The organism is Ignisphaera cupida (genome assembly GCF_030186535.1).
Lineage (GTDB): Archaea > Thermoproteota > Thermoprotei_A > Sulfolobales > Ignisphaeraceae > Ignisphaera > Ignisphaera cupida.
This window is the reverse complement of sequence record NZ_JASNVW010000003.1, coordinates 57672-115342: the sequence shown is the minus strand read 5'-3', so window position 1 is coordinate 115342 and position 57671 is coordinate 57672. Positions and strand designations below refer to the sequence as shown.

Sequence of the window (57671 nt, the reverse complement as noted above, 5' to 3'; positions counted from 1 at the left end):
TTCCCCTGGCGCTGACGATATTGCTGCTCTCTTTAAGAATCGCAGAGTTGTTATACTCATGGACGAGCTCGCAAATTATTTAAAGGGGTTGCATAGCTCAGCTGATGAAAATGTGCGGAGATATGCACAGGCTTTCGAGACTTTCATGGAGAGACTGGCAAAAGCTGTTGACATAGTGCAGAACACTGTTCTAGTGGTTTCGATACCTGCTGAAATCAGCGGCAACTTTGAGGTTACCGAGATAGAGCCTGGCTACGAAGCTATTAGATCTAGCATCGAGAATATTGTAAGGGCTTTAAGCAGAGTAGCCACATTTCCTATAGCCCCTGTTCAGCCACCTAATCTACCAGCTGTTTTGAGAACAAGACTTTTCGAAGCTATTGATAAGGCTAAGGCAGCTGAAATTAGAAATGTTCTTGAGAGGGAGTATAGTAGAGGGCAAGAAATCTTCGACTCGGCAGCAGCAAAAAGTGTTGTTGACAAAGTATTTGAGACATACCCATTTCACCCAATGTACATAGATATTTTGCTTGAGATTATCGCTAACCATTCACAGCTTCAAAAAACACGAGACTTTCTGAGAATAAGCAGAGCTGTGTTGAGAAGCATTGTTAATAGCGGTGAGGTATTTGAGCTTGTCATGCCTTGGCACATCGATTTGTCTAGTGATGCTTTCAGAACATATTTGCTGAGAGGTTTTGAAGGATTTCAGCAAGTGATAAACGAGGATATTTCTGGTAGGTGTCAAAGATATGATAATCCATGGTTGGCAAAAATTGTTGCAAACACCTTGTTGCTAAAAACATTTGTTTATGGCGGTGGTTTCCTACCAAACTATAGGGTTTATCCAACAGCTGGAGAACTTGCTGTAGCAGTTTATGAGCCTAGAAGCTTTAGTGACAAAAATTTGTTGGCAAAGCACATAGCTGAGGTCATTGATTGGATTAAGCAGAATCTGGTGTATGTTCTAGTTGATGAGAAAAGCAACAGAATTTGGTTTACACAATTCATTACACCAATTAAATATGTTGAGGAGAGGGCTAGAAGTGTAAGTGACTTGGATGCTTATCGCGAAATCGAGGAAATGGCCAGGAAACTTATATCAACACCTGTAGAAAAGGCTAGGAAAGGTGGTAAGCAAAAAAGCGTTGAGCAAGCTGGGATATTTGACCTAGAGCTTTCAAAAGCTTCTTACAGATGCGATGAGCTGGATTATGATGCTCCAAGGTATGTGCTTTACGCATGTATAGATCTTCCGCAGAGCGACTATGAGCGCGTAGCTAAGCTCGAGGAGATTGTGTACACAACAAGAAGCGGGGGTGCCAGAAGATATGCGAACACAATATTTGTTGCTTTTCCAAGTCAAAAAGACAGGATTTTAAATGTTTTAAACTTGGTTAAGAAGTATATTGCGTGTAAACAAGTATCGTCAGAGAACATTGTAGGTTTTTTGACTAGGGATTATCGTGGCGAAGATGCGGAAATAGTTCGCAGGGTTCTTAATGAGAAGCTAAACAGCTATTGCTCAACAGTAGAATCAAATGCGTATCTAAATGTGTTATCGCTTTTCGATAGCTTGGCATATCCCAGCTATACTATGGATGAGAAGAGAAATACTGTAAAAATTGATAGAATTGAGGGAGTTCTTGAGACCATAGCTGCAAGCGTTGAAAAAACTTTGAAGAGTATTAAACCACAGAAAATGCTTACATCAATGGACTATTCCACTCTAAAATACTTGTTGAATAGCATAGGTGTAAGCCTAGAGGATGTGTCTAAAACTGTTAGAGAAATTATTGAATATTTCTACACAAATCCAAAGCTTCCAATAGCAAAAAGTGATTTGATAAAAAGTGCTATAGCAGATGGTATAAAGTCTCTCGAAATTGGTTTGCAATGCAACGACAGGGTATTCTATAAACATGTAGAGCCTTGTTCAACAGACTTTGACTGTTTAAGTGTATCTACTGCTAGTGGTGTTGAGATAAGCGATGCTATTATTAGGGATGAGTGCAGGGTTTTGCCATGGAAGGAAGCATTACTAGAGCAGATGAAGAGTCTCAAGCGTTTTATTGAAGGCGGTAAAGTTGTTGAGCATCTAATTAACTACAACGGCTCTTTAATTAGTGTAGAAGATGTTTTGGCGAACATTGATAAATATGATATCTACGCTCTTAAAAACTCTCCACTGTTGCGCAGAGAGCTGAAGGTGTCTGTGAGGCTTGTGCCTGATTATAAAGAGGTTGATGCTGGGCCTGGTGAGGTGGTGGAAGAGAAGCTTATGATTGATCGCATTGGCCCATTTGCTGGAGAGATAGGGATACAGACAGATAAGGGTGTTGTTGAACCTGCTAAGTTGCTAATAGATGATAAGACTTCAAGGACAAGCATTGTCTGGAGGTTTAAAGCTCCTGAGGAGAGTGGTTTTCACGAAGCTAGAATACTTGTTGTTGATAAGAATGGTAGAGAGCTTGCAAGATCTATTATAAGGGTTAGGGTCAGAGGTAGGGAGGAGGCTAAATGTGGTCGAGTACTTCCACCAGAGGGCTCTAAAATCACATCGGTTAAGTTGAGAATAAACAAACGTACTCTAGCACCGCTTGATATACTCAATAGGAGGTTTTCGCGACAACTCTACATTAGGCATGGCAAGCTAAGCTACAGTGTTAGGGTTGGTGATAGGGAGTCAAACATTGAGTTATCGCTAGAGAATATTGATTTAGCTGACTGCATACATATCCTAACAAGTGTTTTGAGCTCGTTACAGCGGTTAGCGCTTGGAGAAACAAGCTTTCTACTTGAAATTGATGTTAGAGCCAAAACACCTGCGGCAATACCATCTCTAAGCGATAAGGAGAAAGAAGATATGCAAGCATTTTTAGAGGAGGTGTGTTTGGAGTAGGTAAGCACAATGCTAAATAATCAAACAGAAGCTGTTGTAGCTAGGTATTTGGTGTTCAGGTCTAGGAGAGTTGGTAAGAAGTATCGCAGAAGCGTTGAGGTTGTGCAAATATATTTTTCTGAACCTAGAAAGGGTTTAGATCCCATCTTCGAGGCTAGAGTTGGGAAAGAGTATATAAAGTCCTTTTTAGACAGCTTGTCAGCACCGCAAAGAGTTGTTGGAGATAGTGTGATTGTTGTTGAGGGACGCGATCCGGATGCATATATACGTAGACTCGTGATATACGCAGGAACAAGACAGTTCATGGTATCGAGTTCTCCAAGACTTGTAGAGGTTGTTAGTAAGCTTGGCGAATTGGAATCAATATTCTGGTACTCGAAATTTGTAGATGCATATGAGAGAAATGGGTACTGGGGTGTTTACAGAGTTGCAAAAGCGTTTAGAACGCTCCACAGACTATGATGTTAAAGTAGCTGCTTTGGCATTGGCAAAGTCTTTTTTAGATGGTCTTAAGTATCATCCCTACGTATTCATGCTTAGACATTCCCCTGGTGAGGAGCCAGTATATCCCTATCTACATCAGCTTGAGATATTGGCATATGCTATGGCTAGAAAACCTGTTAGAATGTTCATTGCAGATGAAATAGGCTTGGGCAAAACAATTGAAGCAATAATGATTATGAAGTATCTACGTGAAGTAGATCGTGTTAGCAGAGTTCTTATTTTGGTTCCAAGGACATTGGTTACTCAGTGGATTTGGGAGTTAAAGAGACTAGGGTTTGGAATAAATGAAATATATCAAATTGAGCGTGAAACAATAGATAACATCTATGCCAAGGGCTTTCCACCAGGAATATACATAGCATCTATAGATCTAGCTAAAATGAATAGGCATCGCAATAAAATACTTTCAGCGAACTGGGATGTTATTATAATCGATGAAGCTCACAGAGTTGGTAAGGTAGGTAATAATGAAACTCTTCGCTACTCCTTAGTTACTGAGCTTGTTAAGGATTGTTCAAGAAATGTTTTGCTTCTTTCAGCTACTCCACATAGGGGTAAGGCAGAGGATTATATAGAGAGACTGAGGCTTTTAGACCCATATCTCAAGGCAAGTACTAAAGAGTTAGACACGGAAAAATTCTATAGATTGGTGAATGGAGCTCTTGTTTTTAGAAGAACAAAAATGGATGTTAACAACTATTATGAGAAGAGACCTGTTTTTGTGGAATGTAAATTCAAAGCTAGAACAGTTAAAGCTAGTAAAATCGAGATTGAGTTTCATAATAAGCTTATCGATTTCTTAAGAACAATACTTCTAAGGTATTATGATAGAATTGGTGAAGAGCCATCTGCATTGGGATTGCTCCTAGTTTTGATAGCTAAAAGAGCTTCGTCAAGTCCGAAAGCAGCATTATCAACATTCAACAAAATTTTGTATAAGAGAGCATATTATTTGAAGTCTCTTGGAGAAAATGTTAAAATTGATGAAAAGGCTATAGAGAAAGAAGTTAATGAATATGCTCGTGAGATAGCTAATTCAGTGCTTGGCTCTGGAGGTTTTGAGGAGATTAGTGAGGTTATTGGTGAGAATAGCAAGATTATAGACGTAGATGATATCATAAATGATTTTGCTGAGAAATGTTCAATTCTCTTAGATGAAGATGATGTGAAAGAGCTTAAAGAATTATATATGGAGGCTTCGAAGATTGTGGGGGATAATGATTCTAGACTCATGGGGGTAGTAAATGTTGTTGAAAATCATTTAGCTAAAGGAGATCGAGTTGTTATTTTTACCGAATTCAAAGATACAGCTGAGTACATCTATAACGAGCTTAAAAATAGGCTTCGAAAGTGGAGTAGCAAAATAGCTTTAGTAACCTCTGAAAAGGTGATACCACCAGAAATCGTTGGTGCAACATCAAAAAGATGCACCATAGACGATGTTAAGATGTGGCTGTCTAGAGGATATGTAGATGTTCTTATAATGACAGATGTTGCTTCAGAAGGTTTGAATCTTCAGCAAGCAAACATAGTTATACACTATGAACCTCCGTGGAGCCCAATAAAAATTGTTCAAAGAGTTGGTAGGGTTTGGAGGCTTGGTCAGAAGAAAAGCGTTACTAGCTATACCATTCTTCTACCTGTTGAAAGTGATATGAAGGCTTTGGAGATTCTATATGCAAAACTGCTATCGTGGTATATATCTGGTGTTGAGAAGTCTGTGCCAATTGGAGAGGAGCTGGAAATTGACATGCTTGGAGAGGGGAAGGGACCAATAGATTTACTCATTACAGCACCTGCAACTGATGAGAAGGGTAGGAAGATTCACTTTAGTGAGTATAAAGCATGGCTAGAGTTTCTTAGAGATGGTGCAGAAGGTCTTAAAAACTATATTGAGAGAATTTTAGCAATAATGAAGAATTTGAAGAAGTATGTAGAGAAAATGCAAGAAGAAGAGGGTTTGAAGGAAGTTAAAATTGATGAAAAATTGAGAAACAGTGTTCTTGGTGGTTTATGTTGCAAGGAAGCTGAGGAGGCTATTTTTAAGCTTTTTCAATCACTTTTTGAAATAAGTGGATATAATGTAAAGGTTGAGAAAGGTAAGGTGTATGTGGATTCGCACATATATGAAAAATCTGATACAGCATCTCTGTATAGAGCTATGCTAAGCTTAATTAGTGAAAAGCTTGGGAATTGGAGTGAACATGGAAAAATTACTTTAATTTCTCGATACTGTAATAATTTGGATGTGGAGGAGCTAAGTCTTTATAAGGTTGTGCTAAGTTTTGATGACAGACCATTCTATAGTGATGTTGCTGGAGTTGCTAGGTATAGAAGTGGAAAAATAGATGTGTTGAGGGGATCTAAATTAATCGAAGTGTTTTCAAAGCTTATAGCTAATGCGTTTGCTGTAGCTCATGAGGAATGGAGTTATGGGGGAGACCAGGTAATTTCTCGTCTTTATTCCGAGTATAAGGATTTGGCTAAAACAATTTTGAAGCAGTTTATGGATTATGTAGCAAAAACTGAGAATAGGTTTGCAGAAAAACATGGTGTTTGGATGCCAAGAGATATTTCTAGGGATCTTAGAAATCCAAGAATAGAGCAAATTGGGAGAATAGTTGTTGTGTGTAGTGAGAAAAGTGGTGGGGTTGCTCCACCGCCAATAACTATTGAAACTGTTGAGAAAATGGCTATGGATATTGCCATGAAGTATGAAAAGATGCAGGGTCGCGAGCCAAGGGATGTGAGTATGTATGAGCACTACGATATTCTTAGTACTGATCCGAGAACTGGTGAGGTTAGGTATATAGAGGTTAAGGGAAGGTATGAAAGTGATATAGTTGTTGAGCTTACAGAGACAGAGTTTGAGTACGCTAAGAGGCTTGGGGATAGCTACTGGCTATACATAGTATACAACATTGGCTCCAAGCCACAGTTGATAGCAATAAGAAATCCAGTGAAAAATGCTCGCTGGATTACTGTGGGATATAAGAGATATGTTTTGCTTGGGTTGAGAGGGGTTGCTGCCTCTCAAGAGATTTGAGATTGGCGATACTGTTATTGAGATTTATGGTGGTTGGAATGAGGTTGGGGGTAACTGCATAGTTGTGAAGGATGGTGATAAAAAGATTGTGTTTGATCAAGGCATTCGCTACACAGTTCTTCGTCAATTCTATGGCGGTAGAGTTGAGCCTCTTGGGATTTCCGAGTTGAGATCTATTAACGCTGTTCCAGATCCAAGTGTTTTTGAGGGTGCTGAAGCTCTTTACATATCTCATACTCATTTGGATCACCTAGGCCTCTTATCTGGGGTTCCAAGCGATGTGGAAATAGTTTTTCCTGAGCCAGAGGTTCTTCAAATGACTGTTGCTGATTGGTATAAAACTAGCACATCATGGCTTAGCTATGTACCGCCACAATACAGCAGCAAAATTGTTTCTGCAAAGAAGCTTGAGGCTGATGGCAGAGGTGTGGCAGCTGTACCTGTGCACCATAGTGCATATCCATCAACAGCTTACATATACTTTGGGAAGAGCGTCACAATATTCTATAGTGGTGATTTAAGGCTTGAGTCTCCAACAAACCTATTTCAACATAATCTTGGAGAGTATCTCGAGAAGCTTGGTTTGGGGCATGTTGATATAGCCATTGTTGAGGGGACAAACTTTGGGTTTGAGATAGAGAATTTTCCAGTAACAGTTCAAATACTTCAAGACATTTTTGCAACAACTCTTCTACTCTACGACTTGGTGGCAGTATCTATAGATCCTTTGGATTTAGAGCTTTTCACATTTATCTATAGCTACTCACAAACATTTGGAAGAAGAGTTGTTGTAGCCTCTAAAAGAATTTACTGGATTCTCAAATACCTGAGAGACTTCATCAACATGGATATAAGCAATATGTTTGTGGCATCAGAACTGGAAACACCACCGCCAACACCACTAGACTTTGCAAGCATAATACACGATGTGCTTAAAAATCCACGGGAATACATACTGGTTGTGGATCTGATTAACCTTCTCGAAATTCTTAGAAAGCTGAGGCTGTGGACAGAAGAAATTTCCATACCAAAAGCAGTAGCACTTCTAACAGATCCAGAACCGCGCGAAACACCAAAGGAGGTTGAGGAGCGTGTGGTAACCAAGTGGCTTAAGCTACTTGGCTTCGACGTTTACAGAGTGAGACTCTCTGGTCACTACCACCAACACAACTTCCAAGATCTTATAAACATAGTCAAACCAAAGAAGCTAATACCCATACACACAGAAGCACCACAGCAAATGATGGCAATATTCGAGAAGATAACTAATAGAAGTGTACAAAGCTAAGAGTAATATGCAAAACTTCACATGCATTTCCACAGCAGGAGATTTGATTCACAGCTTTGTAAATGGAAATATGATGCATTTTACACATTGTACATACCACAGAGGTTTGTGAATAAGCTTTCAATTTTTTCTTAAAGCTTTAATAAATTTGTTAAGAGATGATAACACTATACAGAGATTAATGAGAAAGCGTGACATCTTTATTTTGAAGAGTTAAGCAATGAAGCTATGCTTTTATTATGGTATATGTTCTTCCTCCTCTTGGCCCTATGTTTCTTTGTTCATTTATTTCAATATATTCAACCTTGATTTTCCCCCATATACTTTTTGCTAACTCTATTACCTTGTTTAATACATATTCCCTTTCTTCATGCATTATCAATACCTTGCTCTTCACCTTACGTGTTTTTGTCATGAATCTGAATAGTTTCGCTATGTAGCTATCCAATGTCTGGTTTCTATTTGGATTCACTGTTAGTTCTTTTGAGAACCAATACCTTGGGTATTTACCAAGAACTTTTCTCACTATACTTCTAAAGTTTGATTTTTTTAGCCATGCCCAGTAGAAAAATGATAGCTCCATGTACTGAACCTCATCTACATGTGGAGGATCTGTGACCAAAGCCCAACTACTTCTATACTTGTTAAAGCTAATGCCATCTTCTAGAAGCAAAACAGCATCTGCAGTATCAAGACTATTTAGATTATATGCTACTTTATAATGTTTGTGTTTTGAGAAAAAGTCAAGCATGTTTCTAATAACTCTAACAAAGACATTGAATGGATCCTCCGGACAGCTTTTCTCTGGAGCCCAATAACTTGGAACTCCCCATGAGCCAGCACCACATCTCTTCATCAGCGATGATGGATATAAGGTGTTGCAAAAAGCGAGATATAGAGCAAGCTTGGTGTTGGCATCAGTATCGATAGAGTCTATCGCTCTAAGAATTGATCTAAGCTTCTTACGATTTTCAGCAGAAAAGAAATCGCTTACCCTATCAAAATTTCTGCGCTTTAGAAATGGTCTATCACCATACCTTAAATAATCTCCCTTGAGCTTTGCAGATGAAGAGCTTGACAACAACTCATAAGCTTTATCAACAACATGCGAAGCTGCTTCAATAAACTTTTTATGATCTGCCTTAGCTATGAAAACATGTGCCACAAGCCATGCATAAGGATTCAAATCTATGTAAACACCCTTTTTACCCAATTCCAGAGCAGCATAAACTATGCTTCCAGAACCACCAAAAGGATCAACAACAACACCTTCCAAATCCTCAATTAAAGGCTTTACCAATTCAACTGGCTTTCTACCCCAGTACCTAGCAACAACCTGCAACAAAATCCACCATTATAATTACAAGTTTTTAAAATACTCTTTACTTTCATTCCACAACTTATCAAAATCCTCAACTCTCCTCTTAACTTCATCAGGTTTCAACAAGATATTTGCAAACTCTATGTTTTTTGACAAACCCGATATCGTTAAGTTAAAAGAGCCTTCAACAACAGCAACATCATCTATTATCACAGCCTTTGCATGAAGCTGTGGGTGCAATCTAATCTCAACACATTTGCCAAGATTCTTCAAAAACATTTCAGCAGTCTTTTTCGATGCTTCATCATCCACAGCGTTCTTCCCCAACAAAATATATACCTTGCCACTACGTTCACACAAACTCTTAATGGTTTTGTAAACCTTATGATTTTCATTTAATGATATATTTGATGTCATGATTTTTAGCTTGTTCTTGGCTAGCTTCATCCATGGCACAACAATTTTATCAGCATGCGGGTATGGAGTATACTGCTTACCATTATCAGCTATATGCTTCATCACAGTATAGCTTATTGATAATGGCTCTAGAAATGGACCTAGAGAGCACCCCTCCTCTATAAAACCACAATAGATGCTACCATCAAAAGGTAGGAAAAGAGATAGGATACTCTCAACAACATTGCTAAACAACTCACTTAACCTACCAGGAACAATCCTATTTAAAATATACGTAATTGTGTATGGATGCAAAGTCACATTAAATTTCTTGTACATTATACTATATATGGAATTCACAAATTTTTGCAACTTATTCACAGCCTTTATACAATCATCATCATTTTCTCCGCATTTCCTTCTTAAGTCACTTAACATGTTCTGTATTGTATCTATATCCTCGTCTCTTATTGTACAACTACAATACCGCTCAGCAAATTCTTCTGGAGGAGACTCATAAATGCTTTTCTCAATTATTTCATAAAGCTTAGACTTTCTATTAAAAGCTAAGAGCCTTAAATACCCTAAACCACCAGACACAGCCTCATATATGTATATAGCCCAACGACCATTTTCAGAATCAATTTTGTATCGCAAATGAGCTTCGCTTAAACCAAGTTCTCTCCACAGCGACAACAAAACGTTATGAGCTATTGTATGCACAATTATGAATCTATAATATTGCTTATCTTGTTCATTAAGCGATGATGTTGCAGAACCAATTAAATCATTAAAGACCCTATTCAAGTTTTTCTCATTATCAAATCCACTTCTCAGCTCCTCCTCTAAGAATCTCCACGGTCTTAAAATCTTTGGTGATTTCTCACAAGACTTCTCACTACATAAATCGCTTTTACTGAGAAGGCTCTTCTTAAATTTAGGCCAACTATAATCTTTTTGGAGAAGTTCATTAACAACTTTATCAAGAGTTTCAACATCGAATTCTAAAATGAGGGCATCGGTATCAATAATCCTAACTCCTGGTGTACGACCAAACTTTATTAGATAATGTTGTAAAAAGCTTTTCTTTGGTTGAAAAACAATTCCTTCATAAAATGCTAATAGCGATACTCTATTAGCAAAGTAGACATTTAGCAGAGGATACCAATTGTAACGTATTGAAAATAGCCATATGTGAAGCTGCATCTTTGAAGCTATTTCCATAGGAGATAAAATTTTAACTTTAACTTGTGGAAAGACCTTGTAAAGACCTGTATAGGTTTCTCCAATTCTAAGTAACGAACCATTGCATCGACCTTCTCTACCATAGGGACATATATTCTTTACTGGGCATTTTTGTCTATGCGTAATTAAGACATAGCCTCGACTACAGAAAAAAGGATTAGAAAGAGAATTGAAATTATATTCAGCAAGCAGAAATCTTCTATATTTATATCTGGAGTTGAAAATTCTTTTTACTCTTTCGTCTTCTATAGGTATCGAACCATTAAAAACATTATACAGTACTTCATCAATAATTAATACATAAGGGCTTTTAGACTCTTTGAAATGTAATGAGGGCCAGCTTTCATATTCATATATTTTAATGTTTTCTATTTGGATTGGATGTCTGCGTTTAAACCTATTTTGCCACAATTTTTTCCAAAGATCATAATTTTCTTTCTTAAAACTTCTAATGATATTCTCTATATTGAGATTTTCAACTTCTTTAAAATCTTCAACATATAACGTATAATATCTTTTAGGCGGTAGAATCACGAGAACATAAGCATCAGTCTTACCTCTCGACTCATCTCTATGCTTATACACTATTTTAAATGGTGTAAATGCATACAGAGCCTCTAAGCCTCTTCGTTCATAAGAAAGTTTGTCCTCCATTTAATCACCCAATCTTACGCTATCAATATTTCTCTGTGCAAAGCTAATGGGTATTATCATTGATAGCTTATTCATCAAATTTTCCTTTAAAACATTGTACCAGCAACGCCTAAATTTTTCTAAAGATGATATTTCTCTACAATTTTCATAGTTCTCAGATTTTATTTTTCTATAATAACTTATTGCAGCTAATATTAGTGGGACTTTTTCAGAAATATTTATCAAAGAGTTGATATACTTCAAAACTTCATTCTTTATATTGATTATTTCTTTGTTATATATTTTATCACTTATGCACTTCATACAATTTTGATCATTTTCTAACATTTCTTCCAGTTTAGTTTGTTGACTTTGTTGAGCAATAATCATAATATAATATCTAAAATAATTTTTAAAATAATTGCAAGTATTATCAGTATTTTTCTCACTTAATATGCTATCGATTCTTTGATAAATATGGTTTGAAAAAATCTTAAGACTGTCAGGACTATTTATTAGAGGAAACATAGTTTCAATTCTGTTAAAAACATCGTTTATTTCTTTCAATTTTTTAATTATTTCCTTTCTTAAATCTTTGATTGTTTTATTTAAATATTTTTCAGCAAGTTTCTTCATTTCTTCATCTTTAATTTTATCACTTAGTTTAAGCTCCTTCACCAATTCTTTTAACTCTTGGAAATAATTATTAAATATTCTATCTTTCATTCCTTTTCTTTTATATTGATCTATTGTGTTGTTTAAAAATTTTCTTAATTTATTCCATTCTTTTATAATATTAGTTCTATTCTTAAACATTATTTGTAGCTGTTGATAATATAGTGGATGAATAGATATGATATCTTCAGGTATTTCCAAGTTCTTGATTAAATTTAGAAATGCATATTCATTAAATTTACTACTTAAAATATTGTTAATAATTTCTTCAATTTTGTGTAATGTTATTTTTCTTTTAATGTTTCCTTTAATAAAATCTTCTAGCGTATTAATGACCTCATACTCTATTGTATTGTATAATAAAGCTAGTTTTAGTATTGAAGTATCAGGTAAGACACTACTCACCCTTATATCTTTTGAACTGCTATCATATATTCTTTGAATTAATGCTGGTGTTAATGTTGGTATGTAGAATGCCAATGATATTCTATATGTATTTTCCTTTCTACCAGCCCTGCCAACTCTTTGTTCCAGGGCTTCATCGCTTATTGGATCCTTGTACTGTACAATAAATGCAACATCTTCATAGTCCATCCCAAGGTCTAATGTTGATGTGGATATCAACAGTTTATATTTTCCCTGGACAAACCCCTTCTCTATTTCATGTCTCTCTCTTTCTTCTAATCCGCCATGGTGAAGCCTTATACTTTCAAAAGTTGATTTTATCTTGTTTAGCAAATCTCCTATTGTATTCATATTCTTTATGTCTAATAGATGAGCCCAGCTATAGTCATCCCAAATCCCTTCTAAAGAGTTTCTAGGTTGTAGTTTCACTAGTTGATTGTTTTTGCAAGGTATTTTTGATATGTGATCACATATTTCAACACCTTCTCTATAATACACAATTGTTTTTAGATAGTCGTGTACTGTACTAGCCTCACTTACACTATCTACAAATACTATTGACTTGAATTCTCTATTTATTTGTGCTGCAAGCAGCACCTGTAATATTCCTTGTAATAGTGTTTCAATGGTGAGTCTATAGGGAAGTAAAGTAACTATTATTTTTAGTTTTCGAAATTCTTGTTTCCTTGGCTCCAACTCCTCATAATCTAAATGCGACACAATGTTCTTGTTGACACCAAGAATCCAAGACAATAAGTCTCTAGCATCATCTAATGATATTGTAGCTGATAGTGATATAAACTTGCATTCTTTACCTTCTTGCTTGCGCAGATGCAGCAAAAGCCTGAATATACTAATTAAATCTATATAGTTAACATTCATGTATACATGTGCTTCATCTAACACTATTAAACCTCTGTTCCTGTATAGAGATCTGTATATACCTTTTGGTGACAATAATCTTTCTTTTATAGTCCAGGGATTTGTAATTAATATATCCGGATCCTTTTTCGCTACAAGATCTCTATCCTTCGATGTTATAACGAATCCAACCAAAAAGTCTAGTTCCTCACCATCTTTGCCACAAATATATTTTGCTGCTTTTTGATTTTCGTAAATGACATGGATTGTAGTATTGCTATTTGATGGACATGGTATTTCAAGATCTTTAATCCTTTCCTCAACTTTACCCTGCACTCCTCTATCTATAGCTACAGTTACTATATAATTACTCATTTCTTTCTCTTTTTTCAAAACACTATTTACATGATACAACATCCTCAATAATCTCTCTAATTGCTGTTTCTGAAGAGCTTTTCTTGGATAAACAATTAGAACCTTGTTGTCACTGCCATACCTCTGTTCATGATATTTTGACAAAAGTGCTTGTGCTATGGCAATTACCTGAAAAACAATTGTTTTACCAGCAGCAGCTGGAGCTGTAACAACATAGTAGTTTTTGTTTTTCAATGAAAATAAGATATTTTTTATGGCTTCAACTTGCCAAATAGCTAGAGATGAATAGCCACTTCTCTGCAAACCCTCTATAATGGCTTTACAAAAAATTTTCGCCAATTTAGCGTCAACACCATTCTCGATAAAGAATTTTTCTAGGATCGTTGTCATTTTTGATACTTCATAGGCGTTGAAATTAGGCATATACTCTTCTTCAATGTCAATATCAAAATATCCGACCCATCTATTATTCAAATTATCTTCGTAAGCCCTTCCTCTCAAAACTCTAAACACTAAATCGCCATGAAGTGTTGTATAAATATCAGAATTTTTGATTTTACCTAATTTTATCAAAACACCATTACTGATTAATTTATTCAATTGATTTTTATCTACATCATCAATTCTTTCAACAACATATTCATAACCTTCACCACGTGAAAGCGGCATCTTTTCATTGCAGGAAGAATCAAAACAAAAAAGCTTGTACCTTAAAACTTCCTGACTCTTGGAAGACTTCAATTCATCAATTTGTTTCTTAACAAGATCCTGATAAAATATTATATCAGCAGCATCAATAGAAATTCTCAAGTGTTACACCTTGCTCTATAATAAACTGTGTAAAACAATTTATAAAGTATTATTTTAAATACTGCTATGACCTATCCTCAACACCTCTGCCTCATCAAAGCTCACAAACAATCAGCCTAGAGAATATCTTGAAGCAAACTCTTATTAACCTTGATGCCCAGCGAAACAAAGTCTAACCTCTCCCCATTGTGAAATGATTTTGCGTTGAAGACAGTGTCTAGGTGGAGAAGTTAATAATCATGTTCATACCAACTTGCGGCAAACACATGCTTTCAAAGTTGGGACTTGGTTTAGATATTCACTGTTGTTTCTGTGTTGATGCTTGTACTTCTCGCTCTTTCTTCTCAGCCCACTTCTTTTTCACAAGTGCTCTTGTTATTGTTGCATATATGTGTAGCTTCCAAGCCTCTGGCCTATTTCCATACTCCCACGCAAATTTTCTTGCTAGCTCAAGAAACTCATCAGCTTCTTCAGGTGTTAGCTCATCTTTTTCGCTTTTATCTAGATACTCCCTCAGCTTTTCCAACTCCTCTTTTGTCATTGGATTTGCCAAAGCAAGTCTCATAACTCTTCTAGCTTCGTTGATTAGAAGCTCTTTATCACCACTCTTAATAACACCCTCTCTCGAGAGAAACTCTATGAGGAATTCCTGATAAGATGTGAAAGCATTGCCAAGTCTCTCAAATCTTTCATCTATTCGCTTAAACCTCTCATCTATTAACTTAAACTTTGCATCTATTTCAGAAAACTTTTTGCCAAGCCAATAAGCAACGCTAATAACTGAAGCCAGAGCTCCGAGACTACCAATAGCAGATAGTATGGATAGTGCATCAACCATGCTAAGCCGCCTACAGCTTAATCATATTGATTTATTTAGCTAAAAAACTTTCGTGTTTTGGTTTAACACCTTCAACTCCATTGCATGTGTTAAACCTCGACAAGTTTATAGCTGTGGTATCTCCACCTACCAAAATCGTCCACGAGTCCAAGTAGCCACATTCTGCAAATCTCAGCTTTTCTAAGCAGTAGCGTTGGAGGTATGTAGTGTAGAAACAGTTGCTTTGTGTATTTATCTATCCCCAGTATAGCAACCCAGTAAACCTTTTGTATATAGCCATTGGCTGTTGAAGCACCAACAACTTTTAGAATAGCATATGAATTTGTTTCGCTACAATCATCAACAAATATTCTAAAGCCATTTAACTCATGCTCTCTAGCAACAAGAACCAAATCATTTGATGCTATAAGCGTTGGTGAGTGATAAGCTATAAACTCTGAGTATCTCCTAGCTCTTTCAAATCCAAGTAGTTTCCCAAGAAAATTCTCCAAATCGTTAACAGAGCTGTAGATGTGGATGTGGGGGTTTATGAAACCAGGGAAATACCTATAAACAATGCTTCTACACCTCTCAAAACTTTTCTCAAATCTTGTTGTCAAAGCCTTTCTACCTCTTAATGACCTTTCAACAAGAATTCTCTCTACCCTCGAAACCTCCTCGCTCAAAACACTCAGACAATTCTCAACATTGTCACATTTTTGAAGGAGATTCTCAATATGCTTAAACACCATGTTAACATCTTTGCCATAGAATCTATAGAGATTGTTTATGAGTCTAGCAACAAGTTTGAATAAATCGCAAAACTCTTCTGGAAACACATAATACTCTCTACCACCATATCTATAGCTATTAACAACAAAACCTCTAAACAACTCGACTAAAACCCTGTATGGATAACCAAGAAACCCATAAACACTAAAACCATTGAAACCACCTTTTCTAGCTGCAGAACTTGTTATTTTGTTGAATAGAAAAAATTCGTATGATCTTCTATACGCTTTCCCCAACCCAAGATGACAAAACATGCTAAACACAACTGGTTTTTTGACTAGTCAACAGCTCTTCTCAAAGCATAGTCCCTAACAAACTCAACTCTGTAAATACCAGGTTCGATTACCAGCTGTGGGTGTTGCGGATGAGTCAATGGAGTAGGTTTTTCAACAACAACATATAGCTGGCCATGCAAATTGTGAACAGATCCCATCAAAACATGTTTGTTACCAGTTTCCGACTCAACAACAAGGGCATTGCCAACTTTTGTGTTTTCAGATAGCTGAGCAAAATCCTCGATAAGCAGCAAATCACCTTGTCTATAAATCTTCAAAAGCTTCTCCATCGAGTTTCCCAAAAAGAGTTGGGTTTATAAAAAGTTTGTGTAGATGTGTGGAGATGTGTACAAGATGTAAATACTTATCAAATTCCTTTGTTTATGTTGATAGCACTTCTCTTAGAAATGTTGCCACTATGAGATTAACGAATTTTTCATGTCCCTCATTAAGCATGTACCCAATTCCATTTAGTCTAATCGAGATTACTGGTACTGTTTGTCTCTACACTTTCATTTCAATCATTTTGTGTTTATTCATGATCAAGTGTAGAGACTTAACCCTTAACCACTTACTGCTAAGCTTGGTAAGTGGGTCATGAAACTCTTTAGAGCCCAACGGCACAAGACTCACATCTCCAAATTACTCCCACTCCCTTTGGGCGTAGCCCACATCAGTGAGAGAGATCATTCTTAACCAATGTAAACAAATATAAGAAGATTTTTATTGACATGAAAAAGGATTCAGCCTAAAGTCTTTCAATCTCTTAGCATATGCCTCTTCCTGATCTCTCAAAGCATCTTTTTTAGCTGTTATTACCAGTGCTTGTGGGGGTTTTCAAGATTTGATGGTGTTGGTGTGAACAATGGGTTGAAAGTCTCTTTCAAGCTGAGTATGGGTCAAAGCCTATAACAGGCAACACAAGTGTTTGGCACTTTAGCTTTATCCTATCGTCTCTAGCCAAAATAGTTGCAATAGCTGCTAAATTGCCACTTGCACTAATACCAATTACACATACATTGTTCTTGTTTTTGCTAAGCTCCTAGGCATGGTCATAAACCCACTTGAGAGCATCGAAAGAGTCTACTACAGCAGCTGGAAACCTGTGCTTTGGCATCAATCTATAGTCAATGGAAACCATTGTGCAGCCACAGTTGCTGTTAATAAATCTGCACTTAGCATCAGACTTCTCAATATCTCCAGAAACAAAACCTTCCCAGTGATAGTAAACAACAACTCCTCTAACCCTGGTCCCAACAGGTTTGCATATTCTAAGTAGAATATCTCTTGTTTCAATTAATTTGAATTACCGAAGAATTTTTGGCTTTGAAAAACTAAAAAAGCTTATTCAAAACATGGTTTTGCAAAAAGGTGAATTTACTGTTTAACTAACTCAACAAGTAATCTCCCATCGTATTTGCTTATAAGATTCTCAACCTCGCTTCTTGTTGGCATGCTTTGAGCGCCCATGCGAGTTATTTTCAAAGCGGCTGTTGCATTAGCGAATTTAACTGCTTCAACAATGTCCATGTTTTGTAGAAGAGCTACTGCAAGACCAGCCATAAAAGCGTCTCCAGCACCTGTTGTGTCAACTACTTGAACAGGAAATGCTTTGACTATTGCTCTAAGCCATGGCGTTGTTATAGCAGCTCCTTTTGAGCCAAGTGTTGCAACAACAGCTTTTACTCCATGATCCAAAAGCTTTTCACCAGCTTTGAAAACACTTTCAATACTATTCACCTCCACACCCGTGAGTTGTTGAAGCTCAACTCTATTTGGAACAATAACATCGATGAATTTGTATATGGAGTTATCTAACTCTCTTGCTGGTGCAGGATTCAAAATAGTGATCATATTCATTTTCTTGGCAACTTCAATAGACCTGTAAACAGTTTCTAAAGGTGTTTCAAGCTGAGTCAAAACAATTTTTACCTTGTTGCTTAACTGCCTCAAAGAATTTTCCACATACTCTGGGGTAAGAGCATTGTCAGCACCAGGCGAAACAATTATCATGTTCTCCCCAGTTTCCTCATTTAAAATTATGAAAGCAACACCACTATTGCAACTAGCTTTATAAACATAATCAACTCTAACACCATTTCTAGCAAGATTTTCAACAAGCAAAGAGCCTATGTAGTCATTTCCAATAGCACCAATCATATATGTTTCAACACCTAAGCGAGCACAGCCAACAGCTTGATTAGCCCCTTTACCACCAGGAAAAATAGCAAAGTCACTACCAATAACAGTTTCATCTGGTTGCGGAAACCTCTTTGTTTTCACATAGAAATCTGCGTGAATACTACCAACAACAGCTATAGCCAATCTGCATCGCCACAAAAACAAACTGTTTATGGCTGGTATAATAAGTGTTTCTGGTGCTACAATTAATTATCTAAAAAGCTGTGAAACTTTTAATCAAATTCAACTCTCTTAACAAAAACCCTGGCAACACCCTATTCAAAATGCTATACCAAGGCTGTTACACAATGCACATTTTTTGACTAGCTTAAAAGCTTTTGTATTTCAATCAATTCAATGTTATGATGCATTAAACAATTAGAATACAATAAATGTAATTTGAGGTTATTCAATAACCACTTTACAGCCTTCCTCATCGCAAATTTCTTTGAGGTTTCTCCCCTCTAAAACAATTGATTTTATCTTATTCACAACATCTTTCCAGTTCTTGCTGTTTAGATCTATGTATATCCCCTCCTCTTCACTTTCCTCAGTACTTTCCTCAGAAACTCTCTTCCTCCTCTCATTAACACCAAAAACAAAGTTCTTTAAAGAGTCTAGATCTGGGAAATAAACCTCTCTCTCAATGTAAACGGGAACACCATTCTCAATCACAACAACAACAAGTTGTGGTGTTGCAAAAACTAGGTAGAAAATAAATGTGTCTGCAGCTTCTTGTGAACTGCATTCAAAGAAGAAGTTTGTGCATTGAACCAAAACAGCTTCTTTAAACCCATTTCCGTTTTCAGCAACAAATCTATTCCAAAGCTTGTCAAAACCTTTGCATCCAGGGCACGACCTATTCCTAAAGTAGATAATATAGATACCATCAGCACTTGGCACATAGGGTCCTTCAAAAACAATTCTTTCCCAGCTCCCACCCCTGTAAACATACACCCCATCAACATCTGGAATACTCAACATGCTTTCTTCACACAGCTAGAGTTGGTGTCCATAGAAAAATTGTTGGATAGAGAAATTTAAAATCGTTTTTAAGTACAAAACCTTGTTTCTTCAAAAATTGCTGCATCAATACTTTAACTTAATGTGTTTTGAATACTAAAAGTTTTTAAATGTTCCCTAGTCTTAGCCAACACTTGGTGTTGAATCACATGGTTAAAGGCCCTAAAATAGCTTTTATTGGTGCTGGTAGTGCGAGGTGGACAAGTAGAATACTTATAGATATATTCCTCAATAAGGATTTGCAAAACTCTGAGATATGGCTAATGGATATAGATGATTATAGACTAAGCATTATAGGCACTTTTGCTAAGAGGTATGTTGAGGAGTTGAAGCTTCCCACAAAGGTTTTTGCAACTAAGGATAGGAAAGAGGCTATAAAAAATGCTGATTTTGTTATATCAACTGTTTTGGCCAAGGGATACACATACTACGAGACCATGAGGGAAATATCTGAGAGACATGGCTATAAATATGGTATAAACTCTGTTGAGTGGAACTATGTTGGAGACTACCACACAATTTGGGGTTATCACCAATTCAAAGTGCATTTAGAAATTGCAAGAGATATAGAGGAGCTAGCTCCAAACGCATGGTTCTTCATAGTGGCTAACCCTGTACTTGAGCTAACAACACTTATTGGTAGAGAAACCAAGGTTAAGGTTGCTGGCATATGCCATGGCTTTCTAGGTTTTAGAGCAGCTTTGGAGATTCTTGCTATGAGACTCTCCAAAGAGAAGCTGGGCAAAGACATAACAGCTCTTTGTGCCATGCACCACCCAGAATGCACAAAAGCATTGCTATCCCTAATAAACTTTGACGAGCTAGAGTTTGAGATGAAAGGCTTTAACCACGTTATATGGCTTACAAAGTTCAGATATATGGGAGAAAATGCTTATAGATATGTAGATGAGTGGATAAAGGAGGATGCTGAGAAGTACTGGAGTGTTTGGAGAGAGTACACACACAATCCATGGGATGTTGACTTAGCCCCTGCTGCAATAGACATGTATAAAACATATGGCTATCTACCAATAGGAGATAGTGTAAGAGGTGGCACATGGAAATACCACTGGGATTTGCAAACCAAGAAGTATTGGTATGGGCCATACGGAGGACCAGATTCTGAAATAGGAAACGCAATAAGATTCTTGAATGTCAGAAGAATAATCAGTGAAATGGCAAGGGTGGTGTTTGACACGTCAACACCTTTGGTTCAAAGAGAGCCTCCAAGACCAAGTGGAGAACTGCTGGTACCACTAATGGATGCTCTCTACAACAACAAGTCTATAGACTCCTACGAGCTTCCAACACCAGCTGACAAACCATTAAAGGCACCACTATACGTTAACATAATGAATAATGGTGCATTGCCAGAGCTTCCAAATAACATAGCTGTTGAAGTACCTGTTAAAGTTGATGGAAAGGGTATTCATCCAAAACCAGTTGAGCCAATACCACCAAAAATTCTGCGCTTTGTACTGATGCATAGACTTATGAGAGCTGAATGGGCTTTGCAAGCATTTCTCGAGGGTGGTAGAGACGCTTTGTTCAACTGGTTGATAGTCGATGTTAGAACTAAGAGTGTTCAGCAAGTTAATGATGTTATTGATGCTATTTTGAAAATGCCTGGAAATGAGGAAATGGCAAAGCACTTCAGCTAAAAGTTAAACTTAATTTTATTTTTACATAAGTATAGAGATTAAATTGTTGGTGCTTTAATCAAATCTGGGTAGTATTCCCTCAAAACTCTTTGCATACTTGCTCTAGGTATGAACGATCTAAATGCTGATAATGCTATGCTATAGTATCTTTCAGGATCATTTCTATAGAGATTATATATTTGAATAAGCCTTGCCTTTAGCTCAGCATATTCTTTCTCATTTATTTCCCCAGCTCTTTGGCTATAAACATCTATAGGCTCTCTAATATCCTCTCCAAAAAGCCACCCATTAACATTATCAACAATGAGCTCTAGCACACCTCCATCTCTAGAGGCAAGAGTTGGCACACCATTAATTGCAGCCTTCATGAAGCTGGTGCCACATGCCTCAAGACCAGAGAATGGTGTGAAGAGCAATAGGTCTCCAGAAGATAAAACAGTTTTTGCTTTTCTAACATCATAATCATGTATGTAAACAACATTTGGAAGCTCGTTGTGAAGTTTTTTGAAAAGCTTCATATATTCAAGACCGACATGGTCATAGGGATGGGCTTTTCCGCCAAGAACAAAAAGTATTGGCAAATCCTTAAGTTCTCTAACAAGCTTTATAACCATCCAAGGCCTTTTATACTCTGTTATTCTCCTAGCCCAAACAACAATAAATTTGTTATCGATTACAACATCTTTCTTATATTCTTGTAGAAATGATTCAAATCTGCTTTTTATCCTCTCTCTGATTCTTACAAAAGTATCTAATGTTATTGATGTTGCTTCATAGGATTTCTTCAACTCTTCATGCATCCATCTATCAACATTAACACCATTTGTTATATAGCTAAGCTTGTCGTTGAAGTGAGGAAATATTTTAAGTAAAACATCGTAGTGCTTAGCTGATACAGCAAACACTTGCTCTGCTACAGCAAGACCTATCTCAGTTAAGTAAACTTCTGGCTGTATAAACCTGTATCCATACTCCAAAGAAATCAAGTCTCTTGGAAATGATGGATGACCCCAAATACCAGCTGTGTGAATAACCATTCTATATCTTCCAGGGATTCTCAGCTGCAATGGCAAAAGAGCTGTGTATGCTTCTTGCAAATCGATGTATGCTATATCCTCCAACCCAATACTTCTTCTAACATATTCTGCAGCAGCCTTTGCCAAAACAGTGTACTTATAGAATTTTTCCTCTATTGAATCCTCAATATATATTCTATCAACTATTTTACTAGCCCAGGCAGGCTCAACAACATTAAAGAAAACAGTTTTTGCAGTGCCAAACTGATGCTCAAGAGCTTCTACAACAACATCACTATTTCTGAGCTTTATAACAAACTTATCACTAGGTTTAAGTATATTGAGAAACTCCTGAGGTTGTGGCTGCGGCCTGGGCTTCGGATTACCCTCAGAATCAAAATCATAATCAACATAGCCATTTCTATAAAGCAAACAAAGAGCAATGTACTTTATCCCCATTTTCCCAGCAGCATAGAACTTGTCACCCTCCAAAACACCTAGGCCACCAGCATATGTATATCCAAAGTCCAAAGCCAGGTCAGGTGTTATGCTAATTGCATAAGCATCAGACTTTGCTTCGCCCATAACATTCACCACAACAAATTAATTTCATAGCAAAATTTTTAATAAGATACATTAAAAATTTTTTGCATGCATTCAATGCTTTGATGATTGCTGCAAACCTTCCCCAAATACTGTATGAACATCAACAAACTTTTTAATTAGTGGTGAGCGCTTAACAATGTCAACAACATCTTTCGGTTTTCTATTGAAGAGAATACTAAATATGCTCTGATGCCTATGGAGCGTAACAGCTATGCACTTTGTTAATGAGATTATTGAACTTAGGGAGAATGGATCTATTGCAAAAAGCTCTAGACAATCTTTGAAATATGGATTCTCGAATACTGCAAGCTTTGCTAGTGTTACAACATTGATTCTTAGAACAACTCTATTGCTATACTCACCCTCAAGATAAATTCTAAGCACGTGACTTCTAGGTGTAATATCACATTCAACAATATCACAATCAAGTACATCGACATATATGTTCGAGTTTTCAATTCTATAAATCTCCTCTATGTTATGATAAAAAACAAGCTTAAAAGATCCAAACCTACTACGAAATATCTCAACCCCGTTATACTTACTAATGATGTTATCTACAGCTTTCCAAAAACTTGTTTTTGCAGAATAGTTGCTAATTCCATACTGGTCAAGCATACCAGCTGTTAAACATGGTGGATCAAGACAATGAAGATTATATTTAACACAGTTCATAACCTGGTCATAAAAACCCTTAATAATGATTTTAGCAACATCAGGAATTTTCACAGAGTCTCAGCCACCATAAAACTTTCTTAGAGAATCTTTATAAATTTATCTAGAGTTTTTCACAAAGACCTTGTAAAGAGTATCATGTGAAGCTTATATGGTTTTTTATTGCAGTCTATAAGTAAGTGTTGAAGTGTTTGTATATAAATCTCTTTACTTAACATGATTTAGCACAATGATTATTGTTTCATTTGAGTTGTGAACACATGGTATTACATGGTGTGTTGCATGGGGAGGAGAGGTGGCGTCTCATCACTTCTTGCATCAATGAGGTTTTTCCTTGGCAACAAGGCCATTAGGTCTTTCTTTAAATATGCTTCGAAAAATGTTTGTTGCAAAGTAGATGGTGAAGATGCTAACAAGTCAATTCTGTACTATGCCTTGACAAAGATTAGTGGAGCAGAGGTTTCGTGTCCACTAAAAATAAGGTTTTTGATAGAGTTAATCAATTTTGTTGTGAAAGCTGGTGTGAAGCTTCTTAATGGTGATGATAAGGAGCTTTCAGAAGCTTTGAAAATTCCTGGTGTTAAGAGGGGTGTGGAATCTGTTCTAAGGAGCTTAGCTATATATGGTGTTACTGTGCCTCAAAAGCTTGTAGCACCATTCATGATTGTTTGGGATTTTACAAACATGTGCAATTTCAGATGCTTGCATTGCTATAGAAGAGCTGATTATCCATTGCCAAACGAGTTAACGCTTAGTGAAAAAATTCGTGTTGTGGAAGAGCTTGCGAATAGTGGTGTTGCATCTGTTGCTTTAAGTGGTGGAGAGCCAACTCTTCATCCAGACTATTTAACCATTGTCAAGGCTTTGGCTAAGAAGGAAATGTATGTTGCTATAGCTACCAATGGCTGGAGGTTTGCAAGTTTCGATGAGCTTAAAAAAGCTGTTGAAGCAGGTTTAAACTATGTCGAGGTTTCAGTTGATTCTGCTTATCCAAGTAAGCATGATGAGTTTAGAGGTGTTGAGGGTTCTTGGCAAAGAGCTGTAAAGGCTTTGGAGAATGCTGTTAAGCTTGGTTTGAGTCATGCAATGGCTGTTACAATAACCAGGCAAAACATTGATGAAGTTGATGATATTCTTGATTTGGCTCAAAGCATTGGTGTTAAAAGAGTTGTTTTCTTCAACTTCATACCAACTGGCAGAGGCTCTGAAAACAAATACCTTGATTTGGATCCATTCGAAAGAGAGGAGTTTATGAGGAGAATATATAGAGAGATGCACAGAAGAAAAATGGAGATATACACAACAGCTCCACAATATGGAAGAGTTGTTATACAGCTTAGCAGCGGCAAAGAGGCTGCTCCAACACATTTTGTAGCTAGAGGAGACCCTGTAACAACAGCCTTGGCTGAGTTTATTGGTGGTTGTGGTGCTGGAAGAATATATGCCTCTATACAACCAGATGGGAAGGTAACACCATGCGTCTTTCTACCAATTACAGTAGGTGATTTAAGGAAAGAGCCATTTGAAGTTATTTGGAGAAGAAGCGAGCTGCTGAATCTATTGAGAGATAGGAATAGTCTAAAAGGCTTTTGTGGAATGTGCCCATATAGAAATGTTTGTGGTGGTTGTAGAGCGAGAGCATATGCCTATTTTGGTGATCCTCTGGGGCCGGATCCTGGATGCATATACAATTTAAGTGCGTGGAGAAGAGTTTATAAAGAAACCCCGCTGCACTATGCTCTACCTGTTGGTGGTGTAGGAAAAAATGCGTAGATTTGAGAATAGGGTTTGTGTTGTTACTGGTGGTGCTAGGGGTATAGGTGCTGCTATAGCATATAGACTTGGTTTAGAGGGATGCAAAGTTGCTATACTCGATATTGATGATAGTGCTGGAAGTATCAGAATTGAGGAGCTAAGGGCTAGAGGCATAGAAGCTACTTACATACATGCTGATGTTGCTAGCGAGAACGATGTTAGCAAAGCCATGGACACTGTTTTTAGTAGGTATAATGCAATAAATGTTCTTGTAAACAATGCTGGAATAGGCTCTTCTGGAAAAAGTATAGAGGAGCAGACAATTGATGAGTGGAGAAGAGTTATAGACGTTAATTTAACAGGTGCTTGGCTTTGCACAAAGCATGCTGTTAGATATATGAAGAAAAGTGGTGGTGTAATAATAAACATTGCATCTACAAGAGCATTTCAATCAGAACCAAACACAGAACCTTACTCAGCATCGAAAGGAGGCTTAGTGGCTCTAACACATGCTCTTGCAATATCGCTTGCAAAGTATGGAATAAGAGTTTTATCTATTTCACCAGGTTGGGTAGATACATCAAATTGGCAAATACCCCCAAGAGAATCGGTTTTAACACCTTTGGATAATCTTTGGCATCCAGCTGGAAGAGTTGGAAAGCCAGAGGATATTGCAGCACTAGTTGCTTTTCTTGCATCTGATGAGGCTTCGTGGATTACAGGTGTTAATATCATAATCGATGGTGGTGTAACAGCTAAGATGGTTTACATGGATGAAAATGTTATTGAGTGGGCTCTTTCAATCCTATTTCAGGACACCACTATTGCAAAGCTCTTTAGAGATGCAATTGAGAAGGTGAAGAGGTATTCAGATAGGGAAAGAGTTAAAAGGGTTTTGGAGGAGATGTTGAACAAACTATAAATTCTCCTCCTTTTCACCAACAAGTTTTTCGTGAAGCACAGTAGTCAATGCTATTAAAGCTGAGGCAAGAGCGTAATCTGTTGAAATAACTATTCCAGGAGCAACATCAAGAACAAAATTTGCAAATCTGAAAAGACTTGTTGGAACACCCTCTCTGGCACCAACCATAATATTGATTTTTCTGCCTCTTCTCAAAGAACTTAAAATGAATTCAGAAACCTCGTTGGAAACTCTTGATATTGGTTCTCCCTCAGGCTCAAAAATTATTAGTGGTTCACCTATTTTCGATCTAACAAACTGGTACATGTCTTGAACAACAACCTTTGTCTTTGCCACCTCTCTTCCATAGCTTTTTCTCTGAACTTCGTATCTAGACTCAATACCCTCGAATAACCCCTTCAGAAAGTTGTATAGACTATAGCCATCGACAGAACCTATCGGGGCAACAACAAGTTCTCCAACTTCATATGTTTGAACTTCTCTACCTATTCTAGCACCAAATGTGTATGCCGCATCTGGTGGTCCAAGATATGGCTCATGAGCAACAACAAATCTATTGAATATTTTATGCATTGGGTATTTATATGGCCTCATCTTTTTGTAGAACTCAGCACCAGAAACAATGCTTATGTGAGCAACATCCTTTATTATCTGAATAGCTATGACCTTGTCAGGATTCTCCAAATCAACTCTAGCACCAGTCAACTCTTTTACAGCTGCTCCAACAGCAACATTAACATCTATACTAGTGAAGCTGTGTTTCCCTCTTCTAGTTGTTCTAACAGCAAAGCTCTCGTTTTGAAACACAAAATCTTTTGCAATACTCTTAACAGCATCAACAATAGAGTTTATGTTTGCTTTTGAACACTTTTCAACAACATATATCTTCTCAGCTTCTGGAACTTTTTTCCTAATCTCATCAGCAAGCATCTTCTTGTTGAAAGCGTTGTAGATAAGCACAAGACCCATGAAGTTCTCCGGAGATGGAACAACCTTGGCACTTGGATCAATCTCCATTACATATGAGGCAACAACTTTCTCCATACCAAGCTTGCAAGTAATTATGACATCAGCACATTCCAAATTGCTAATGCTCATACTGAGTCACGCAAACCAGCTATTGCCTTATTCTAAAAAACTTAAAAATGAGATGCAGAAACTATTTCTTGTTGCTAGACAAAGTGGTTGTGTATGGTTATAACGGTTAGAAGACTTGTTCAAATACTTGCACAGTTCAAAGACAAAGAGTTTTCTCTTGAGGATCTAACATCCAAAAGCAGCATATCTCTCAACACAGCCAAGAGATACTTAAGAGAAATGCTAAGACATGGACTTGTCAATGAGATTAGCTATGGCAAATACAAGGCATCTGAAAAAGCGATGGAATATATAGAGGCTTTTGAACTGGCTAAGAAAAGTGTTGATGATAAACACTCATATGTTTTCACTGATGAAAGCGGGTTTCCAATAACACTGAAAATAAACAGTATTGAGAAACTCTACATAGCATTGAAACATGGTTTCATATCTGAAAAAGATGCTCTAAGACATATAGAAAAAGGTTATTTGGTGAAGTGGGTTTCAGAAACTCTAGGTGCTAAAGTACTAGCGCAAAAAATTCAACAATGCAAAAACATAGATGATGTTGTAAAAATACTTGAAGACTATACAAGAATGGCTTAAGATGCTAGTAATAAACTAATACAAAAGCTTTAGCATCACTTATTAAAACGTGATGTCTTTGCTTTAACAAGATTTTATTTGCATAAAAGTTATAGTTTTAAATGATAAGGCTATGACTATGCTAAAGCTTTTCAAAAAGTTTTGCAACAATGCTTGTGGATAGCTTTAGCTGTCTATTTCTTGTTAAAACATCTTTCATGTTCATGCCACCTGGTCTTCCAGGACCTCTATTCCCCTGAGTTGTTCTAAAATCTGCAAAAAACATATGTGCAACTGGTTAATTTTTATGGTTTAACTGTGTAGTACAATCTCTTCTTGTTTCTTCCCTTGTTCTCAGCCTTTAGAAACACTATTTCCCCAATTTCTCTAGTGTTTCTAACATGTGGTCCTCCATCTGCTTGTATATCCACTCCAGGTATTTCAACAATTCTTAGAAACTCAACTTCTGGAGGCATTCTAGATGCTAGCTTTACTATTCCAGGTATTTTCAAAGCTTCTTCTCTTTTTAGCCAATAAATCTTTACCTCAATGCCTTGCTGAACAACTTGATTTGCTTTGTTGATAGCATCTCTGAATATCTCTTGGTTGAATTCCTGAAGACTATAGTCATCATATGCTTTCTCAGAATCTATATTCCCACCTGTTATCAAAGCTCCATAGTCTCTATACATAATAGCTGATATTATGTGAGCAGCTGTATGCATTCTCATTATTCTATATCTTCTATCCCAGTCTATAACACCTTTAACTTCATCACCAGGGGCAATATCATGGTCTGGAGTCTCCAAATGGTGAAGAACCTCACTTGTATTCTTATCTATAACAACATTGACAACACGATAGCTTCTACCACCCTTGATAATATATCCAGTGTCATGCTCAAGACCACCACTACGAGGGTTGAAAGCTGTTCTATCCAAAACAACAACATTCTTATCAACACTCTTCACAACAGCTGTAAACTCCTTCAAATAGCTATCCTTTTGATAAAGCAACTCGGTAACCATATTCAGCACCACACAATTTTTGGAAATGACACAAATATATAGCTTTATAGCAAAGATCGTAGAGATTAAAAAGAAGCATACACAATTTGCTTCAGGTAGCAAACAACTTTGTTATTCCAACTATGAAGAGCTTCTCAATTAGTAAAAACAGTTATAAAAATGTTTTTGTTGCGAAACCTAAACATGTATAATGCTTTTTGAAAAAGTCACAAACCTGTTGAATGCTATATGTGCTAAAAAACCAGCTTCAAGATTTGGCTCACCATCTTTAAACGCATCCTCTCTATAGTGATAAGCAACAACTTCACCAACAAAAAGCTCGCGATCATCACATAGATGCTTTCCAACAACTTTGCATTCCAGACTTGTCAAAGCATTTTTATCATTAGAACACCTACTTTTGTTAAAGAAGCAAATTCTATTCTTGTTTTTCTAAGCAATGTTCTTAAAACTTCAACAAAACTTTTAAAGAAAAACAAATAAACACTTTAAATAGTGTAGCAAGCAGGAACTCCCAAAAGGGAGTAGAAAGGGCTTATCAGCAACAATTAGATATGTTCTTAAGGGCTGTTTCCTAATTGATTATTCTGTGAGAAGTTTACAAGCTTTGTAAGTATTTATTTTCTTTGGAATCCATGTAGTGGTTGTAGATGTTTGAGAAGTTGCTGAGGCCTAAGGAGGTTTGTCAGAGGCTTGGCATAAGCTATTCTACTCTCTCTAGGTGGGTTAGAGAAGGCAGGGTCAAAGCCATTAGGACTGCTGGTGGGAAGTATAGGATTCCTGAGAGCGAGGTCAGGAGGATTATTGAGGGTACTTCAGCAAGGAGGGTTTCAAAAACTGGTAGAAGAGGTTGAGAAAGATGAGGGTGGCTAGAACCGTTGTTGTTGAGACGCCTCCTCTTCCGCGAAAGTTCTTCAGAGTTTTTGTTGAGCTTGAGGGTATGTACCGCAACATGGTTGAGCAATTAGTGTTGCATGCTGTGAGAGAGGGTATTGCATCTTTCACAAGGCTAAAAGCTTTGAAGTATCGTGAGTTAAGGAATCTATATCCTCAGCTCCCTTCTCACTATGCATATACTGCTTGTCAAGACGCATCCACAAGAGCTAAGAGCTTTCTCAAGCTGAGGAAGAAGGGGTTGGTTGAAAGAGAGTACCCAGAAGTCAACAGTGTCTCTATCTGGCTAGACGACCACTTGTGGAAAGCAAATGATTTAACATCTATTAAAGTAGCTACCCATAAGGGCTGGATACCTCTCGAAGTTATACCGCACAAACAATACTGGAAGTACGTGAATAAGAGCTGGAAGCTTGCCTCAGAGGCGAGGATTAAGCTAGACAGAAAGAGCAGGAAGTTGCTAGTCTACTTGACCTTCGTGAAAGAGGTTGAGGAGCATAGACCACGTGGCTTTGTGTCTGTTGATGTTAATGAGAACAATGTCACCGCACTAATCGATGGTACTGCTTACCTCTTCGAGACAGATATGAAGGACATTATTTTAGGTTACTACTACAGGAGGAAGAGGGTTCAGGAAAAATACGACAAGGTTCATGGCATAAAGTCGAGGGTTAAGAGGAAAATCTTTAGGAAGCTTAGGGAGCGGGAGAAGAAGCAGGATACCAGGTGGAAGATTGCGAATATTGTTGTGAGAGAGGCTTCCAAGAGAGGTTACGCCATAGTCATGGAGAAACTCGGGAGGAGACCCGGTGAGAAGATGGTCTTCAGGATAAGGGACAGCCAGCTGAGGCACAGGATATTTCAAGCCGCCTTTAGAGGCATGCAGGAGGCGATTGAGGAGAAAGCTCGAGAGTACGGCGTTTCAGTAGTCTACGTGAACCCGAGGAACACGTCCAGGCTCTGCCCAATCCACGGCTCAAAAATAGTCTACGGGAATGAATCAAGGATAGGCAAGTGCGAAAGAGGTGGTGAAATGTGGCACAGAGACGTGGTAGCTGTTTGGAACCTTCTTCTCATAGCCTTGCGAGGTGATGGGAGCATTGCTCCAAGCCTCGCTGGGCTCTTCGTAGATGGGAGCCCCGTGCCGTTGGGCTCGACAGCCGCCCATGACCCCACACGGGTACCCAGAGCCCTGTGGGCGAGGCGGAAGTCCCTAGATGAGACCATGAATTCATATAAAATGATTAGAATGAACATCTAGGGACAAACGGTGCAACAATCTGTACATTTTAGTCACCTCAAATTTAATCAATGAGGTGCAAAATAAAAGTATTTGTTTGGTAATATGCAATTCTTAGTTGTGTTAAGCAAAACATTGGTAACTTTATGTGCAGGTAGCTGTGATTATATAAAAATGAGTTTGTTTGGAAAAGGGTGTTTTGAGGTTTTAGGGAGGCTTGACTTCTTTGAATTTCTCACTTGCTAGTTCTCCACCAATTCCCCAATTCTCTTTTGGAATTTCATGAATAACAATTTCAACTGCTTGCTTTGGCACTCCAATGCTTTCAAAAACTTGTGTAATACCCTCAACAATTTTCTTTTTTGCTTCCCTAGAAACACCACTCCACATATAGACATGGACAATGGGCATTACCATCACCTCACATTTTTGTATCTGGAATCTATAAAATTCTCATTCTTTTAATGCTTTTCATAACCTCATCTCTTTGCTTTTTCAGCAAATTCTCAACATTTTCTCTTGACACAGCTGTTGTGGTTCCTGGTTGTGTAACACATACTGCTCCAACTGCTTGCGAAAACAAAAGTATTTCTGCAAGTTCGTCATAGCCAATGCCTTCTATGTAGCTTCTACTAAATTTGTCTCCAGCTAACTCAACAAGTTTGTATATTAGCCCAGCTTGGAAAGCATCTCCAGCTCCTGTTGGATCAACCACATCGACTTTAAATGCCTTTTGATATATAACATAATTGTCTTTTGCTATATAAGCCCCTCTTTCACCATCTGTTACAACAACAATTTTTGCACCTGTAGCCAAAGCCTTTTTAATTCCATCAAAAATACCCTCTACACCAAAAACATTTTGAAGCTCATAGCGATTAGCATGAAATATATCAGCATACTTCAAAGACTCTATCAAAAACCTCCAATCAGCTTTTCCATAAGGTCTTGGAGCACCAACATCAACAAAAGTCACAGCACCAACATTGTGACTAGCAGCTAAAACATTTTGCAAATTGGTATCAACATCGCCTAGAAGACCAACAGCTAAGTGAATTAAACCAGGCTTCACCTCCTCAACAAGCTTTATAACATCTTTTGACTGCATGTGCATAGATGCTCCAACCTCAACATGAAACCTCCTATCCTCTCCTTTAACAACAACAATAACATTCTTATTAGAGCCAACACCAGGAATCTTAACAAGATTTAGCTGAAGAGAATAACTAGACAGCGTTTCCTCAATAAATTTTCCACAAAAATCATTACCAATAGCAGACACAACATAAATTAATGAAGATGAGTATCCAAGCTTAACAAGATCCACAGAAATATTGCATGGATGACCACCCAACGAAATTGTTATACCCCTATCAAGATAAACAATATCACCAGGTTTACTAATTTCAGGAACAACCAAAATAATATCACAAACAGATACTCCTACAAGCATTATTTTAGGAGCCATTCAACATCTCCTAGAGCTTTTTACTTAGAATCCACATGGCCTTTCTTATACATGCATAGAAACAAGTTTATTTAAAAATTTTTAAATCTTTTAACAGCTTCTCTAATGTGAAAAAGTAAATATAAAAGTCTAGTCTTCTAAATCTATTCTAAATTTTCAAACATTTTTGCAATGCAAATCTAGTACCTGGAGCCAATATTAAAGCAATACCTATAGCATGCCTCTGCTAAAAAAACTATGTTCTCGAGGGGTGTTGGTGGATACACTTCTATATGTATCATCAACCCTCCAAGTTCTATGTTCAGCTTCTCCACAACTTCTTTGAAGTGTGAAAAGATTTTTTCTTTAGTGCCATATGGTATTAGGTGCTGTCTATCTATGTCGAGATCTATGCATAGCTTTCCTTTGAAATGAGCTGATATGTTTTCAATTCCATTAACAATATCCTGTATGTTTAAAATATCTGGTTTTGCTTCTAAAATCACATTGGCAAGTGGTATTATGCGCCCATCGCTATGGAAATATATGAAAGCGTTCATGTTTCTAACTTCATCAAAGAATATTTTGTAGTATGGTAGGAAATATTTTTTGAGATGCTGAGGTCTTATGAGGGGTGAGTCCTGGCTTCCAAGATCCTCTAAAAATGCTACAACATCTATTCCATTGTATCTCTTGGCTATTTTAAGCAATCCTAGCTGGTAGTTAGCAACTTTTTCAAGTGCTGCTAAAAATCTTTTATCGCCACTGTAGATAGCTAGTAAAAGCTTGTTTAGAGGTATTAAATCCATGAGTTTTTGAAAGAGAAAGTGATGAAGACTAAAAACAACTAGATCACCTCTTTCCCTAGCTTTATCAAATATCTCGAAAAGCTCTTCCCATGAAATCATAGGCTTTGGATCTGCATAGCCTATGGGATAACCAGCTTCTGGATCAGGCAACTCCCAACTCCAAACCCTATCTAGATCAGCTAGTGGATATTCATGTGGCTGTGGACCAAGACCAGCAATTCTATACCTCCAGACAGTGCCAAAAACGTCTCTTACAAGTCTATTTTCATCAAAAGTTGCTAAAACATTATCAAATTTCATGCTACTAACATCATAATTGGGGAAGGCCAGGGGAAACCTCTCAATTACTTCAAGTATCTTCTCTTTATATGTGTATAGAATGGGGCGAGATAATATAATTCTACAAGGAATAAAATCTGGATGACTAAATCTTGCCGATCTCAAGAAGTTATCTCTAAACAGCTTAGCTATACTCAAGTTATGCTCCACACTTTTATGTGTACACATGTTTCCACATTCTCTAAAAAACTTTAGAATAGGGCGTGGTATATTTCAATTTATAAACATTACACTATTCACTAAGAAGATGTTTATTCAAAAGTAAAATTTTTAATGCAGAGGCAACAATAATTGATTTAGTTTTGAATATGGTTGAACCCAGTTTTCATCAAGAAGATTTATAGTTCATGATGAGGTTGGGATGGGGCAGAATCAATTCAGATGTTTTTACCTAGCTTTTTTACTCAGTAAATGGCTCTTTGGTGATTCAGGATGGTCATGCTGGAAAGGTTTACATAGATGGAAAACTAGTGTATAGCTGTGAGCTTGTTGGTAAGTCTCCTAGAGCTGGTGGAGATACTCATGGGGCTATGACATGGAATAAGGAGTATAGTTTCTTTGGTGGCTAGATAAAGACTACCAGGACTTCTGATTTCAACTGATAGAACATTGGCTAAACAGGATATGAGAGAGAAGTATAGTCACCTACATTTCATAAATGATAGTGGTAAAGTTGAGCTTTTGTGGTCTAGGAAATGGGATGATAGAATACAGCCAAATCACTGGTATGGTGAGGTAACAGATCTTTGTATGATGACATGAGGATATGCTGAGCTTGGGCTTTGGAGAATAAGCTTGTCTACTAGACGTGTTGAGTGTATTTAGAAATAGAACTGTTTACAAAATGGAAATGAAAGACGATAAAATATTTGCAACACTATTCAATCCAGCTCATATGGAGAAATCAGCTATAGTAATCTTCAATACCTTAAGCAATGAGAGTAGATTGTTGAAGAGTTTGACTTTGGTTTAAAGCCGGGCAAAAATTTCTATTAATCGCGATGGTGGCCAAATAGTTCAACTATAAAACAAGTTAGTTGCCTTCTACGGAGGTGCAATGATTGTTGTTGACTTATATAGAGACAGATATACTTTGTACCCATTTCTAGAGGTTTTTGGTTCAAAGGAAAACGTTGTTATACCATTACCTGAAAGACCCTTGTACATACTTGGAATACCAATTATAGCTGCTAATCCATATGAGGGATCTACAGAACCATTCCACAAAACAACATTTGGAATGCTGCTAAGAATAGACTCTGTATCACCATAAATAATATCGACAACAGGTTTCATATATGGCATGACAACAGATGGAAAATATGCATATTTCGGATCTTCATATGTTAATCACTGTCCATTATACACATATAGAGCAGGTGATGGAGGGGTATATGCAGTTTCAATAAAAGATCTTTTCACAAGGTCTTGGAGATGGTTTGGAGGAGTGCCTTTGAAAGTATTTGAAAAGAAGCTTTTGAGAATATACACATCGAAAGAGGTGAAGATTAGAATAGCTGAGTATTCGATGCTTGGAACAGTTATAGAGGATGAGTTGAAAACTATTATGACATAGTGGTGATTGGAATTGATGAAAATGTTGATAAAGTGTTTGCTGAATTGGTTCTGGAGTCTTAGCAAAGACTTAAAAACAGCATATTTTTGTGCAAAATTCTATTTTTGTTAAAAACAAAAAGGGTTGTGGTATTATGAATATTGTTGTTGATGATATATTGAATTTGCTAAGCTATTTTGAGAAAAGGTATGGTTTTCACGCATTGTCTTGGAATTTGAACAAGGTTAGCGAATTGAACGTGTTTAAAGAAAAGCTGAGGCAAAAACTTCTCGAATTGCTTTTGCCTAACATACCAGTAGAGTTTCGCAATGCCTCTATAGATAGCAGTGTTATTTATGATGATGTAGTTATTGAGAAGATTTCTTATGGTCTTCCATATGGGGGTAAATCAGAAGGTTTTTTCATGTATCCAAGAAAAAGAGTTAGTGAAAAACTTCCAGCTGTTCTTGCTCTTCATGATCATGGAGGCTTCAAGTATTTTGGTAAAGAGAAAATTGCTTTTGTTTCTAACGAGCCAGAGATTTTGCGTAGCTATAAAAAGAGTTTTTATGGTGGAAGAAGCTGGGCTTTTGAATTAGCTAAGAAAGGTTTTGCTGTTCTAGCCATTGATGTTTTTCTTTTTGGGAGTAGAAGAATTGGTGTTGTTGATGAGACTAGCATTGGCGATGTTAACGAGGTTGTGAAAAGATATAATGAGGCTTCATATAGAATTGAAAACTTTGTGGCCAAAGTTCTTTCAATAATTGGTGTTAGCATACTTGGCTTGATTGTGTATGAGGATCTTGTTTCGCTAAAGTATTTGCTTAGCAGAGATGAGGTGGATCCAAATAGAATAGGGTCTTGTGGAGCATCGCTAGGTGGTTTGAGAAGTTTGCTTTTAGCAGCTCTAGGCAATAATGTGAAGTGTAGTGTTGTTGCAGTAGCTATGAGCACAATAGACGAGATTATCAAAAGAGGTATTGAACATGCATGGACTCTCTACGTACCAAGCATGCTGAAATACTTTGACTTTCCAGATTTAGCACTTCTTCATGCACCAAAGCCTCTAATGATTCAGTACTGCAAGCAAGATGCTATATTCCCCTATGAGGGACAGTTAAAGGCGCATAACAAAATTTTATCAATATACAAAAGCCTTGGTGCTGAGCACAACTACCACGGAGTATTCTACGAAAAACCACACATATTCGATGTTGAGATGCAGGAAGATGCATTTTCCTGGCTTAGCAAATGTTTGAGTAGAGAAGATGTGCAGTGACCAGGGGGCCCGCCCAGGATCATCCAACCGAGTGCAACCCCACTTTGTTTCTCGGTTCGTCACCGGGCTTCAGCAAGTATATTTGCTGAGAAAAATCTTATAAGTGTTTGTATGGCAAAGGAATTCAATGTCTATATTCTTTTTATTGTTATACCTGGTATTGAAAGCTTCTTCTCAAGTCTTACCAGAATTTCGCTTAGAATCATTGTTATGACTATGTAGAATATTGCTATAATTGTGTATATCTCTATGTAGGCAAATGTTTTTGAGGCTATCCACTTACCTGTGTAAACGAGTTCAGGTAGGGCAACGAAGTATGCTATTGAGCTAAATTTAAGTAAATATATCAACTCATTTGATAGAAGTGGTATGGCTATTCTAAGAGCTTGGGGAAGAACAACATTTGCTAGAACGCCGAAGGTGCTTAGCCCAAGAGAATAAGCAGCTTCCCATTGTGTTTTTGGTATAGACCCTATTGCTGTTCGCCAATACTCTGATTGGTAAACAGCTGAGTTTAGACCCATTGCAAAAACAGATGCTGTGAACGGGTCTAGCTTAATTCCTATTGAAGGCAGTGCATAGTATATGAAGAAAAGTTGAACAACCATTGGAGTTCCTCTTACAAGCTCAACAAAAGCTGTTATCAGTATTTTTATTGGCTTTGGTGTTGATGCTCTTGAAATAGCTATTGCAACACCTCCAGCAAGGCCTATAGCAAATGAGAGAAAGGTTACTTCAAGAGTTAAAATCAATGCGTTTAGCAATTCTGGAGCATAGCTAGCGAATACGTTTACTACTTCACTCATTGTCTTCGCATCCTCTCCATTCTGTAAAGCTCCATGAGCCTAGAAACAAATTCTCTTGTTCTCTCCTTCTCTGGATTAAGCAAAATTTTTTCAGGTGGACCCTTCTCAACTATTTTCCCATCCTCCATGAAAACAACTTCGTCAGCAGCTCTCATGGCAAAACCAAGCTGGTGTGTAACAATTATCATGGTCATTCTCTTCTCAGATAGTTTTTCAAGCACATTCAAAACCTCTACAGTAAGTTCTGGGTCTAGAGCAGATGTTGGTTCATCTAAAAGCAGAAGCCTTGGATTCATGGCAATGGCTCTTGCAATAGCAACTCTCTGCTGTTGACCACCGGATAGCTGAGCTGGGTATTTGCTCCACAAATCCTCTGTTATACCAACAGATAAAAGAGCTTCAGCAGCTACTCTCCTAGCCTCTTCTCTACTCATCTTCTTAACTTTTACAAGACCTAGTACAACATTTTCAATAGCGGTTAAGTGGGCGAAGAGGTTGTAGCTTTGAAAAACAAATCCAATTTCTTGTCTAACCTTGTTTATGTCAACACCACCACTTGTTATGTCAACACCATCAAATATTATTCTACCTCTATCAGGTTTTATCAAAAGGTTTAGGCATCTGAGAAGCGTTGATTTTCCAGAGCCCGAAGGGCCTATGATAACAACTGTTTCTCCTTCGTAAACATCGAGATTAATACCTTTTAAAACATGTTGCTTACCAAAATACTTGTGGATATCTATAGCCTGAAGCAAAGTCTTCACATTGATTCACCATAGCCTAGCAAAGATATTTTTCTGTGGATAAGGCTAGCTGCATAGGATATGCCAAAGCATATCACTATATAGAGAATTGATACTGAGACCAGTGGAATAGCGTACTCCATTCTGGCATTGGCTAAGTTTATAGCAGTAGTAAACATTTCAACAACACCAATTGCATAAGCTATTGAAGAATCCTTCAAAATTGTTGTAAATTCATTTAGAAGAGCTGGTATAGATAACAAAACAACTTGTGGAAGTATAACACTTCTAAAAGAACCCCACAAATCAAGTCCTATCGAAAGTGCTGCATCAAGCTGCCTTGCAGCAACAGCTTCTGCAACACCTCTAAGTATTTGTGATTGGTATGCAGAGCTTATAATACCCAAACCAATTATTGCTGCAACCACATTGTTTATTCTAAAGCCGTAGAAAACTATGAAAAGCATGAGAATTGGTGGAATACTTCTCAAAACCCTTGTCACAAAATCTATCAACTTGCTTGCAAATCCCCCAATCAAGACTTGCATAAATGCTAGTAAAGATCCAAGTCCAAGGCCAAGAGAAAAAGCTCCGAAAGACAATAGAAAAGTGTTTGAAACACCCTTTAAAGCAATGAATATTATTGTTTGAAAAAGCTGATTAAAATCCATTTGGTTTCTAGCCCATATACTTAGAGATTATAGAGTCCCACTCACTACTATTAAGAATTTCGCTTAAAGCCTTGTTTATTTGATCTAAGAGAGCTTTATTGCCTTTTTTAACAGCTATTCCATACTCCTCACCAGTTGTTATAGTAGCAGCAACCTCTACACTGTATTTCTTGGCCAATGTATTTGCAACTGGAGAGTCAACAACAACAGCATCAACTCTACCATTTATCAAATCCTGAACAGCTAGTGTGTATGAGGAATACCTCTTAACATTTATGTTATAGCCCTTGGAAACATAGCTATCAAGAAGCTGCTCAGCTGTGGTACCACTTTGCACACCAACAGTGTGATTCACAAGATCCTCTATTTTCAATGGCTTAAATGAAGAGCCTTTAGAAACTATTATAGCCTGGTCAGCCTTCCAATACGGTATACTGAAATCAACTCTCTTAGCTCTTTCCTCAGTTATAGTCATACCCGATATAACAACATCCACCTGGCCTTGTTCAAGAGCTGGTATAAGACCATCAAAATCCATGCTAACAATTTGAACCTTGTACCCAAGCCTATTGGCTATAGCCTTAATCAAGTCAATATCTATTCCAACAACTTCACCAGTTTTCTCATCAACATATTCAAAAGGTGGGAAATCAGGCGATGTCCCAACCCTCAAAACCTTCTCTACAGGCTTGCTCAAGAAACCAAGGTAATATACTGCAAACACAGCAGCTACAACTACAACAACAGCTATTGTAACATAAACTATTTTGCTCATGGCCAAAACCTTAGTATGTTTTAATGTTATGCTTTAACGTATAGAGTATAAAAGTTTTATTTAAAATCATAAGCAGATTATTGATGATGTCAGGAGAACTGTTCTTAACAAAAGAAGCGCTAAACAATGTATTTAGTGGTTCAGTAATGAAGACTTGGCTCTTACAGTGAAGGATTATTCACAGTTTTTGGCAATATCCCACATTCCTAGGTTTTAGCGTTTCCCCACTCACGGTACTTATAATAGGTTTCAATCACTTTTAATTCCGTGAGTGGGGTTAGCCCTAGGCTTGGGCTCACCAGCTTCACCCAAGCCTCATGGGGCTCTGTCGAGCCCAACGCCACGAGACTCCCATCTGCAACTCTTACTCTCTCACCCCCTCTCACCGCATAGCGGATCACAGAGATGTGTTTACACAACATCTTTTCTCATCATCAAGTATTTACATGTGAACAAAAGCATTTAAATTTATCGCTAAATCGAAAACAGCCTGTGCTTAGTCTTTTGTGAATACTTTGTTGTTGTTGAGGTGTGTGGCTCTAGATATCTGTAGTAGCTGAAAAGCTAAAGCTTATGAGTCTTTATTATTGTCTAAGCCAATAGTCTTCGACGTGTTCTTCTCTTTGCTAACTCTTCTTATTGCTAAATTTGCTTTGCAACTGGAGTTGAAATATGCTTAGAACTGTTAGTACAAGGCCTGTGGTAATATGCATGTATATCCAGGGTGTTATGTATATGGATCTCGATGCTGGTGCTATGTACAGCTTTAATTGCATGAGTGAGAGCAAACTGCTAAGAGCTATGAGACAACCGCTTACCAAGCTAAATAAAGGAGCTTTCCTCGAGCTGAATATAGAGAGAAAGCCAAAGAAGAATCCGAGAAGAGATAAAAGCCCTGTGGGATAGGGTGGGTTGATACATTCTCTCCTAATACAGCTAAAGCTAAGCCCGTTATAATATATAACACATCGCTCGATAAAAACTTCGGCCCAGGGATGAATAAAAAATATTATTGAGGCTATTAAGACCACTATCTGAAGAGCTTTAACCAGCTTCAGAAGCGCTTTAGCAGCGTGTTTTGTCTCCACCAACAACCACCCCACTGTGAGCATCAACCCATACTTCAACAGTACCTGAATCACTATAAGGCTTTTTGAATACAACAATCCATAGAAGTGATGGCGGGCCCCGTATTATTGGCTTACCCTCCCAATAGTAGTTAGGTCTTCCAATACAGAGCTTAACCTCAGCAACTTCTCCAAGGCTGTAGCCCCTTGACTTCAGAAACTCAGTAGCAATAGCTACTGCTGAATCACGTGTTATCTTTGGTTCCACCGATATGTTCTCCACATCCAAGAGCTTAACTACAAAGCCCACAGGCCGCTGATTCTCAGGATCTACTGAGACAATTACATAGCCATCAATAACCTGAATACCTTTGTACACCTGTTTCCACATAACTTCATATGTTATCTCTTGAACTGGTCCATCAGCAGGCGCTCTCTCAATTAACACAGAGGGCTCAGGCGTTAGCATGTGCGTGGGAATACCAAGCTTCTCCAGCAACTTCACAGCTATTTCCACAGCACGAGCACGGTTCTTTAAATTATCCATTTTTGCTTTATACCTGAAATCGTGTAATAACACCACCTGTCCTGTTTCAGCATCAACCATGGCATAAACCTTTCCGCTATTCTCCACCCAGCCAAGGGACCAATAAGTTCTACCCTCGATTTTATCTATAATAACTCTGGCCGAGGGAGCGCTTTTAGGCACATCCCATATTCTAGAAACCATTCTCATAGCTTCTTCAAGACTTATTTTAACACTGGCCTTATCAGAATCTATAATAATGATGGGTAGCTCGTATCGAGGTTTAGACGTCTCATTGCTTATGTTGCGAAAGCCTTGGTTTGGTGAAATTGCAGTGTAAGCAACTATGCCTATTGCTATCAATGTAAGTATTAGAGATAGTAATGCAAAAATTTTAGGAGGAAACCTCAGAACCATATCACCACCTATTTACGCACCCTTGACACAGGTATTCACAAAATAATACCCATCCACAATAACTATATTCGATGCTCCATAAAGTTGTATATTACCCTTTACTGCAGGCACCATATACTTAGCCAAGGTCTTGGCCTCGCCAACAGTATGTATTATTCCATCATCTCCTGCCGCATAATGGTAAAACCAGCGTGCGAACAAGAAAGCCTCATAATCTCCTACTGTGTACATGTACCCCATATATGCAAGAGCTCCTTTGTCGAGAAAGCCCTGATATAACATATAGGTCCTGGACCACACTCTAGGGTGACCAGAATAACAGGCTGAAGCAAATGCTAAATACATAGGACCACCTTCATGAACATTTGTAAGATCAGGTATCTCTTGCCCATATATTAGTTCATTATAATGAGTTAGCAGGAAATTGTTTCCCAGAGAGTCAAAGCCCCCATGAGAAGCTATGTGCCATACAATGGCATAAGGTAAACTATATTTAATGATCCAATCCTTATACCAGTCTCCAAATACGTAAACAGTGTATCTCATTCCCCCTAAACACTCATTCTCCATTATAAGTTTTATAGCATCAACCTTGTCATCAGCATATTCCAGTCTCGAATCATAATGAGCATCGAGCCATACATCAGCTACTACACTATGAGTAATACCAGCAGTTGCAATGATTAATAATGTTGTTGCTATTAATATAGTTTTTGCTGAAGAAGTTGGTTGATTGTTATGACCAAAGCTCACTGCTTCTCATCCTTAAAAAAAGGCAGAGAGGTTTATAAGTTTTGCATTTTGTGAGATCTCATTGTGCTATAACTAGCCCTTTTACCTTCATCGGCTTCTGCATCCAAATGTGTTAAGCTCATTGTTTTAAGTGTTGACTATGCAAGTAGTGCCAGGAGTGAGGCTTAAAACTCACTCTCTCCTATGTGTGGATGGAGAAGCCGCTGGCTAAACAACGAAAAAATATGAAATGATTGGATGTGTGCCAAGGGGCAAACAATAATTTACAACACAAGTAGTTGTTCTTGTAGCATTGTCTGCATTTTCTCAATTTCGTTTAAAGCTTTTTCAATTTTATCAATGGTTTCCAAACCAGCTGTAACAACAATGTAGTTGTTTTCTGAAATATCGAATCTTGCATACTTTGGTTTAACAACTTTTGTTACAAGTCTTAACAAACGGCGATAAGCAATGGGAGCAACACCAATTTCGCTATACTTAATCATCCCTTCACTCTCAATGTGCACACCATAGCTTTCAGGATAAACTATTAGCGATAATCTACCTTTTCTAGTCTTTTTATATGCAACAACAACTCTTTCACCATTTCTCAAAGGTGTTGCAACTTTGTATCCCATTTTAACAAGCTTCTCAATAACATTGTCAAATCTTTTATCAATGCTGTGTTCATATACATGTACAGAGCCACTCCAATTCTCAATGGTGTGCAAAGGATCTACAACACTACCCAAGTAAACTACTGGTGTATATGGATGTGAAAAGCCGTAGAATATGCACATGGCTTTTTCTGGAGGCCAATAATAAACAAGACCCTTTTTAATGCTGTAAACAAGGTCTTTTCACTAAAGCTTATGTTTATGGGAGTTGAAAAATATATTTCATGTTTCCAAACAACAGCTTTTGACTTAAATGGAAGCACCTGCTTAACAGTTTCAACATGAGTTTCAACATCTATAACAAGAGAATTGTTTAAATCCTCAAACAAAACCTCTACAAGCATTGCACAAAACCTCGAATCATTTCAATAAAGTAATGACTCTTTTTATTTTAATAAGTTTTTGTTCTCAGCATTTAATGTATTCACAAAATCTATACAAGAATGAGATATATTGCATTACCTATTTTTCTAGCAACCTCTAGCTCCACAAGCTTTTCTAAAGCCATTGAAAGATATTTCCTATCTGCGTCAAACCCATACCACTTCCTGAAAAGCTTTTCAACTTCGTCTAACGTCCACTGGCACTTTCCACTATTTCTGCACTCCTCCTCCATAGCAACCTTTGCAAACTGTTGATAATCTGATAGTCTTGACCATGGGAATTGGAACCAAACAAAACTATTTGTTGTTATAAACACGTATTCTGGTTTGAGAGGTGATGTAGATACTTTCCACACAAGTGTTGCTGTTTTAACATTTCCAGCTCTCCAATTATTCAATACAATTTCCTTTGCCTTGGCTAGGTGAAGCCCAGTAGCAGAGATTTCCTCAACCGCCAACACATTATAGCCCTCGAGATTTATATCAAAGTTGAATACAACCTCTATGCTAAGCCCCTTAACAACATCAGCTATACACAAATCAACTTGCTTTGCCTTAGCAAAACACCTTATCAAATCAGCTAAATACCCCTCGCCACGCCTTCTAAACTGCTCTCTCCACCTAATAGGCAAAGCTACAAGCCTATCAACATCAAGCAAATCGCATAACAACCTAGAAACAACATAGCCACCTCTACCAACAGCAACAACAACATCAGGTTTATAACCACTTTCTTTTACCTTTGCTGCAAGTCTAGTGCTCCACTCAACAACCTCATCCCACGAAACATGCTTAACAGGATAAATAGCCATGAAACAACAACCTCAGAAAAACAACCAATGAAAAAGCCTTTAACTCTTCTCTTTAAACATTTAAAATTTAAACAATTTAAACAACAAATACAATGAATTTAATAAGCATGTCCAACCCCATTCCAGCCTCCGAAAGATGAATCTAAATAAAATCCAGCTAGAAGCCTTGCTTTTCCAAGGCGGAAATGGCGATAGATTTACAGGCTTTTCATGCTTTAATCTTTTCAGAAGCCTATCGTCTCTGATGATGACTAGCAACAATTGCAAAGGGAAAGGTTTTTGAAGTTTTTATAACTCTTCTATCTTGGTTTTTGCAAGACCCAATGTGGAAGGTTATGTCTTTGACTTCCCGAAGGCTACCCCAATCCCCGCACCAAGCAACTTGCATGCCATGATGAATTGTGGGGTAGAGGTGTAATTAGTTCTAGCAAGACCTATATCAACTTATGGACTGGAAATGGTTGGTTCAACGAGATTTAACTAAAAGGCTACTGCATGTAAATAATCATCATAGATTGGATACTTTTAGTACTATTGAGACGATTGAATGCTTCACTTTTCTAGATGTATTAAGTCTTTGGGTTCTTTTCGAGGAATCTTTAGATTATTGAAGTGTTTATCAAAGGATATTATGGCTTTGGCATTTATGGATAATGCTACAGCATATTGTATGGCGTCATCTATATCCAAGCCTGTTTCTTTTGCTATCTCCACAGCTTTAATTTTCTCGCTAATTGATGTATTATATATATGGAGACCTTTGTATGCTGTGAGACTTAGTAGGAAATTCCTTAAAGCATTGTATTTATGGAGCCTACCAAGCAATATCATTATTGAGTATATCGTAAAATCCGTTACAACACCATCTACCCTTCCATCTCTAAGCCTCATAAGTAACTCTTTACATTCAGAACTCCTGCCACGTCTTAGCATTACCTCTAAGAATATGTTTGTGTCTATTAAATACACTTAGTTTACCGCTGTGGAGACCCATATGTCCTTAATTTTATGTTGAAGTTCAACAGAGTCCATGTCAATCTCGGATAAAATTCCATCAATGACTTCGACGGGATCACCTTCAAAAACAATGGATTCTCTTTCAACAAACTTTATCCACATTAAGATGGCTTCCTCAACAGCCTTGCTAATTGCCCCTTTACTGTAACCAAATCTCTTCATAGCCAACTCTCTGAACTTCAACTCAAGTCTATCATCAATCTTAGCTCTAATCATAAACTTACACATCAGAAGAATTAAAGCGAATTAGGCTTATAAACCTAATGCCAAAAAGCTATTTGTTCTTATGACCACCTCTTATATCTACAGATCTGTAACTGAATGAAGATCTCTGTATCAAATATCTCATTCTAACATCAAATCATATCCTTAAAACCTTAGCATAAACAATAATGTGAATCCCCAGGTAATTGAATAGAATTTATATATGAAATCACAATTTAGAATGGAGGCAAAAGGTGGGGATTTACCCTATTCTGATTTTACAACTGAAAGCCTTGCCCTTTAGGATAGAAGGAGATAAGCTAATCAGTTCATTAATATTTGGTATTGTATAAATATCATGGGTTGGTAATCTTAGCTTTAAGCCTTTTATATCTAATTAACGCAAATTGTAGTAAGTGCCCAAGACTCTGATAAATGGAATTGAAAGTGCGAAGTTGCTATATAAAGTAAATTAATGAATTGATAAGGGGGTTGGGATGTGAATATCTTTGAGAAGTTTGCTAGAAAATATTTTGAGGAGGCTGCCAAGGATCTTGAAAGAGCTGAGAGAGCGCTTAAATTCAATGATTATCCACAGACGATTTTCTATGCGCAGCAGTGTGTAGAGAAAGCTGTTAAGGCTATGCTGAATTGAGGAGGAGGGTTATTTACAATCATGGACCCGAGCTTATAGGGATATTTGTGGAGGTTTTTGAGAGTGAGTGGGTTGGGGAATTCGACGTAGTTGTTAATGCTTTGGAGTATCTCACTGAGTATTATACCAGGTCTAGATACCCTTTTCTCATGCTTGAGAGGTTCTGGGGGCCAGAAGATGTTATAGATGCTGAAAAAGCTTTGGAGGTGGTGAGAAACTATCTTAAGCGAAGAGCTGTTATTGATTGTTAAACGTGTTGTGGAAAGCTATAGCAAAACTCTTAAAGCCCTTGTTCTATTTGGTAGCTATGTCTATAATCCGCTAAAGAGTAGGGATATAGATACTCTTCTAATTGTTGATAAGCTTGTAAATGCTAAGGAGAAGCTGGCGATAGAAGTAGAGGTTGCAAGAAATGTTAAAGCTTTGTGTAGAAAACCTGTAGATGTTATTGTATTTGATATAGATATGCTTAAGGAGAATGCAGAACCAGGGGGAATAGTATCTGGGCTTGTCATAGGATACAAAATTCTCTATGACGATATTGGAATGCAAAAATTGTTGAGGGTGTAGTCGATAAAATCTCTAGAGAGGAAAGCTACATAATCATTAAAAACAATAGAAGAATAGATTTATCAGCCATTGCAAAACATCTTAAGAAGAGGTGAAGATAAAGACAAGGTTTAATGCAGATTTTTCTACAGATTATTCTTAAAATATATAGCAACTCTCTTACTTTCTACTGGTATTACATACAGCTAAAAATCCGTTAAAAGTGTAAAACTGGTTTAGCAAAGATGTTTGTAGATGAGGCTTTTGTGAATAGACCAAAAGAGTTTATATTGTTTAGCCATATTTTTGGGTTATCTGTGGTTTGGTTGCTATGTTGAGTAGGGATGTTGCAATTGTTTTAATTGGTGTTGGAGTGTTTGTATTTGTTATTGGATGGGCTATGATATTATCTAACTATGGTGTTGATATAGAGACTTGCACAACTTATGTTTCTGTGCCAAACAAGTTTGAAGGTGCTTTATCGCTTTTAGGAAACTACACACGGTATAATGTGCTTGTTTTTGCTAAAATAGCTAATGTATCTATAGATGCTGGCAAATCCTATGTCTACAGCTTTCACCTTGATAAAATAGCTGTTGCACCATTTCTTATGCAATTCAACATAGTTTCAAGCTCTGGTGGTGTTGATGGCTCTGTTTTGCTTAGGGATAGCAAGAACAATTCCCTTGCCTATGTGCCACTTCAATATAGTGCTAATGTTGTTTCTGACCAAAGGTTTATAGCAACACTATCCTCTCTACCCCCAGGAAACTATACAGTGGAAATCAATGCAAAAAACAGTTTCAAAATAGTATCATTCAACATAACATCTCTAACATATGAAACATCGCCATCGATAAAAATTGATTTAACTCCCTCGTCGTGGAGCCAACAAGAGTTGAAATACGTATGCAAAATAGATGCTAGAGGATTATTTGGAGCTGCAGCATTGATGGGCTTTGGACTAGCAATTATAGCCTTTGTCTCAGTAGATGCATACAGATCTCTTGAAACATCTAAAGCAGTATTGCCTGTTACCAAGCCGAAGGCTAAAGCAAAAAGGAAATAGCTTTCCCATGCAAATTTTTATACACAACAAACATTTTTAATGTTTCACACCTTGCTCACTCCTTAAAGACATGGTTTTGCAACCAACTCAAAACCAAATCAATCCACTTAGCAACATGGGGATTTATTTGATCCGAAGTTCTAGCCGTTGTTTTATCAGCTAGTGAAAGCCCGTGAACACCACTGGCAAACACATGTAGCTCGAAAGGAACTTTATTTGCTGCTAATGCATGAGCATAGGATAAAATGCTTTCAACAGGCACAACAGAGTCATCAGCTGTTGTCCATATAAATGTTGGTGGCGTGTTGCTATCTACATATGTTACTGGGCTTATTTCTCTCAACTTCTCCAATGTAAACTCTTCTGACCCCAGCATAAGAGAAGCCATTGTATGAAATACTTCAGCACCAGGCCCTACCCCACCCCTAAAAATATTGTACATTGTAACAAAGTCGAGACCAGCTGGATATGCAAGAACAACAGCATTGGGTTTAAGCAAATTCTTTGAAACACCAAGTGATTCGGCTAACCAATCCCTATGCCACTGAGTACTATACATAGCAGCTAGCAATCCACCAGCAGAAAAACCAACTATAACCATTTTATTTGCATCAACACCCCACTCATCAGCTTTGCTACGAACAATTGCAACAGTTTTAGCTAAGTCATAGAGAATATCAGGATAAACCTTCTTAACACCCATATCAGCAGTTGTATACCTCAAAACAAATGCGTGATAACCTCTGGAAAGAAAAACAGCTGCAACAGGCTCTGCCTCCCTGTTAGATGTGTACATTAGACCCCCACCAGGACAAACAATCACAGCTGGTCTTCTTTCCCAGGATACCTGTGGAGATAGATCAAGTACATAAGTAGCTAAAGTCACAGGCCTTTCATCTCTCAAACGAATAACCTCTGTTTTCATTGTTAATTCACCTACTTAAACTGCATAAACATACCTCCTACTAAAAATATTTTTAATATAATCAATAACATGTTTCGAAGCATTAACATCACAAAGAGTAGAACATCTGATAACACAAAATATGTGCTGTAAATTAATTCTAAAGCTTCAATACTACATCAACTTAAGATTGAGAAGCAGAGGTGGTCAACAAGGAAACAAGTTTATATGTTTAAAACTGGATATGGTCGCAAATTTGTTGAATTGCTTAAAGAGCTGAAAGATGAGGTGTTTTTTACATTAGGATTGTTTATAGTCTAGATATTTCCAACATCTAACAACAACACCATCCACATTGGTGGGTGGTGGTAGTGTATGCCAGCATATTTCCTTTGCATATGGGCATCTATTTGCGTATCTGCATCCAGGAATTAGAAACTCTTTTAGCTCTATAGAAGATGGCTTTATTGCTGGATATCGTTCCCGAATAGATGGATCAGGCTCGAGTATGGACTCTAGTAATGCATATGTGTATGGGTGTCTAGGCTCCTGATACACTTTCGATATTGGCCCATATTCAACAAGTGTTCCTCTATACATAATTGAAATGTCATCGCCAATATAATAAGCTGTAGATAAATCGTGTGTAACATAGATTATGACCATGTTTAGCTTCTCTTTAAGATTCTTTAAAATATTTAAAATCCCTACTCTAAGTGTCGCATCAAGCATTGAAACAGGCTCATCTGCTAAAAGCATTTTTGGATGAGTTAAAAGAGCTCTTGCAATTGAAATTCTCTGCAGTTCTCCACCTGAAAACTCATGGGGATATTTACCCTTGACTCTATCCAAACTCAGGCCAACAAATCGAAGAGATTCATCAATTCTATGCTCAGCCTCTCCCCTATTTTTAATTCCAACAACATTTCTTATAGTATCATAGAAATACGAATCAATTTTTCTAAGAGGATTAAAAGTCTCATAAGGATCTTGAAATATTGGCTGAACCTCTCTTCTATACCACTTAGCTTCAGATCCTCTTAACTTGTGTATATCGCGACCTTTGTAAAAAACTCTTCCAATATTTGGCTTCACCATTCCCATAATTATTCGAAGCAACGTTGTTTTGCCACTACCTGTTTCACCTGCTAAAACCACTATCCTCGGCTTTGTAAGATCAATATCCATCGAAATGTTATCCAATGCCTTAAACTTTTTCAAGCCTAGAAGTCCATAACCATAAAGCTTTGTAACATTCTCTATCCTCAATTTGCTATCTTCACTCATCTACATCACCTTGTATTTACATACAACCAGCATTTCACATACCTATCCTTATCCAGAAATATTGTTGGAGGTTCCTTAACTCTGCAAATATCCATTGCAAATGGGCATCTAGGATGAAATCTACAGCCAGGTGGTGGATTAATCAAATCTGGTGGTTGACCCATCAACCCCTTTCTTATAGTTCTATCACCTTTTCTAATCAATGAATCTATCAATGCTTTTGTGTATGGATGCAAAGGCTCTTTAAAAACTTCAAAAACATTGCCTATTTCCACAATATTACCAGCATACATTATTGCGATTCTATCATCCATATATGCATGAACAGACATGTCATGTGATATTAGTATAAGCGAGCTTTTGTTGTTTTCACGCCATCCCTTGATCAAGGATAGAATCGTTCTCTGTGTTACAACATCAACAGCTGTTGTTGGCTCATCAGCTATGACTATTCTTGGATTGAATAGAAGACTCAATGCTATAACAACTCTTTGTCTCATACCACCAGAAAGCTGATGTGGATAAGCATTTATAACCTCGGGGGGCAAGCCCATAACATTCAGCATCTCTCTTAAATGCTTCATGAAATCTTCTTTATCAATTTCAATGTCATGATATTTGAATACATTTAAAAACTGATCCTTTATTCTCTTCAACGGATTTAGTACATTCATTGAGTTTTGAGGTATATAAGATATCTCCAACCACCAAATTCTTTTCCTAATTTCGTCAATGCTAAGCCTATTCAGCTTCAGATTAGCACTATTTCTAGTTGTTATATATATATCACCACTTCTCACCACGAGGGGAGGTATTATAGCTCCATAGATCATTTTAGCCAATGTCGATTTTCCACAGCCAGATTCTCCAGCAATACCCAAAACCTCATTCTCATGCAGTGTTAAAGAAACATTGTCTACTGCATGCACAAATACTTTTCTTTTTCCAACAAATACCTCATAGCCTCCATCAAGATTATTAACAGTGAGAATATCTACAGGCATTTTCTAGCCCCATGTCACTCTAGCTCTTGCAAATATGTATTTATCTATTTCAACCATGAGCACGTATAGCGATAACACAAATAAAATCAAAAAAGCAATTGGTATCGCCAACCACCACCAAATTCCTAAAAGTATTGCCTGGTAGTACATAGCCCAGTGTATTGTGGTTCCAATGGTTACCTCCTCCATTTTCATAGCACCAAATATTGATACTGTTACCTCGTTTCCTATAGCCCATGTCATTGTGCCTATGAGATTTATCATTAGGTATCTAAGTAGAAATGGTATGAAGTCTTTAACAACAATTTTGAATATGGATAATCCGGAAAAGTATGAGGTGTAGACAAATACTCTCTGCCTCAGGCTAGATAATATTGCGTATACAGCTCTTGCTGGAAAACCCCAGCCTATTAAACCCATTATTGCTCCTATCAATGGTATTGTTAGGTAGTCACGCCATGTATAAAATATCACCATGAGAAGTGGCAAACCAGGTAAAACACATATTATGTCAACAACGGTCATTAGCACTGATTTAACTGCTTGTGTTGAGAGAGCAGCTGTTGAGCCTATACCCCAGGCAATTAGCACAGATATTACTGCAGCTACAAAGCTTATGACTATACTGTTTCTGAGTGCTAGTGGTACTAACAAGAATAGGTCTTGGCCCATAGTAGTTGTGCCAAATGGGTATGAAGGGCTTGGTGGTTGTGCAGGTGGTGCATAATACCATCTTCCAGGATTTGTTGTTAGTGTAGCTGGGAAAATGAATGCGTATAGCAGCAAACCTATGAAGGTTGCTAGTGGTACTAGAAACTTTGGTCTTAGTGCAAGTTCCTTAAATGTATATACATAGGCCATTGCTATCACTCTTGTCCAGGATACCTAATTCTAGGGTCTAGCAATGGGTATATGAGATCTAGCATAAAAGTAGCTACAGCTGTAGCGACTGTGGCAAAAAATAATATGCCAAGCATTAAGTTGTAGTCGGCATTTGCTATAGCACTTTGTAAAATATATCCTATACCTGGATAGTTAAATATGTACTCTACGAGAAGAGACCCCACAAAAACTCTTGAAAGACCTAGAACTAGGGATGTGAATTGTGGTAGTATAGAGTTTCTAAACACCATAGACCTAATAGTGTTTGTTGAAGCTCCCTGCAAAAACGAGTAGACTATGAAATCCTCTTCACGCATTTTAAGAGCAATAGCCTTCATACTAACAAAGCTTCCAAACCAACCAAACATCACTAAAACCATTAGTGGAAACATTGCTCTTCTCAACATGTAGATAAATATTTCTATAGATGAACCTCCAGCAACATAACCTCCACTTGGTATAGGCAATTTAAGAACAAGTACATAGAAAACCAGAAATGATATGGCTAGTACAGCAAATGGTATAGGCTGAAAAGCTATAGCTACATTCTCTAAAACACTTGAAATCCTTCTATGCTTAGTCAAAGCAGCTAAAGCACCTACAGCATTACCTATAAGCCAGCTAATAACAGATGCTAGCAACAACAGTGTTAAAGACCATGGAAGAGCCTTTGCAATAACATCCTTAGCACTTGTTGGGAAGAATGCAAAAGAAGGACCCATTTCACCAGTTATTAAATAGTTTCTCAAAAAGATTAGATACTGCTCAAAAACTGGTTTATCAAGACCATAAAGCTGCAAAAGTTGTCTCTTCAACTTCTCTATCTCCTCTCCAGTAAGAGTAGAACCCTGAGACAACAATCTATTTACAAACAATTCAGCAGCATTAAAAGGCATTAACCTGGATAACACAAATGCTATTGTCAACCCAATCCATATAACCAAAATAGCTAGCAAACCTCTCTGCAGAATATATCTCACAATTGGATGCATAAACTTGTCCACCCAACAAACAATTTTTTATGTTAATAACACCTATCGATAATTGTTTTAGAGTTTAAAAATTTTTAGTTTTTAAACGATAATCACATTAAAGTTAAGAAATAAAAAATAAAATTTGTTTTATTAATTATCTTATTTTCTTTTTATTGTCCATGCTATTGCGAATCCAATTATGAATAGTACTATTGCTATTGCTATTGTTGTTGTCCATTCTGTTACTGTTTGTGTAACAGTTGATGTTGTTGTTGATAGTTTTGTTGAGACAATTGTTGATAATGCTGTTGATATTGTTGTAACTGTTTTCTCAATTGTTTGAGTAACAACAGTTGTAATAGTTACTACAACACCAGGTGCTGTTGTAGGTGTTGGTGTTGGAGATGGTGTTGGCTTAGGAGTTGGTGTGGGAGTCGGAGTTGGAGTTGGTGTAGGTGTAGGCGTTGGAGTAGGAGTAGGAGTCGGTGTAGGAGTGGGCTTAGGTGTTGGAGTTGGTGTTGCCATTGCTGCTTGTAGCTTCTTTAGAGCTTCTGTTGGTAGTGTTGGGAATGTTATTGTTCCTGGTGGTGGCTCAGTTGGTGGTCTGCTTGTTGGTGTGTCTATACTTGATTTGACTGGTATTAGATTACCTATTACTTGCTGAGCCATTTGATTACCCCATAGCTTGATTCCTGTATAGAAGTTGTATGCTGAAGGCCAGTTAGTCCAGTAATCTGTTAGTACTGGTAGTAGTTTCTTGCAATCTCCAGCCCATATAACCGGCATATCCTTAATCATTGTTAAAATTGCTTGCTTTAAAGCACTTATTGCTTCTGGAGATCCAGGTGGGCTTGATAATGCTTTTAGCAATGCTTCATCGAATTTGGGATTACAATACCTTGCACCATTGGGTGAGTAGTTTCCTATGGGCTTTACATATTCACATCTCCAACTCTCAAAGTGTATGGGTAGGGCATTGGGGTCGTTTCCACTTATACCCCAGTATGAGCCTACTTCAAATGCTCCATAGTTAAGCTGAGGAGTCCAAAATGCTGCAGCTTCTAGTGGTACCACCTCTACATCTATTCCAAACTTTCTCCATTGTTCTGCAACAGCAAGCCCAAGATCTATAGCGTCATACTCAAAGCCTGCAGGTATATTGAGTTTCATTTTCCATGGTCTTCCATCTGGAAGTAGCCATTTACCATCTGCACCTCTCTTAAAACCTAAGCTTTTTAGTATTTGCTCAGCAGCATCTGGTGCGTATCTCCACCAACCAGCTCCCCACGTCCATCTAATCTCAGGTTCTGTCAAGTCTTTTGTTAGTAAGCCTGATGCTCTGGCCCATTGATAAACCTTTAATGGTATTGAAGGATCATAGACCTTTATCTTTGAACCATTTGGTAATGTAAGCTCCATGTTCAGTAAATCATCTAGGAGGAGGTTATATGTTAGAAATGCTTCAGCAGGCCATGCAGCAGCGCCAGGCACCACAGTCATTCTTTGAACACCTTTGTATCCTATTGTCATAACCTCTGTCATGTTTATTGCTAGTGCCAGTGCCCATCTAACCATTGTTATATTGTATGGATACTTCATGTTGTTGAAGTATATACCTCTAACAGTAGTGTCATAGCCCCAGAAGTATGGGTAGTATGGAATCCATGCCTGAACCCTATCACCAAGTATTCTTCTTAGTGATTCCCAGGCCTGCCAAGTTGCATCGAATATCCAGTCCAGTTCTCCTCTAGACATTGCCAAGACTTTATCAGTCTCGGTCTTAAACACTCTGAACATAACGTATTTGGGGCCGGGCCACAGAATTATTTTCTGTTCGTAGAGAGGTTTAATAGTTGACCTATCCCAATCATCTCTTCTTTTCCACAAGAACCATGTGCCTCCAGGATCATATGAATGTAGCACATATGGTCCTGTGCAAACTGGTGGGTTGTAGAGGAAGGTATGGATATTCTCTGGGGTAATACCCTTGGATTCTAGGTAGCGCTTTGGCATCATGAAATTGTATATTCCAGGACCAATTAAAGTAAATGCCATGTAGTGGAAGTATGGGTTAGGCTTTTTGAGCTTTATAACAAGGGTATAATCATCAACAACTTTTGCATAATCAACCCATACATTTAGAGCAGCATAAGCACCTAGCTTGGCATTTGCCTTGGAAACATTTATAGCGTAGACAATATCCCAAGCTGTTAATGGGTCGCCATTGCTCCAATACATACCTTTTCTAATCTTTATTGTTAGTGTTGTGTAATCTGGACTGTACTGAGGAAGGTCTTCCGCAACCCAAGGCTTTGTAATACCATCCTTGTAATCTGTGTAGTATAGTACTGAGAAACAAACCTGGTTAACACCTATAACAGGAGCTTGTGAACCTATGACCCATGGGTTGAAGTTATCCGGGTTAGCAACACTACTTATCTGAACATCGAGAATAACTGTTTCTTCTCTCTTGACTCCTGGAGGTAGCGCAAATTGTGCATTTAGATTTTGGATATTGAGTATTTGTAGAGATGCTAAAACTATTGCTATTACTATTAGTATAGAAGTAACGTATCTGTTTATCAACCAAATGCACCTTTCCATATGCAACAACATGTTTCTAGCTATAAAAATCTTTATGAAAATTGTAATACTATTAAATAAATTGTTGTTGTGCTACTACATATTATTTAGTTTACAGGTAGTAAACATTAGTGAAAAGCAGAACAGATTTTGGTGACAGCAAATTGAGTAACAAAGAGCTTGTTGATAGAGTTGTTGAGTATCTTCGTTGGCATCCAAATGCAAAACCATCTGAGATTGCGGATTTTCTAGGTGTTAATCCTAGAATAGTTAGAGTTGTGCTAGCTAGGCTTAGGTCAAAGGGTGTTGTTGTTCGTACTGAGAAGGGGTATTCGCTTAGAATTGGTAGTGAGAAAGTGGATGCTGGTGTTGAGAAAGAGGTTGAGAAGAAAGATGTTTTGCAGAAAAATCAAAGACTTGGAGTTGTTGAGGAAACTGTTTTTGAGAAACTTATTGCTAGGATTGAGGAGTTGGAGAAGAGAATTGTTGTGTTGGAGAAAGATGTTGAGGAATTGAAAAGGATTTTGCATAGCAAAAACGAAACCAACTACTCATTGAAATGTGAAGAGGTTTATGAGGCTTTAGAGTTTTTGAAAATGGGTTTAGAAGCTGTTAGAGTAGGAGATCAGAACTCGTTGGATTCAATAGTGAATGAGGTTGAGAAGCTGCTGGAAAAGATAAGAAAATGTTTTTCAGCATAGCATCAGCGGGAGGAATATCAATCATCATTCATTGCGACCAAAAGTTCATCATATGCTAGAATATAAGTTAATTATGAAAGGTGTTTTAAGTTTTAAATCATTGTTTAAGATAGAGTAAGCATTCAAGGTTTAAGTGTTGTTACCAAAGACCATGTTTTCTACCCATTTCCTCAACAAACTTTTTTGCAATAAGTACTTCATCATCTAGCCTATCTTTGATATCCGGTCCTCCAACATCTATGGCTATGTATCCACTATACCCATATTTCTTCAAACCTTCGAAAACAGAGTCCCAGTCTATTGTTCCCTTGCCCGGTGCCCAGTGGTAGTTATCTCTACCATCATTATCTGATATGTGTACATAGATTATTTTATTTCCCAGTTTCTCTATGGATAGTGGTATAAGCTCTTTAGCAGCATGCAAATGACCAGTGTCTAGCACTGCTCCAAAATTATCCTCGTTTACCTCATCAAGAAGTCTAAGCATAGCATCTGAATTGCTTACAGTTTCACCAACTCTGGGTTCTACAGCAAGTAGAAGCCCATGGTCCTTAGCTATTAGAGCACATCTCTTCATAACATCTACAAGCATTTTCCAGAAGCTTCGCCATGAGAAATTCGCTGGGATCCTAACCCTGTACCTCTCACCAAAAGCTATTGTAGTACTATACGGTTTTCTCTCAATAAACTCTATTGGAGGAGTGAAGGTATCTGTTTGCGTCATTAGGGCATTGAAGTATGTTGCTAGCTTAGCTGTTCTTCTGAAATATTCCAGCCCCCTCTCCCTAGTTCTCTCATCGGCAGATAGAAGCTCAGGAAATATTGCAGCAACATTAACAACCTTAAGACCTTTGCTCTCTATATAATCCCTCAAAACCTTCTTATGCTCCTCTACCTCAACAAGATTTTTCTCACCAAAAACCTCAAGCTCTATCGCCTTAAAACCAAGTCTTGCAGCATCATCAACAGCCTTGTACATATCCCCTATCGATGGTGGATAACCATACTTGGTTATGGCATAGAGCCATGCAAGATTAACTCTAGACATGGAGCACACCTACCAAGTGTAGATAATGTGGATAAACCCAGAGAATATATGTTTTAGCACTTCATTTTTGCTTAAAATCAGCTACTCAAACTTGTTGCAGTATCTCATTAACAAATCTCTTTTTCCAACACTAAACACACTCCAATTGATTTTAATCCTATATTCACTCTCCAGCATTTTCAAGACTTTTTCAAGTATTTTCAAACCCTCTTCAACTTCTTCGCATGTATAAACAACTTGTTGACTCAGTGGACATTCTGGATCTAGCAAAGGTCCTTTGTCAAAGCTGTAGACAAGTGGATATACTCTGCATCCAATAGGTCTAATGCTATATATTCTACATCTGTTTTCTTCATCAAGAAAAATGCACCTTTCACCAACATTTCTCAGTCTATAGAAACCATTTCTAAAAACCACAAAGTCTTTTTCGCCATGAGAAGAAATTCTCTCAATATCTTCTCTAAACAAAATCATTTCTGTTGGTGCACAACACTTTGCGCAGTATAGGCAAAAGCTTCTTTCAAAAACCACTTCAGCTTCACCACATTTTCAAACAATAAGCAATGCTGTGCCAAACCTAATATTTCTAAAACACAGCAAAACTAATTATTTTTGGGAAGAGAATTGGATTTAATTACTCTAAGCAATATTGTTGAATGTACCATAGTCTACAGAGAATCCTTGTTCACAGTTGTTGTTAGCATTGGTAATGAGGTGAAGAAAGCTCATTTAATTAATACAGGTAGGC

The 57671-nt window shown here is 37.5% G+C and carries 59 protein-coding genes and 2 pseudogenes (2 of these 61 cut by a window edge); 23 read left to right on the top strand and 38 right to left on the bottom strand.

From position 1 onward, the window contains the following. The 4 genes in view from QPL79_RS05840 to QPL79_RS05825 are tightly spaced (at most 9 nt apart) and all read left to right on the top strand, a layout consistent with a single transcriptional unit that may run on beyond the window. Positions 1-2902, top strand: the 3' portion of a protein-coding gene (locus tag QPL79_RS05840) for a DUF499 family protein (RefSeq protein WP_285273865.1). It extends 548 nt beyond the left edge of the window; the window shows 2902 of its 3450 coding nt (coding positions 549-3450); the start codon falls outside the window, past its left edge; the stop codon is at positions 2900-2902. Positions 2903-2911: 9 nt separating this feature from the next. Next, positions 2912-3364, top strand: coding sequence for a hypothetical protein (locus QPL79_RS05835; RefSeq protein WP_285273864.1), 453 nt, complete (start codon positions 2912-2914; stop codon positions 3362-3364). Then, positions 3330-6452, top strand: coding sequence for a protein NO VEIN domain-containing protein (locus QPL79_RS05830; protein ID WP_285273863.1), 3123 nt, complete (start codon positions 3330-3332; stop codon positions 6450-6452). Before QPL79_RS05835 ends, QPL79_RS05830 begins: the two co-directional genes overlap by 35 nt. Next, the gene (locus tag QPL79_RS05825; protein ID WP_285273862.1) at positions 6430-7740 is read left to right on the top strand and encodes a hypothetical protein; all 1311 of its coding nucleotides are present in this window, start codon (positions 6430-6432) and stop codon (positions 7738-7740) included. Before QPL79_RS05830 ends, QPL79_RS05825 begins: the two co-directional genes overlap by 23 nt. Before the next feature lie 226 nt (positions 7741-7966). Here QPL79_RS05825 and QPL79_RS05820 read toward each other — a convergent pair whose 3' ends face one another. The 10 genes and pseudogenes from QPL79_RS05820 to QPL79_RS05780 form a co-directional block, all read right to left on the bottom strand. Next, positions 7967-9082, bottom strand: coding sequence for a DNA methyltransferase (locus QPL79_RS05820; protein ID WP_285273861.1), 1116 nt, complete (start codon positions 9080-9082; stop codon positions 7967-7969). An 18-nt stretch (positions 9083-9100) separates the two neighbouring features. Then, positions 9101-11356: a phospholipase D-like domain-containing protein gene (locus tag QPL79_RS05815; RefSeq protein ID WP_285273860.1), complete on the bottom strand. Its 2256-nt coding sequence runs from the start codon at positions 11354-11356 to the stop codon at positions 9101-9103. Next, positions 11357-14461: a DEAD/DEAH box helicase gene (locus tag QPL79_RS05810; protein ID WP_285273859.1), complete on the bottom strand. Its 3105-nt coding sequence runs from the start codon at positions 14459-14461 to the stop codon at positions 11357-11359. 298 nt (positions 14462-14759) lie between these two features. Then, positions 14760-15299, bottom strand: a complete 540-nt coding sequence (locus tag QPL79_RS05805) for an SNARE-associated domain-containing protein (protein WP_285273858.1) — start codon at positions 15297-15299, stop codon at positions 14760-14762. An 89-nt stretch (positions 15300-15388) separates the two neighbouring features. Next, positions 15389-16324, bottom strand: a complete 936-nt coding sequence (locus tag QPL79_RS05800) for a hypothetical protein (RefSeq protein WP_285273857.1) — start codon at positions 16322-16324, stop codon at positions 15389-15391. A gap of 23 nt (positions 16325-16347) precedes the next feature. Further along, positions 16348-16635, bottom strand: a complete 288-nt coding sequence (locus QPL79_RS05795) for a DUF8820 family protein (protein ID WP_285273856.1) — start codon at positions 16633-16635, stop codon at positions 16348-16350. A 433-nt stretch (positions 16636-17068) separates the two neighbouring features. Continuing rightward, positions 17069-17167 carry a hypothetical protein gene (locus QPL79_RS09275; RefSeq protein ID WP_438839354.1) on the bottom strand — a complete coding sequence of 33 codons (99 nt, stop codon included), beginning with the start codon at positions 17165-17167 and terminating at the stop codon, positions 17069-17071. A gap of 61 nt (positions 17168-17228) precedes the next feature. Continuing rightward, positions 17229-17615 (bottom strand): annotated as a pseudogene (locus QPL79_RS05790) (alpha/beta hydrolase fold domain-containing protein). Positions 17616-17722: 107 nt separating this feature from the next. Then, positions 17723-18670, bottom strand: a complete 948-nt coding sequence (gene rbsK / locus QPL79_RS05785; RefSeq protein WP_285273855.1) for a ribokinase — start codon at positions 18668-18670, stop codon at positions 17723-17725. A gap of 261 nt (positions 18671-18931) precedes the next feature. After that, positions 18932-19510 carry a hypothetical protein gene (locus tag QPL79_RS05780; protein ID WP_285273854.1) on the bottom strand — a complete coding sequence of 193 codons (579 nt, stop codon included), beginning with the start codon at positions 19508-19510 and terminating at the stop codon, positions 18932-18934. Positions 19511-19698: 188 nt separating this feature from the next. On the opposite strand from QPL79_RS05780, the gene QPL79_RS05775 reads away from it, so the two are divergent. Beyond that, entirely contained in the window at positions 19699-21210 is a 1512-nt protein-coding gene (locus tag QPL79_RS05775) for a family 4 glycosyl hydrolase (protein ID WP_285273853.1), read from the top strand. Between the two features lie 38 nt (positions 21211-21248). On the opposite strand, the gene QPL79_RS05770 is transcribed toward QPL79_RS05775, so the two are convergent. Beyond that, on the bottom strand, positions 21249-22811 hold the full coding sequence (locus QPL79_RS05770) for a glycogen/starch/alpha-glucan phosphorylase (RefSeq protein ID WP_285273852.1): 1563 nt from the start codon (positions 22809-22811) through the stop codon (positions 21249-21251). Between the two features lie 72 nt (positions 22812-22883). Next, the gene (locus tag QPL79_RS05765) at positions 22884-23561 is read right to left on the bottom strand and encodes a hypothetical protein (RefSeq protein WP_285273851.1); all 678 of its coding nucleotides are present in this window, start codon (positions 23559-23561) and stop codon (positions 22884-22886) included. Between the two features lie 228 nt (positions 23562-23789). Between QPL79_RS05765 and QPL79_RS05760 the strand changes: the two genes are divergently transcribed. Beyond that, positions 23790-25280 carry a radical SAM/SPASM domain-containing protein gene (locus QPL79_RS05760; protein ID WP_285273850.1) on the top strand — a complete coding sequence of 497 codons (1491 nt, stop codon included), beginning with the start codon at positions 23790-23792 and terminating at the stop codon, positions 25278-25280. Further along, on the top strand, positions 25273-26184 hold the full coding sequence (locus tag QPL79_RS05755; protein WP_285273849.1) for an SDR family oxidoreductase: 912 nt from the start codon (positions 25273-25275) through the stop codon (positions 26182-26184). The genes QPL79_RS05760 and QPL79_RS05755 overlap by 8 nt, the downstream gene beginning before the upstream one ends. Here QPL79_RS05755 and QPL79_RS05750 read toward each other — a convergent pair. After that, entirely contained in the window at positions 26179-27282 is a 1104-nt protein-coding gene (locus tag QPL79_RS05750; protein ID WP_285273848.1) for an SPOUT family RNA methylase, read from the bottom strand. The genes QPL79_RS05755 and QPL79_RS05750 overlap by 6 nt on opposite strands. 93 nt (positions 27283-27375) lie before the next feature. On the opposite strand from QPL79_RS05750, the gene QPL79_RS05745 reads away from it, so the two are divergent. Then, positions 27376-27867 (top strand): helix-turn-helix domain-containing protein, encoded by a 492-nt coding sequence (locus QPL79_RS05745; protein WP_285273847.1) that lies wholly within the window; start codon positions 27376-27378, stop codon positions 27865-27867. A gap of 121 nt (positions 27868-27988) precedes the next feature. Here QPL79_RS05745 and QPL79_RS05740 read toward each other — a convergent pair whose 3' ends face one another. The 3 genes from QPL79_RS05740 to QPL79_RS05730 all read right to left on the bottom strand — a co-directional run bounded on the left by QPL79_RS05740 (position 27989) and on the right by QPL79_RS05730 (position 29246). Further along, positions 27989-28132 carry a hypothetical protein gene (locus tag QPL79_RS05740; protein WP_285273846.1) on the bottom strand — a complete coding sequence of 48 codons (144 nt, stop codon included), beginning with the start codon at positions 28130-28132 and terminating at the stop codon, positions 27989-27991. 19 nt (positions 28133-28151) lie between these two features. After that, entirely contained in the window at positions 28152-28874 is a 723-nt protein-coding gene (gene alaXM / locus QPL79_RS05735) for an alanyl-tRNA editing protein AlaXM (RefSeq protein ID WP_285273845.1), read from the bottom strand. A 177-nt stretch (positions 28875-29051) separates the two neighbouring features. After that, entirely contained in the window at positions 29052-29246 is a 195-nt protein-coding gene (locus tag QPL79_RS05730; RefSeq protein ID WP_285273844.1) for a flavin reductase, read from the bottom strand. 278 nt (positions 29247-29524) lie between these two features. On the opposite strand from QPL79_RS05730, the pseudogene QPL79_RS05725 reads away from it, so the two are divergent. Both QPL79_RS05725 and QPL79_RS05720 read left to right on the top strand, forming a co-directional pair. Next, positions 29525-29683 (top strand): annotated as a pseudogene (locus QPL79_RS05725) (MerR family transcriptional regulator); the annotation flags it as partial. A gap of 56 nt (positions 29684-29739) precedes the next feature. Further along, the gene (locus tag QPL79_RS05720; RefSeq protein ID WP_350309091.1) at positions 29740-31029 is read left to right on the top strand and encodes an RNA-guided endonuclease InsQ/TnpB family protein; all 1290 of its coding nucleotides are present in this window, start codon (positions 29740-29742) and stop codon (positions 31027-31029) included. Between the two features lie 186 nt (positions 31030-31215). Here the strand turns inward: QPL79_RS05720 and QPL79_RS05715 are convergent, their stop codons facing one another. The 3 genes from QPL79_RS05715 to QPL79_RS05705 all read right to left on the bottom strand — a co-directional run bounded on the left by QPL79_RS05715 (position 31216) and on the right by QPL79_RS05705 (position 33741). Next, positions 31216-31419 carry a tautomerase family protein gene (locus QPL79_RS05715; protein WP_285273842.1) on the bottom strand — a complete coding sequence of 68 codons (204 nt, stop codon included), beginning with the start codon at positions 31417-31419 and terminating at the stop codon, positions 31216-31218. A gap of 31 nt (positions 31420-31450) precedes the next feature. Further along, entirely contained in the window at positions 31451-32476 is a 1026-nt protein-coding gene (locus QPL79_RS05710; protein ID WP_285273841.1) for a carbohydrate kinase family protein, read from the bottom strand. 179 nt (positions 32477-32655) lie between these two features. Further along, positions 32656-33741: a uroporphyrinogen decarboxylase family protein gene (locus QPL79_RS05705; protein WP_285273840.1), complete on the bottom strand. Its 1086-nt coding sequence runs from the start codon at positions 33739-33741 to the stop codon at positions 32656-32658. Between the two features lie 284 nt (positions 33742-34025). On the opposite strand from QPL79_RS05705, the gene QPL79_RS05700 reads away from it, so the two are divergent. The 6 genes from QPL79_RS05700 to QPL79_RS05675 all read left to right on the top strand — a co-directional run bounded on the left by QPL79_RS05700 (position 34026) and on the right by QPL79_RS05675 (position 36437). Beyond that, the gene (locus QPL79_RS05700; RefSeq protein WP_285273839.1) at positions 34026-34172 is read left to right on the top strand and encodes a hypothetical protein; all 147 of its coding nucleotides are present in this window, start codon (positions 34026-34028) and stop codon (positions 34170-34172) included. Between the two features lie 55 nt (positions 34173-34227). Next, positions 34228-34365, top strand: coding sequence for a hypothetical protein (locus QPL79_RS05695; protein ID WP_285273838.1), 138 nt, complete (start codon positions 34228-34230; stop codon positions 34363-34365). A gap of 82 nt (positions 34366-34447) precedes the next feature. Next, complete coding sequence (locus QPL79_RS05690) at positions 34448-34576, top strand: hypothetical protein (RefSeq protein ID WP_285273837.1); 129 nt, start codon at positions 34448-34450, stop codon at positions 34574-34576. Positions 34577-34660: 84 nt separating this feature from the next. Next, positions 34661-34876 carry a hypothetical protein gene (locus QPL79_RS05685; RefSeq protein ID WP_285273836.1) on the top strand — a complete coding sequence of 72 codons (216 nt, stop codon included), beginning with the start codon at positions 34661-34663 and terminating at the stop codon, positions 34874-34876. Between the two features lie 30 nt (positions 34877-34906). Continuing rightward, positions 34907-35179, top strand: coding sequence for a hypothetical protein (locus QPL79_RS05680; protein WP_285273835.1), 273 nt, complete (start codon positions 34907-34909; stop codon positions 35177-35179). 133 nt (positions 35180-35312) lie between these two features. Next, positions 35313-36437: an alpha/beta hydrolase family protein gene (locus QPL79_RS05675; protein ID WP_285273834.1), complete on the top strand. Its 1125-nt coding sequence runs from the start codon at positions 35313-35315 to the stop codon at positions 36435-36437. 131 nt (positions 36438-36568) lie between these two features. On the opposite strand, the gene QPL79_RS05670 is transcribed toward QPL79_RS05675, so the two are convergent. The 4 genes from QPL79_RS05670 to QPL79_RS05655 are packed head-to-tail and all read right to left on the bottom strand — an operon-like array spanning position 36569 to position 39432. Continuing rightward, positions 36569-37243 (bottom strand): amino acid ABC transporter permease, encoded by a 675-nt coding sequence (locus QPL79_RS05670; protein ID WP_285273833.1) that lies wholly within the window; start codon positions 37241-37243, stop codon positions 36569-36571. Beyond that, positions 37240-38007, bottom strand: a complete 768-nt coding sequence (locus QPL79_RS05665; RefSeq protein ID WP_285273832.1) for an amino acid ABC transporter ATP-binding protein — start codon at positions 38005-38007, stop codon at positions 37240-37242. The genes QPL79_RS05670 and QPL79_RS05665 overlap by 4 nt, the downstream gene beginning before the upstream one ends. Beyond that, positions 38004-38657, bottom strand: coding sequence for an ABC transporter permease subunit (locus QPL79_RS05660; protein WP_285273831.1), 654 nt, complete (start codon positions 38655-38657; stop codon positions 38004-38006). The genes QPL79_RS05665 and QPL79_RS05660 overlap by 4 nt, the downstream gene beginning before the upstream one ends. Before the next feature lie 7 nt (positions 38658-38664). Beyond that, positions 38665-39432, bottom strand: a complete 768-nt coding sequence (locus QPL79_RS05655; protein WP_285273830.1) for a basic amino acid ABC transporter substrate-binding protein — start codon at positions 39430-39432, stop codon at positions 38665-38667. Positions 39433-40104: 672 nt separating this feature from the next. Here QPL79_RS05655 and QPL79_RS05650 point away from each other — a divergent pair. Continuing rightward, positions 40105-40338, top strand: a complete 234-nt coding sequence (locus QPL79_RS05650; protein WP_285273829.1) for a hypothetical protein — start codon at positions 40105-40107, stop codon at positions 40336-40338. A gap of 159 nt (positions 40339-40497) precedes the next feature. Here QPL79_RS05650 and QPL79_RS05645 read toward each other — a convergent pair whose 3' ends face one another. From QPL79_RS05645 to QPL79_RS05615, 7 genes are all read right to left on the bottom strand, one after another. Then, positions 40498-41442 carry a PepSY domain-containing protein gene (locus tag QPL79_RS05645; protein ID WP_285273828.1) on the bottom strand — a complete coding sequence of 315 codons (945 nt, stop codon included), beginning with the start codon at positions 41440-41442 and terminating at the stop codon, positions 40498-40500. A gap of 12 nt (positions 41443-41454) precedes the next feature. Further along, positions 41455-42195, bottom strand: coding sequence for a C25 family cysteine peptidase (locus QPL79_RS05640; RefSeq protein ID WP_285273827.1), 741 nt, complete (start codon positions 42193-42195; stop codon positions 41455-41457). Between the two features lie 263 nt (positions 42196-42458). Continuing rightward, a complete protein-coding gene (locus tag QPL79_RS05635; RefSeq protein WP_350309084.1) occupies positions 42459-42974 on the bottom strand; it encodes a hypothetical protein in 516 nt (171 codons plus the stop codon). Further along, positions 42932-43195 carry a cyclophilin-like family protein gene (locus tag QPL79_RS05630; protein WP_285273825.1) on the bottom strand — a complete coding sequence of 88 codons (264 nt, stop codon included), beginning with the start codon at positions 43193-43195 and terminating at the stop codon, positions 42932-42934. Before QPL79_RS05630 ends, QPL79_RS05635 begins: the two co-directional genes overlap by 43 nt. 89 nt (positions 43196-43284) lie before the next feature. Then, positions 43285-44046, bottom strand: coding sequence for a phosphoribosyltransferase (locus QPL79_RS05625; protein ID WP_285273824.1), 762 nt, complete (start codon positions 44044-44046; stop codon positions 43285-43287). Positions 44047-44598: 552 nt separating this feature from the next. Next, complete coding sequence (locus QPL79_RS05620) at positions 44599-45015, bottom strand: type II toxin-antitoxin system VapC family toxin (protein WP_285273823.1); 417 nt, start codon at positions 45013-45015, stop codon at positions 44599-44601. After that, positions 45016-45279: a hypothetical protein gene (locus tag QPL79_RS05615; protein WP_285273822.1), complete on the bottom strand. Its 264-nt coding sequence runs from the start codon at positions 45277-45279 to the stop codon at positions 45016-45018. 487 nt (positions 45280-45766) lie between these two features. Between QPL79_RS05615 and QPL79_RS05610 the strand changes: the two genes are divergently transcribed. The 4 genes from QPL79_RS05610 to QPL79_RS05595 all read left to right on the top strand — a co-directional run bounded on the left by QPL79_RS05610 (position 45767) and on the right by QPL79_RS05595 (position 47540). Next, positions 45767-45922 carry a HEPN domain-containing protein gene (locus QPL79_RS05610; protein ID WP_285273821.1) on the top strand — a complete coding sequence of 52 codons (156 nt, stop codon included), beginning with the start codon at positions 45767-45769 and terminating at the stop codon, positions 45920-45922. After that, positions 45919-46173 (top strand): HEPN domain-containing protein, encoded by a 255-nt coding sequence (locus QPL79_RS05605; protein WP_285273820.1) that lies wholly within the window; start codon positions 45919-45921, stop codon positions 46171-46173. The genes QPL79_RS05610 and QPL79_RS05605 overlap by 4 nt, the downstream gene beginning before the upstream one ends. Then, complete coding sequence (locus QPL79_RS05600; RefSeq protein WP_285273819.1) at positions 46163-46492, top strand: nucleotidyltransferase domain-containing protein; 330 nt, start codon at positions 46163-46165, stop codon at positions 46490-46492. The genes QPL79_RS05605 and QPL79_RS05600 overlap by 11 nt, the downstream gene beginning before the upstream one ends. Before the next feature lie 313 nt (positions 46493-46805). Beyond that, positions 46806-47540, top strand: coding sequence for a hypothetical protein (locus QPL79_RS05595; RefSeq protein WP_285273818.1), 735 nt, complete (start codon positions 46806-46808; stop codon positions 47538-47540). Between the two features lie 55 nt (positions 47541-47595). On the opposite strand, the gene QPL79_RS05590 is transcribed toward QPL79_RS05595, so the two are convergent. From QPL79_RS05590 to QPL79_RS05565, 6 genes are all read right to left on the bottom strand, one after another. Beyond that, complete coding sequence (locus QPL79_RS05590) at positions 47596-48465, bottom strand: alpha/beta hydrolase (protein WP_285273817.1); 870 nt, start codon at positions 48463-48465, stop codon at positions 47596-47598. A 279-nt stretch (positions 48466-48744) separates the two neighbouring features. Further along, positions 48745-49731 (bottom strand): ABC transporter ATP-binding protein, encoded by a 987-nt coding sequence (locus QPL79_RS05585; protein ID WP_285273816.1) that lies wholly within the window; start codon positions 49729-49731, stop codon positions 48745-48747. Between the two features lie 5 nt (positions 49732-49736). Next, on the bottom strand, positions 49737-50735 hold the full coding sequence (locus QPL79_RS05580; protein ID WP_285273815.1) for an ABC transporter ATP-binding protein: 999 nt from the start codon (positions 50733-50735) through the stop codon (positions 49737-49739). Positions 50736-50738: 3 nt separating this feature from the next. Further along, complete coding sequence (locus QPL79_RS05575) at positions 50739-51596, bottom strand: ABC transporter permease subunit (protein WP_285273814.1); 858 nt, start codon at positions 51594-51596, stop codon at positions 50739-50741. A gap of 5 nt (positions 51597-51601) precedes the next feature. Next, the gene (locus QPL79_RS05570) at positions 51602-52609 is read right to left on the bottom strand and encodes an ABC transporter permease (protein WP_285273813.1); all 1008 of its coding nucleotides are present in this window, start codon (positions 52607-52609) and stop codon (positions 51602-51604) included. 141 nt (positions 52610-52750) lie between these two features. Continuing rightward, the gene (locus tag QPL79_RS05565; RefSeq protein WP_285273812.1) at positions 52751-55177 is read right to left on the bottom strand and encodes an ABC transporter substrate-binding protein; all 2427 of its coding nucleotides are present in this window, start codon (positions 55175-55177) and stop codon (positions 52751-52753) included. A gap of 161 nt (positions 55178-55338) precedes the next feature. On the opposite strand from QPL79_RS05565, the gene QPL79_RS05560 reads away from it, so the two are divergent. Next, positions 55339-55875: a hypothetical protein gene (locus QPL79_RS05560; RefSeq protein WP_285273811.1), complete on the top strand. Its 537-nt coding sequence runs from the start codon at positions 55339-55341 to the stop codon at positions 55873-55875. 139 nt (positions 55876-56014) lie between these two features. On the opposite strand, the gene QPL79_RS05555 is transcribed toward QPL79_RS05560, so the two are convergent. Together QPL79_RS05555 and QPL79_RS05550 are read right to left on the bottom strand one after the other, a co-directional pair. Continuing rightward, a complete protein-coding gene (locus tag QPL79_RS05555) occupies positions 56015-56923 on the bottom strand; it encodes a sugar phosphate isomerase/epimerase family protein (RefSeq protein ID WP_285273810.1) in 909 nt (302 codons plus the stop codon). Between the two features lie 81 nt (positions 56924-57004). Further along, positions 57005-57454 carry a YkgJ family cysteine cluster protein gene (locus tag QPL79_RS05550; RefSeq protein WP_285273809.1) on the bottom strand — a complete coding sequence of 150 codons (450 nt, stop codon included), beginning with the start codon at positions 57452-57454 and terminating at the stop codon, positions 57005-57007. 93 nt (positions 57455-57547) lie between these two features. Between QPL79_RS05550 and sfsA the strand changes: the two genes are divergently transcribed. After that, on the top strand, positions 57548-57671 hold the 5' portion of the coding sequence (gene sfsA / locus QPL79_RS05545; protein ID WP_285273808.1) for a DNA/RNA nuclease SfsA. The gene runs 608 nt beyond the window's last position; the window shows 124 of its 732 coding nt (coding positions 1-124); the start codon lies at positions 57548-57550; its stop codon lies beyond the right edge, outside the window.

Bases quoted from the DNA above. Each gene is read 5' to 3' on its own strand.
- QPL79_RS05575 (WP_285273814.1), bottom strand. From the start codon at position 51,596: ATGGCCTATGTATATACATTTAAGGAACTTGCACTAAGACCAAAGTTT.
- QPL79_RS05745 (WP_285273847.1), top strand. From the start codon at position 27,376: ATGGTTATAACGGTTAGAAGACTTGTTCAAATACTTGCACAGTTCAAA.
- QPL79_RS05815 (WP_285273860.1), bottom strand. From the start codon at position 11,356: ATGGAGGACAAACTTTCTTATGAACGAAGAGGCTTAGAGGCTCTGTAT.
- QPL79_RS05555 (WP_285273810.1), bottom strand. From the start codon at position 56,923: ATGTCTAGAGTTAATCTTGCATGGCTCTATGCCATAACCAAGTATGGT.
- QPL79_RS05740 (WP_285273846.1), bottom strand. From the start codon at position 28,132: ATGTTTTTTGCAGATTTTAGAACAACTCAGGGGAATAGAGGTCCTGGA.
- QPL79_RS05675 (WP_285273834.1), top strand. From the start codon at position 35,313: ATGAATATTGTTGTTGATGATATATTGAATTTGCTAAGCTATTTTGAG.
- QPL79_RS05625 (WP_285273824.1), bottom strand. From the start codon at position 44,046: ATGGCTATTTATCCTGTTAAGCATGTTTCGTGGGATGAGGTTGTTGAG.
- QPL79_RS05590 (WP_285273817.1), bottom strand. From the start codon at position 48,465: ATGAAAACAGAGGTTATTCGTTTGAGAGATGAAAGGCCTGTGACTTTA.
- QPL79_RS05775 (WP_285273853.1), top strand. From the start codon at position 19,699: ATGGTTAAAGGCCCTAAAATAGCTTTTATTGGTGCTGGTAGTGCGAGG.
- QPL79_RS05645 (WP_285273828.1), bottom strand. From the start codon at position 41,442: ATGGTTCTGAGGTTTCCTCCTAAAATTTTTGCATTACTATCTCTAATA.
- alaXM (WP_285273845.1), bottom strand. From the start codon at position 28,874: ATGGTTACCGAGTTGCTTTATCAAAAGGATAGCTATTTGAAGGAGTTT.
- QPL79_RS05800 (WP_285273857.1), bottom strand. From the start codon at position 16,324: ATGTTTTGTCATCTTGGGTTGGGGAAAGCGTATAGAAGATCATACGAA.
- QPL79_RS05570 (WP_285273813.1), bottom strand. From the start codon at position 52,609: ATGCATCCAATTGTGAGATATATTCTGCAGAGAGGTTTGCTAGCTATT.
- QPL79_RS05770 (WP_285273852.1), bottom strand. From the start codon at position 22,811: ATGGGCGAAGCAAAGTCTGATGCTTATGCAATTAGCATAACACCTGAC.
- QPL79_RS05710 (WP_285273841.1), bottom strand. From the start codon at position 32,476: ATGGCTCCTAAAATAATGCTTGTAGGAGTATCTGTTTGTGATATTATT.
- QPL79_RS05630 (WP_285273825.1), bottom strand. From the start codon at position 43,195: ATGCTTGTAGAGGTTTTGTTTGAGGATTTAAACAATTCTCTTGTTATA.
- QPL79_RS05580 (WP_285273815.1), bottom strand. From the start codon at position 50,735: ATGCCTGTAGATATTCTCACTGTTAATAATCTTGATGGAGGCTATGAG.
- QPL79_RS05685 (WP_285273836.1), top strand. From the start codon at position 34,661: ATGATTGTTGTTGACTTATATAGAGACAGATATACTTTGTACCCATTT.
- QPL79_RS05755 (WP_285273849.1), top strand. From the start codon at position 25,273: ATGCGTAGATTTGAGAATAGGGTTTGTGTTGTTACTGGTGGTGCTAGG.
- QPL79_RS05635 (WP_350309084.1), bottom strand. From the start codon at position 42,974: ATGTGCATATTCTACGGCTTTTCACATCCATATACACCAGTAGTTTAC.
- QPL79_RS05660 (WP_285273831.1), bottom strand. From the start codon at position 38,657: ATGGATTTTAATCAGCTTTTTCAAACAATAATATTCATTGCTTTAAAG.
- QPL79_RS05680 (WP_285273835.1), top strand. From the start codon at position 34,907: ATGACAACAGATGGAAAATATGCATATTTCGGATCTTCATATGTTAAT.
- QPL79_RS05715 (WP_285273842.1), bottom strand. From the start codon at position 31,419: ATGCCCATTGTCCATGTCTATATGTGGAGTGGTGTTTCTAGGGAAGCA.
- QPL79_RS05760 (WP_285273850.1), top strand. From the start codon at position 23,790: ATGGGGAGGAGAGGTGGCGTCTCATCACTTCTTGCATCAATGAGGTTT.
- QPL79_RS05835 (WP_285273864.1), top strand. From the start codon at position 2,912: ATGCTAAATAATCAAACAGAAGCTGTTGTAGCTAGGTATTTGGTGTTC.
- QPL79_RS05650 (WP_285273829.1), top strand. From the start codon at position 40,105: ATGCTTAGAACTGTTAGTACAAGGCCTGTGGTAATATGCATGTATATC.
- QPL79_RS05670 (WP_285273833.1), bottom strand. From the start codon at position 37,243: ATGAGTGAAGTAGTAAACGTATTCGCTAGCTATGCTCCAGAATTGCTA.
- QPL79_RS05795 (WP_285273856.1), bottom strand. From the start codon at position 16,635: ATGGAGAAGCTTTTGAAGATTTATAGACAAGGTGATTTGCTGCTTATC.
- QPL79_RS05690 (WP_285273837.1), top strand. From the start codon at position 34,448: ATGGAAATGAAAGACGATAAAATATTTGCAACACTATTCAATCCAGCT.
- QPL79_RS05695 (WP_285273838.1), top strand. From the start codon at position 34,228: ATGAGAGAGAAGTATAGTCACCTACATTTCATAAATGATAGTGGTAAA.
- QPL79_RS05585 (WP_285273816.1), bottom strand. From the start codon at position 49,731: ATGAGTGAAGATAGCAAATTGAGGATAGAGAATGTTACAAAGCTTTAT.
- QPL79_RS05805 (WP_285273858.1), bottom strand. From the start codon at position 15,299: ATGGTTGATGCACTATCCATACTATCTGCTATTGGTAGTCTCGGAGCT.
- QPL79_RS05655 (WP_285273830.1), bottom strand. From the start codon at position 39,432: ATGAGCAAAATAGTTTATGTTACAATAGCTGTTGTTGTAGTTGTAGCT.
- QPL79_RS05615 (WP_285273822.1), bottom strand. From the start codon at position 45,279: ATGATTAGAGCTAAGATTGATGATAGACTTGAGTTGAAGTTCAGAGAG.
- QPL79_RS05780 (WP_285273854.1), bottom strand. From the start codon at position 19,510: ATGTTGAGTATTCCAGATGTTGATGGGGTGTATGTTTACAGGGGTGGG.
- QPL79_RS05750 (WP_285273848.1), bottom strand. From the start codon at position 27,282: ATGAGCATTAGCAATTTGGAATGTGCTGATGTCATAATTACTTGCAAG.